Source organism: Sinorhizobium sp. FG01 (assembly GCF_002531875.1).
GTDB classification, from domain to species: Bacteria; Pseudomonadota; Alphaproteobacteria; order Rhizobiales; family Rhizobiaceae; genus Sinorhizobium; species Sinorhizobium fredii_C.
In genome coordinates, this window is record NZ_NWTB01000003.1 from 395,107 (window position 1) to 451,405 (window position 56,299).

The 56,299-nt window shown below is 62.9% G+C and carries 54 protein-coding genes, 1 pseudogene and 1 riboswitch (2 of these 56 running past the window's edge); of the genes and pseudogenes, 24 read left to right on the forward strand and 31 right to left on the reverse strand.

The annotated features are described in order from the left end of the window. The 11 genes from CO656_RS04605 to CO656_RS04655 all read right to left on the reverse strand — a co-directional run. Positions 1 to 978: the 5' portion of a zinc-binding dehydrogenase gene (locus CO656_RS04605; RefSeq protein WP_037423703.1), read on the reverse strand. 51 nt of this gene lie to the left of the window's left edge; 978 of the gene's 1,029 nt are visible here — the first part of the coding sequence; its start codon is at positions 976 to 978; its stop codon lies off the left edge, out of view. 43 nt (positions 979 to 1,021) lie between these two features. Beyond that, positions 1,022 to 2,305, reverse strand: coding sequence for a beta-ketoacyl-ACP synthase (locus tag CO656_RS04610; RefSeq protein ID WP_037423700.1), 1,284 nt, complete (start codon positions 2,303 to 2,305; stop codon positions 1,022 to 1,024). An 11-nt stretch (positions 2,306 to 2,316) separates the two neighbouring features. Further along, positions 2,317 to 3,516, reverse strand: a complete 1,200-nt coding sequence (locus CO656_RS04615; protein ID WP_097524944.1) for a beta-ketoacyl-ACP synthase — start codon at positions 3,514 to 3,516, stop codon at positions 2,317 to 2,319. Position 3,517: 1 nt separating this feature from the next. Further along, complete coding sequence (locus CO656_RS04620) at positions 3,518 to 3,994, reverse strand: 3-hydroxyacyl-ACP dehydratase FabZ family protein (RefSeq protein ID WP_097524945.1); 477 nt, start codon at positions 3,992 to 3,994, stop codon at positions 3,518 to 3,520. Positions 3,995 to 4,109: 115 nt separating this feature from the next. After that, entirely contained in the window at positions 4,110 to 4,388 is a 279-nt protein-coding gene (locus tag CO656_RS04625) for an acyl carrier protein (RefSeq protein WP_012708338.1), read from the reverse strand. A 177-nt stretch (positions 4,389 to 4,565) separates the two neighbouring features. Beyond that, positions 4,566 to 5,318 carry a glycerophosphodiester phosphodiesterase family protein gene (locus tag CO656_RS04630; protein ID WP_097525068.1) on the reverse strand — a complete coding sequence of 251 codons (753 nt, stop codon included), beginning with the start codon at positions 5,316 to 5,318 and terminating at the stop codon, positions 4,566 to 4,568. Between the two features lie 23 nt (positions 5,319 to 5,341). Next, positions 5,342 to 6,322 (reverse strand): adenosylcobinamide-phosphate synthase CbiB, encoded by a 981-nt coding sequence (gene cbiB / locus CO656_RS04635; protein WP_097524946.1) that lies wholly within the window; start codon positions 6,320 to 6,322, stop codon positions 5,342 to 5,344. Next, positions 6,323 to 7,324, reverse strand: coding sequence for a threonine-phosphate decarboxylase CobD (gene cobD, locus CO656_RS04640; protein WP_097524947.1), 1,002 nt, complete (start codon positions 7,322 to 7,324; stop codon positions 6,323 to 6,325). Between the two features lie 2 nt (positions 7,325 to 7,326). Then, a complete protein-coding gene (locus CO656_RS04645) occupies positions 7,327 to 8,622 on the reverse strand; it encodes a cobyrinate a,c-diamide synthase (protein ID WP_097524948.1) in 1,296 nt (431 codons plus the stop codon). Continuing rightward, positions 8,619 to 9,461 carry a uroporphyrinogen-III C-methyltransferase gene (cobA, locus tag CO656_RS04650; protein WP_097524949.1) on the reverse strand — a complete coding sequence of 281 codons (843 nt, stop codon included), beginning with the start codon at positions 9,459 to 9,461 and terminating at the stop codon, positions 8,619 to 8,621. Before cobA ends, CO656_RS04645 begins: the two co-directional genes overlap by 4 nt. Positions 9,462 to 9,576: 115 nt before the next feature. Continuing rightward, entirely contained in the window at positions 9,577 to 10,035 is a 459-nt protein-coding gene (locus tag CO656_RS04655) for a cobalamin biosynthesis protein (RefSeq protein ID WP_097524950.1), read from the reverse strand. A 462-nt stretch (positions 10,036 to 10,497) separates the two neighbouring features. On the opposite strand from CO656_RS04655, the gene CO656_RS04660 reads away from it, so the two are divergent. Beyond that, on the forward strand, positions 10,498 to 11,283 hold the full coding sequence (locus CO656_RS04660) for a TSUP family transporter (RefSeq protein ID WP_097524951.1): 786 nt from the start codon (positions 10,498 to 10,500) through the stop codon (positions 11,281 to 11,283). Positions 11,284 to 11,337: 54 nt separating this feature from the next. On the opposite strand, the gene cobO is transcribed toward CO656_RS04660, so the two are convergent. The 4 genes from cobO to cobU form a co-directional block, all read right to left on the reverse strand. Beyond that, complete coding sequence (gene cobO / locus CO656_RS04665; protein ID WP_037423672.1) at positions 11,338 to 11,982, reverse strand: cob(I)yrinic acid a,c-diamide adenosyltransferase; 645 nt, start codon at positions 11,980 to 11,982, stop codon at positions 11,338 to 11,340. Positions 11,983 to 11,992: 10 nt separating this feature from the next. Next, positions 11,993 to 16,018, reverse strand: a complete 4,026-nt coding sequence (gene cobN, locus CO656_RS04670) for a cobaltochelatase subunit CobN (RefSeq protein WP_097524952.1) — start codon at positions 16,016 to 16,018, stop codon at positions 11,993 to 11,995. A gap of 225 nt (positions 16,019 to 16,243) precedes the next feature. Continuing rightward, positions 16,244 to 17,308: a cobalamin biosynthesis protein CobW gene (cobW, locus tag CO656_RS04675; protein WP_097524953.1), complete on the reverse strand. Its 1,065-nt coding sequence runs from the start codon at positions 17,306 to 17,308 to the stop codon at positions 16,244 to 16,246. A 3-nt stretch (positions 17,309 to 17,311) separates the two neighbouring features. Further along, positions 17,312 to 17,839 carry a bifunctional adenosylcobinamide kinase/adenosylcobinamide-phosphate guanylyltransferase gene (cobU, locus tag CO656_RS04680; protein ID WP_097524954.1) on the reverse strand — a complete coding sequence of 176 codons (528 nt, stop codon included), beginning with the start codon at positions 17,837 to 17,839 and terminating at the stop codon, positions 17,312 to 17,314. A gap of 132 nt (positions 17,840 to 17,971) precedes the next feature. Beyond that, positions 17,972 to 18,367, reverse strand: a riboswitch (cobalamin riboswitch). 235 nt (positions 18,368 to 18,602) lie between these two features. On the opposite strand from cobU, the gene CO656_RS04685 reads away from it, so the two are divergent. Next, complete coding sequence (locus CO656_RS04685) at positions 18,603 to 19,580, forward strand: FecR domain-containing protein (RefSeq protein ID WP_097524955.1); 978 nt, start codon at positions 18,603 to 18,605, stop codon at positions 19,578 to 19,580. A 53-nt stretch (positions 19,581 to 19,633) separates the two neighbouring features. On the opposite strand, the gene CO656_RS04690 is transcribed toward CO656_RS04685, so the two are convergent. Both CO656_RS04690 and CO656_RS04695 read right to left on the reverse strand, forming a co-directional pair. After that, positions 19,634 to 21,802: an adenylate/guanylate cyclase domain-containing protein gene (locus tag CO656_RS04690; protein WP_097524956.1), complete on the reverse strand. Its 2,169-nt coding sequence runs from the start codon at positions 21,800 to 21,802 to the stop codon at positions 19,634 to 19,636. A gap of 146 nt (positions 21,803 to 21,948) precedes the next feature. Further along, entirely contained in the window at positions 21,949 to 23,403 is a 1,455-nt protein-coding gene (locus tag CO656_RS04695; protein WP_037423634.1) for a cobyric acid synthase, read from the reverse strand. 246 nt (positions 23,404 to 23,649) lie between these two features. Here CO656_RS04695 and CO656_RS04700 point away from each other — a divergent pair, with 246 nt between their 5' ends. From CO656_RS04700 to CO656_RS04710, 4 genes and pseudogenes are all read left to right on the forward strand, one after another. Further along, complete coding sequence (locus tag CO656_RS04700; RefSeq protein WP_086022791.1) at positions 23,650 to 23,793, forward strand: hypothetical protein; 144 nt, start codon at positions 23,650 to 23,652, stop codon at positions 23,791 to 23,793. Between the two features lie 413 nt (positions 23,794 to 24,206). Continuing rightward, positions 24,207 to 25,205, forward strand: coding sequence for a glycine betaine ABC transporter substrate-binding protein (locus CO656_RS04705; protein ID WP_097524957.1), 999 nt, complete (start codon positions 24,207 to 24,209; stop codon positions 25,203 to 25,205). Between the two features lie 203 nt (positions 25,206 to 25,408). Further along, positions 25,409 to 25,507 (forward strand): annotated as a pseudogene (locus CO656_RS30715) (proline/glycine betaine ABC transporter permease); the annotation flags it as partial. Continuing rightward, complete coding sequence (locus CO656_RS04710) at positions 25,500 to 26,546, forward strand: glycine betaine/L-proline ABC transporter ATP-binding protein (RefSeq protein ID WP_037423628.1); 1,047 nt, start codon at positions 25,500 to 25,502, stop codon at positions 26,544 to 26,546. The pseudogene CO656_RS30715 and the gene CO656_RS04710, both read left to right, overlap by 8 nt. 52 nt (positions 26,547 to 26,598) lie before the next feature. Here CO656_RS04710 and CO656_RS04715 read toward each other — a convergent pair whose 3' ends face one another. Then, positions 26,599 to 27,009, reverse strand: a complete 411-nt coding sequence (locus CO656_RS04715; RefSeq protein WP_037423625.1) for a 4-oxalocrotonate tautomerase family protein — start codon at positions 27,007 to 27,009, stop codon at positions 26,599 to 26,601. A 106-nt stretch (positions 27,010 to 27,115) separates the two neighbouring features. Between CO656_RS04715 and CO656_RS04720 the strand changes: the two genes are divergently transcribed. Beyond that, the gene (locus CO656_RS04720; RefSeq protein ID WP_179864699.1) at positions 27,116 to 27,979 is read left to right on the forward strand and encodes a LysR substrate-binding domain-containing protein; all 864 of its coding nucleotides are present in this window, start codon (positions 27,116 to 27,118) and stop codon (positions 27,977 to 27,979) included. Positions 27,980 to 28,090: 111 nt separating this feature from the next. Next, positions 28,091 to 29,107, forward strand: a complete 1,017-nt coding sequence (gene bmt / locus CO656_RS04725) for a betaine--homocysteine S-methyltransferase (protein ID WP_097524959.1) — start codon at positions 28,091 to 28,093, stop codon at positions 29,105 to 29,107. A gap of 84 nt (positions 29,108 to 29,191) precedes the next feature. Here the strand turns inward: bmt and CO656_RS04730 are convergent, their stop codons facing one another. After that, a complete protein-coding gene (locus CO656_RS04730; protein WP_272938885.1) occupies positions 29,192 to 31,165 on the reverse strand; it encodes an acyltransferase family protein in 1,974 nt (657 codons plus the stop codon). Between the two features lie 256 nt (positions 31,166 to 31,421). Between CO656_RS04730 and CO656_RS04735 the strand changes: the two genes are divergently transcribed. Further along, positions 31,422 to 31,766, forward strand: coding sequence for a hypothetical protein (locus CO656_RS04735; RefSeq protein ID WP_097524961.1), 345 nt, complete (start codon positions 31,422 to 31,424; stop codon positions 31,764 to 31,766). A gap of 219 nt (positions 31,767 to 31,985) precedes the next feature. On the opposite strand, the gene CO656_RS04740 is transcribed toward CO656_RS04735, so the two are convergent. From CO656_RS04740 to CO656_RS04760, 5 genes are all read right to left on the reverse strand, one after another. After that, positions 31,986 to 33,983, reverse strand: coding sequence for a VWA domain-containing protein (locus CO656_RS04740; protein ID WP_234819687.1), 1,998 nt, complete (start codon positions 33,981 to 33,983; stop codon positions 31,986 to 31,988). Next, positions 33,983 to 34,510 carry an RNA polymerase sigma factor gene (locus CO656_RS04745; protein WP_097524962.1) on the reverse strand — a complete coding sequence of 176 codons (528 nt, stop codon included), beginning with the start codon at positions 34,508 to 34,510 and terminating at the stop codon, positions 33,983 to 33,985. The genes CO656_RS04740 and CO656_RS04745 overlap by 1 nt, the downstream gene beginning before the upstream one ends. Before the next feature lie 118 nt (positions 34,511 to 34,628). Beyond that, the gene (locus CO656_RS04750) at positions 34,629 to 35,396 is read right to left on the reverse strand and encodes a phosphodiester glycosidase family protein (protein WP_097525070.1); all 768 of its coding nucleotides are present in this window, start codon (positions 35,394 to 35,396) and stop codon (positions 34,629 to 34,631) included. 158 nt (positions 35,397 to 35,554) lie between these two features. Continuing rightward, complete coding sequence (locus CO656_RS04755) at positions 35,555 to 36,259, reverse strand: 4Fe-4S dicluster domain-containing protein (protein WP_097524963.1); 705 nt, start codon at positions 36,257 to 36,259, stop codon at positions 35,555 to 35,557. Between the two features lie 107 nt (positions 36,260 to 36,366). Continuing rightward, complete coding sequence (locus CO656_RS04760; RefSeq protein ID WP_037423604.1) at positions 36,367 to 37,941, reverse strand: trimethylamine methyltransferase family protein; 1,575 nt, start codon at positions 37,939 to 37,941, stop codon at positions 36,367 to 36,369. A gap of 519 nt (positions 37,942 to 38,460) precedes the next feature. Between CO656_RS04760 and CO656_RS04765 the strand changes: the two genes are divergently transcribed. Then, positions 38,461 to 39,159 carry a B12-binding domain-containing protein gene (locus tag CO656_RS04765; protein WP_037386375.1) on the forward strand — a complete coding sequence of 233 codons (699 nt, stop codon included), beginning with the start codon at positions 38,461 to 38,463 and terminating at the stop codon, positions 39,157 to 39,159. A 106-nt stretch (positions 39,160 to 39,265) separates the two neighbouring features. Here CO656_RS04765 and CO656_RS04770 read toward each other — a convergent pair whose 3' ends face one another. Next, entirely contained in the window at positions 39,266 to 39,424 is a 159-nt protein-coding gene (locus CO656_RS04770) for an entericidin (protein ID WP_083854228.1), read from the reverse strand. A gap of 39 nt (positions 39,425 to 39,463) precedes the next feature. Here CO656_RS04770 and CO656_RS04775 point away from each other — a divergent pair, with 39 nt between their 5' ends. The 3 genes from CO656_RS04775 (at position 39,464) to CO656_RS04785 (ending at position 41,279) form a co-directional block, all read left to right on the forward strand. After that, positions 39,464 to 40,084, forward strand: coding sequence for a DUF1638 domain-containing protein (locus CO656_RS04775; RefSeq protein WP_037423599.1), 621 nt, complete (start codon positions 39,464 to 39,466; stop codon positions 40,082 to 40,084). Between the two features lie 137 nt (positions 40,085 to 40,221). Further along, positions 40,222 to 41,040 (forward strand): formyl transferase, encoded by an 819-nt coding sequence (locus tag CO656_RS04780; protein ID WP_097524964.1) that lies wholly within the window; start codon positions 40,222 to 40,224, stop codon positions 41,038 to 41,040. A 14-nt stretch (positions 41,041 to 41,054) separates the two neighbouring features. After that, positions 41,055 to 41,279: a hypothetical protein gene (locus tag CO656_RS04785; protein ID WP_234819688.1), complete on the forward strand. Its 225-nt coding sequence runs from the start codon at positions 41,055 to 41,057 to the stop codon at positions 41,277 to 41,279. Here the strand turns inward: CO656_RS04785 and CO656_RS30720 are convergent. Further along, positions 41,273 to 41,422 (reverse strand): entericidin, encoded by a 150-nt coding sequence (locus CO656_RS30720; protein ID WP_037423596.1) that lies wholly within the window; start codon positions 41,420 to 41,422, stop codon positions 41,273 to 41,275. The two genes, CO656_RS04785 and CO656_RS30720, sit on opposite strands and share 7 nt — an antisense overlap. 138 nt (positions 41,423 to 41,560) lie before the next feature. Here CO656_RS30720 and CO656_RS30140 point away from each other — a divergent pair, with 138 nt between their 5' ends. The 7 genes from CO656_RS30140 to CO656_RS04825 all read left to right on the forward strand — a co-directional run bounded on the left by CO656_RS30140 (position 41,561) and on the right by CO656_RS04825 (position 48,185). Then, positions 41,561 to 41,737: a hypothetical protein gene (locus tag CO656_RS30140; RefSeq protein ID WP_086022790.1), complete on the forward strand. Its 177-nt coding sequence runs from the start codon at positions 41,561 to 41,563 to the stop codon at positions 41,735 to 41,737. 438 nt (positions 41,738 to 42,175) lie between these two features. Beyond that, a complete protein-coding gene (locus CO656_RS04800; protein ID WP_097524965.1) occupies positions 42,176 to 42,478 on the forward strand; it encodes a virulence factor in 303 nt (100 codons plus the stop codon). Beyond that, positions 42,471 to 43,052, forward strand: coding sequence for a methylenetetrahydrofolate reductase C-terminal domain-containing protein (locus CO656_RS04805; protein WP_037423591.1), 582 nt, complete (start codon positions 42,471 to 42,473; stop codon positions 43,050 to 43,052). Before CO656_RS04800 ends, CO656_RS04805 begins: the two co-directional genes overlap by 8 nt. Further along, positions 43,049 to 44,140, forward strand: coding sequence for a methylenetetrahydrofolate reductase (locus CO656_RS04810; protein ID WP_037423588.1), 1,092 nt, complete (start codon positions 43,049 to 43,051; stop codon positions 44,138 to 44,140). The genes CO656_RS04805 and CO656_RS04810 overlap by 4 nt, the downstream gene beginning before the upstream one ends. 121 nt (positions 44,141 to 44,261) lie before the next feature. Continuing rightward, positions 44,262 to 45,224, forward strand: coding sequence for a methyltetrahydrofolate cobalamin methyltransferase (locus tag CO656_RS04815; RefSeq protein ID WP_037423585.1), 963 nt, complete (start codon positions 44,262 to 44,264; stop codon positions 45,222 to 45,224). Between the two features lie 388 nt (positions 45,225 to 45,612). After that, positions 45,613 to 45,951 (forward strand): hypothetical protein, encoded by a 339-nt coding sequence (locus CO656_RS04820; RefSeq protein WP_037423582.1) that lies wholly within the window; start codon positions 45,613 to 45,615, stop codon positions 45,949 to 45,951. Between the two features lie 161 nt (positions 45,952 to 46,112). Further along, positions 46,113 to 48,185: an ASKHA domain-containing protein gene (locus tag CO656_RS04825; protein ID WP_050988336.1), complete on the forward strand. Its 2,073-nt coding sequence runs from the start codon at positions 46,113 to 46,115 to the stop codon at positions 48,183 to 48,185. A 12-nt stretch (positions 48,186 to 48,197) separates the two neighbouring features. On the opposite strand, the gene CO656_RS04830 is transcribed toward CO656_RS04825, so the two are convergent. The 3 genes from CO656_RS04830 to CO656_RS04840 all read right to left on the reverse strand — a co-directional run bounded on the left by CO656_RS04830 (position 48,198) and on the right by CO656_RS04840 (position 50,012). Beyond that, complete coding sequence (locus CO656_RS04830) at positions 48,198 to 48,665, reverse strand: SRPBCC family protein (RefSeq protein WP_097524966.1); 468 nt, start codon at positions 48,663 to 48,665, stop codon at positions 48,198 to 48,200. Positions 48,666 to 48,704: 39 nt separating this feature from the next. Further along, a complete protein-coding gene (locus tag CO656_RS04835) occupies positions 48,705 to 49,025 on the reverse strand; it encodes a metalloregulator ArsR/SmtB family transcription factor (RefSeq protein ID WP_037423576.1) in 321 nt (106 codons plus the stop codon). 72 nt (positions 49,026 to 49,097) lie between these two features. Further along, entirely contained in the window at positions 49,098 to 50,012 is a 915-nt protein-coding gene (locus tag CO656_RS04840; protein ID WP_037423573.1) for a LysR substrate-binding domain-containing protein, read from the reverse strand. 131 nt (positions 50,013 to 50,143) lie between these two features. Between CO656_RS04840 and CO656_RS04845 the strand changes: the two genes are divergently transcribed. The 3 genes from CO656_RS04845 (at position 50,144) to CO656_RS04855 (ending at position 52,291) form a co-directional block, all read left to right on the forward strand. After that, complete coding sequence (locus tag CO656_RS04845; protein ID WP_097525071.1) at positions 50,144 to 50,488, forward strand: hypothetical protein; 345 nt, start codon at positions 50,144 to 50,146, stop codon at positions 50,486 to 50,488. 114 nt (positions 50,489 to 50,602) lie between these two features. Beyond that, entirely contained in the window at positions 50,603 to 50,800 is a 198-nt protein-coding gene (locus CO656_RS04850; RefSeq protein ID WP_037423570.1) for a hypothetical protein, read from the forward strand. 486 nt (positions 50,801 to 51,286) lie between these two features. Beyond that, on the forward strand, positions 51,287 to 52,291 hold the full coding sequence (locus CO656_RS04855) for a GlxA family transcriptional regulator (protein WP_012708387.1): 1,005 nt from the start codon (positions 51,287 to 51,289) through the stop codon (positions 52,289 to 52,291). A gap of 52 nt (positions 52,292 to 52,343) precedes the next feature. On the opposite strand, the gene CO656_RS04860 is transcribed toward CO656_RS04855, so the two are convergent. Then, entirely contained in the window at positions 52,344 to 53,675 is a 1,332-nt protein-coding gene (locus CO656_RS04860) for a diguanylate cyclase (RefSeq protein ID WP_097524967.1), read from the reverse strand. 272 nt (positions 53,676 to 53,947) lie between these two features. Next, positions 53,948 to 54,781, reverse strand: a complete 834-nt coding sequence (locus CO656_RS04865; RefSeq protein ID WP_097524968.1) for a response regulator — start codon at positions 54,779 to 54,781, stop codon at positions 53,948 to 53,950. 230 nt (positions 54,782 to 55,011) lie between these two features. On the opposite strand from CO656_RS04865, the gene CO656_RS04870 reads away from it, so the two are divergent. Then, a protein-coding gene (locus CO656_RS04870) for an adenylate/guanylate cyclase domain-containing protein (protein WP_097524969.1) crosses the window boundary here: on the forward strand, positions 55,012 to 56,299 show its 5' portion. 122 nt of this gene lie beyond the right edge of the window; 1,288 of the gene's 1,410 nt are visible here — the first part of the coding sequence; the start codon lies at positions 55,012 to 55,014; the stop codon falls past the right edge of the window.

Genomic DNA, 56,299 nt, shown 5'->3' on the forward strand with positions numbered 1-56,299 from the left:
CTCGAGCGCACGATCGATGTCGGCGAGGCCGACTTCGGTATCGATCACCGGATGAACGAGGCCGCGCGCCATCTTCTGCATGGCGTTCGCCATGTTTTCCATGCGGCAGCCAAAGGAGCCGAGCAGCTTCAACTGCTGCTGGAAGAGCATCATCAGATTCATGTCGGTCGAGACGCCCGAGGTCGAGCCGCAGGTGACGAGCCGGCCGCCGCGCTTCATCGACAGCATCGAGCCCGCCCAGGTGTCCTTGCCGACATGCTCGAAGACGACATCGACGCCCTTCTTCTTGGTGAGCTTGCGTACCACGCCCTCGAAACGGTCGGTGCGGTAGTTGATGACGTGATCGGCGCCGAGCGCCCTCGCCTTCTCGATCTTGTCGTCGGAACCGACCGTGGTAATGACCGTGCAGCCGATCTTCTTGGCGAGCTGGATCGCCGCCGAGCCGATGCCGGAGCCGCCGGCATGGACAAGGATCGTTTCGCCCGGCTCGAGCTTGGCATTATCGAACAGCATGTGCTCGACCGTACCAAACGTGACCGGTGCGAGCGCCGCACCGACCGCGTCGACACCGGGCGGCGCCGGGACCAGCAGGCGAGCCGGCAGATTGATCTTCTCCTGGGCGAAGCCGTCGAGGTGGAAACCGTGCACGCCGCCGACATGTTCGCAGAGGTTGTCGCGCCCTTCCTTGCAGGGGCGGCAGAGGCCGCAGGTGCGCGCACCGTAGATCGAAACGAGCTGGCCCGGCAGGACATTTGCCACACCCGGTCCGATGCTCTCGACAGCGCCGGACGCTTCCGCGCCGATGACCAGCGGCATCTTGCGCTTGGCAAAGGCCATGCCGCGCCAGCCCCAGACGTCGATATGGTTGAGCGCGACGGCCTTGACCCGCAGCGTCACCTCGCCCGGACCGGGCGTCTCCGGTTCCGGCAGGTCGGTAATTTCGAGCTTGCGGTCATCGAGCAGTTGCAGGGCGCGCATGGTCTTTCCTTTGCGGAAGGCAGGTATTCGATCGTCGAGCGGCTTAGGCCGGCTCGGCGGTCATGACAAGGCTGGCATTCTGGCCGCCGAAACCGAAGGAATTCGACAGGACCGCGGTGACCTGCTGGCTGCGCTTCGCGTTCGGCACGACGTCGAGAACGATCGCCGGGTCCGGGTTCTGGTAGTTGATGGTCGGCGGCAGCGTGCCGGTGAGCATCGTCTGGATCGAGAAAACCGCCTCGACCGCACCGGCGGCGGTCAGCGTGTGGCCGATCATCGACTTGTTGGACGAAACCGGTATCGACGGCAGGCGCTCACCGAAGACGGCCGACATCGACAGATATTCCATCTTGTCGTTCTCCGGCGTCGAGGTGCCGTGGGCATTGATGTAGCCGATGCCGGTTTCATCGATGCCGGCATCCGCAAGCGCCGCGCGGATCGTCGCAATCGCCGGCCCACCATCGGGCGAGGAGCGCGTGCGGTGGAAGAGATCCGCCTTTTCGCCGCAGCCCTTGAGAATGCCGTAGATGCGGGCGCCGCGGGCGAGTGCCGCTTCGAGCGATTCCAGCACCAGGGTGGCCGCGCCTTCGGCAATGACGAAGCCGTCGCGATCCTTGGTGAAGGGTTTCGACGCCTTTTCCGGCGGATCGTTCTGGGTCGAGAGCGCCGAAAGCAGCGAGAAGCGGATCAGCGCCTCGGCGCTGACCGAACCGTCGGTCGCGACCGTCAGCGCCCGGTCGGTACGGCCCTGGCGGATCGCCTCGACGCCAAGCTGGATCGCCGTGGCGCCCGAGGCACAAGCCGTCGACAGCGTGACCGGCAGGCCGCGCGTGCCGAAACGATCGGCAAGCCGCTCGGAAATCGACCCGAAGAGCACGGCCTCGTGGAAGACCGGATCGGCCTTCTGGCGCATCGCGGCGAGGAAGCGGTTATAGGCGTCGCCCGGCCGTTCCGAGGCCGGCGCCCGGTCCGCGAGCTCGAAGCGCGCGTTCCACTCCGGTTCGATCGGCGGCGCTGCGAGGAAGAGCGGGCCGTTGAAATCGCCGGAAAGACCGGCCTGCGCGAGCGCTTCCAAGGTCGTCTCGCGCGCCATCGCATAGGAACGTTCGACGGCGTTGTCGGCCGGAATTTCGATGAAATCGACTGTGCCGCTGATGCGGGTCGAAAGGCCCTCCGTCGGGAAGCGGGTAATCTTGTGAATGCCGGAAACGCCGCCGCTGAGCGCCGCCCAGTTGTCCTCCAGCCCCTGGCCGAGCGAGGTGATGACGCCCATGCCGGTAATGGCGACGATCGGGCGGCCGAGGTGATCGGTGTAAGCCTTGCTCATGCTTGAGCTCCTTATTCCGCGGAAAGCACGGCGACGCCTTCGCCGCGGGAATGGCCGATGGTGGTGACGATCGCCGCCTTGGCGGACGCCGTCATCGGCGCCTCGGCAGGATCGAAGGGCGGCACCTTCGCCGCATGCCCGAGCGAGAGCGCGGCAAAAGCCATGCCGACCGGGAACTGCGCCTCGATGCCGTGACCGACGAGACCGCCATAGGCGCGGACCGGCCGTCCAGCGAACTCCGTGTCGAGGAATGCCTTCTCGCGGCGCGCCAGGTCGTGGAAGCCGCTGGTGCCGGAAAACACCACGGTCGACTGCGGCTCAAGTTCTGCGGCAGGTCGTGCCAGATCCCTAAGCCGAGCTTCGAGCCGGCGGTCCTCTCGGCTGCCGCGATCACCTTCGATCGCATCGATCGTGGCATAGATGCGGGCGCCGCGGGCTTCGGCGTATTCGCGCGATTCCAGAACGAGGAATGCGCCGACGGACCCCAGGATCATGCCGCCGCCGTTCTCGGGATCGCGCGACCAGATCGGCTGCCACTCGCCAAGCGCATGTCCCTGGATGGCTTCGATCAACAGGATGATGTCGAGGCGTTCGGCCGAGAAGGCGCCGCCGACGAGCGTATGCGTCGACTGCCCGGCCTTGATGCGGGCAAAGGCGGTTTCGATTGCCGAAATGCCCGCCGCCTCCTCGCCCATGAAGGTGCGAGACGAGCCCGTCACCTTGTGGACGATCGAGATGTTGCCGGCCAGAAGATTGGAGAGCTGGGCAAGAAAGAGCGTCGGGCGGAGCTCCGTCGTCAGCTTCTCGTTCAGGAGTTGTTCGCGATCATTGCGCTTCAGGCCCTCATCGACGATCAGCGAGTCGACATTGATATCGCGTTCGCCGCCGCCGGCAGCGACGATCATGTCCATGCTGCCGCAGGCTTCGAGATTGTCCTTGAGCCCCGCGTCGTCCAGCGCGAGCCCGGCTGCGAAGACGCCGAGGCGCTGCCAGTTCTCCATCTGCCGCTGATCGCCGCGCTTGGCGATCTGCGCCGACCAGTCGATCTCCGGCAGGGGATGGACCGGATAAGGCGCAAAGCGCTCGGTCTCGACCCGGGCCTTCGGCGGTTCGACGGAACTCAGCAGGGCAACATGCGGCTCGGCGCCGACGCCCTGGCTCGTCACAATGCCGACGCCGGTGATCACCACGTCGTTTGCGGATTTGGTCATCTTATTTCTCCGAAGCGGCCGCAGCGGCCATCAGTCCCACTTCCTCGGCACGCCTGCGGACGATCTCGCCAAGCGGCACCTGATCGAACGGCATCGTCCTCAACTTTAGCTGGGCATCGCAGATCTTCTTGCCGCCCGATGCGATTTTGGCCTTGGTCACCGCGAAACCCGAGCCCTCGTGCTCCAGGAATGCTTCGATCTCGAGCTCGGCGGAAGGCTCGACGAATGTGCGCATCTTGGCGCCGTCGACCGACATCAGGAAGGGCATCGCCACGAATTTGGTGACAGCAAGCACGAGAAAGCCGGAGGCCTGCGCCATGGTTTCGATCAGCAGCACGCCGGGAACCAGCGGATAGCCGGGAAAATGCCCCTCGAAGACCGGGCTCTTCTCCGGCACGATGGACCGCGCCGTCAGCCGGCCCGCCGCGAGATCGACGGTTTCGATCCGATCGATCATCTGGAAATATTCAAGGAGCATCAGGGCTCATCCCGTTCGTTTCGGGCTCAAGTAAAAATGCCGATGCCGCCTGTCAAGCGAAGGACGCAGCAGGCGGCATCGGTAAACGGATCGAACCGTGTCGGCGGCGAGGCGATCAGGCCTTGGCGGCGCGAAGCTCGTCGATCTTGGCGCAGAGGTTCTTCAGCACGAAGTATTCCTCGGTCGACACCTTGCCTTCGTTGACTTCCTGGGTCCACTGCTCAAGCGGAATCTTGATGCCGAATTCCTTGTCGATCGCAAAGACGATGTCGAGGAAGTCCAGGCTGTCGATGCCGAGATCATCGATCGTGTGGCTTTCCGGCTTGATCGTCTCGCGGTCGATCTCGCTCGTTTCCGCAATGATGTCGGCAACCTTGTCGAATGTAGCTGTCACGCGCTTACCTCTTGAAAATCGAGTCTTGGCGATCCCTATAGAAAAATGCACCGCAAAAGCCAATGCCTCGCGGAGTTTTGCGACCCAGATTTGAAAAACGGTGTTGCTAATCGGCGACCGAGTGCCGGTCGGCTGAGGTGTCGTGCCCGTTGACAGCTGATCCGCTTCCTCACGGCCTTATCCGAAATGACCTGCCGCCAGGCGCGGATCGTCCAAGAGGATGGCGTCAGGCCCAATCGCGCGCAGGCGCTCAAGTCCTTCTCCGTCGACCAGCCCGACCGGAAACGGCGGGTATTCCGGCATCGGAATCGAACGCGGCTGACCCACCATCACCGTGAGGAGCAGGCCGGCGTGGCGAACGATCGCCGCACGTTCGGGGCTCGCTGCGCCCTGCCATAGCCTGAACCAGTCTGCACCGGCATGCCGAGCCCGAGTGGCGGAGTCCGGCTCCTCCAAGAAAGCGAGAATGGCGATGTCCGCTCTGGCGGAGCGGACTGCAGCGATGAGGTCGAGGCTGCGCAGGCCAAGCATCGTTCGCTCGGTCGCACTCGCACCGGTGACCTCGTCGACGATGCGCTGGACGTGCTGCGGGTCGGAAAGCTTGACATCCAGGAGCACCCCTAGCGAGCCCGAGGCGGTCAGCGCCTCTCGAAGCGTCATCGTGGCCGGCAGCAGGCGCCTGAGCGTTTCCAAATCGACATCCGAAACAGTGCGTCCATCACCGCAGAGCCGTCGAAGATCGTCATCGTGCATGCAAATGAGAGCGCCGTCCTTCGTCAGGCGAATGTCCGTCTCGATGGCATCTGCGCCAGCGCCTGCGGCGGCATGCAGCGCCTCCGCGGTGTTTTCGGCAGCAAGCGCCGCGCCGCCGCGATGCGCGATGATGAGAGGTTTGCGGCCGGAGCGACGAAACCAGAACTCAGAGGGCATCATCGTCGCCTGCTGCTGGAGTTTCAGAAAAGCAGGAACGGCAGAACCAGGACGGCGGCGCTCAAGGTGAGCGCGCTGCAGGCACCGTAAAAGACGATCACCGCGTCGTCGATGTCGGCTGCCGTCGCGACTGCGCGGCCGGGGCGGTTGATCATAGGCTCCTCGACGCGCGCCCCGCCATAGACCCGTGGCCCGGCAAGCTGGATATCGAGCGCGCCGGCCATCGCCGCCTCGGGCCAGCCGGAGTTAGGCGAGCGGTGAAAAGCGTGATCGCTCTTGGCCACCTCGATTGCGGCCTTCGCCGCTTCGGCGCCGCGCTTCAAGCGAGCCCCTGCGGCGATGAGAAGAGCCGAAAGCCGTGCGGCCGGAAGATTGACCAGGTCGTCGAGCCGCGCCGAGGCCCAGCCGAAATGAAGGTATTTCTGACTCTTATGGCCGATCATCGAATCGGCCGTATTCAGCATCTTGTAAGCGAAAAGGCCGGGGAGCCCAGCAATCGCATACCAAAGGGCGGGAGCGACGACCCCATCGGAAAAATTCTCCGCAAGGCTCTCGATAGCCGCACGGCAGACGCCAGGCTCATCAAGCGTTTTCGGGTCCCGGCCGACGATCATCGACACGGCCTTCCGGCCCCCTTCCAGGCCGTCACGGCGCAATCCGTCGGCGACGCGGCGGACGTGATCGGCGAGGCTCTTCTGGGCCAGGAAAACCGCAACGGTCAGCGCCTCCAGGACGAAACCGAGCGCACCGAGAACATCGAACAGCCGATTGAGCACCACACCGAGCAGCATGCTTGCTGCGACAAGGATGACGATGGCCGCAACGCCCCGCATTTTTAGCCAGCCACCGTGCCCACCGCGATTGAGCGCCGCGTCGAAAACGCCGATGGCCTTGCCGAAGAGTACCACCGGATGCGTCAACCGCTCCCAAAGCCAATCTGGATCGCCAACGATGCGGTCGATGATCAGCGCGACGACGAGGATGAGGAAAATTTCAGCCGACATCTAAACTCCTGCTCGCTGCAAGGCTTCGGCAAGACGGCGGTCGCCATTCGCATCCGCGGCAAGGCCGATCCGCAGCCAGCGCCGGTCGTAGTCGAACTTGCGCGTCAGAATGTGCTCCCCGCAGAGCGCCGTATGAAGATCGTTTGCCCGTTCGTGGTCGACGAGCGCGAAGAGACCGGTACCACCGATGACGTCCATGCCGGCGCCACGAAGCACCGCATGGAGAGCCGCATTGCGTTCGAGAATACCTTCCCTGACCGCCTCCGTGTCGCCTTCCATCAGCCTCGCCGCAACGGCAAGTGCCGGGCCTGACACCGCCCAGGGGCCAAGCCATTCGCGGAAAGATTCCGTGACCGCGGCGTTTGCAACGACGAAGCCGAGCCTCAGGCCCGCAAGGCCGAAGAACTTGCCGAAGGAACGGAAGACGACGAGGTTGTGCTGTGCGTCGACATGCGGCGCAACACTTGTTTCCGGATCGAGGTCACCGAAGGCCTCGTCGACGACGAGCAGTCCGCCGCTCGCCTCCATCTCCCTTGCCATTGCAAGCACTTGGTCGGGCGGAAAAACCCGGCCCGTGGGGTTATTGGGATTTACCAGGACCGCGAGCCCGTGCGCCGCAGAGAGATCATCGGCACTCGCGACAGGGTCGACGGCAAAGCCGGCGCCGGTCAAGACGCGCTCATATTCGCCATAGGTCGGCCCGAATATAGCGGCGCGCCTTTTCAAGTCGGCAAGCCGCGGCAGCAACTGAATGACAGCCTGGGTTCCGGGAACCGGCAGAGGCATGAGGTCGCCGGTCCGATAGTAGCTGGATGCGGCTGCGCGGGCTGCCTCCTCCAGGTGGCGATCCGGCAGCCGATGCCAGACCCGCGCGTCGATCTTCGGCAGCGCGACCGGGCACGGATTGATGCCGGTTGAAAGGTCGAGCCAATCGTCTGGCGCGCCGCCGAAGCGGGCTGCGGCCTCGGTGATCCCGCCGCCATGGACGATCGGCGCGGTCATCGTCACTCCGAAAGATCGATGAGATGCACGAAGGAACCGGCAACATTGCCGCGGCGAAGGCCGGCATGGCCGAGGTCTACACCTGCCGCATCAGAAACGGCGAAGAGCGGCGCGGCCGCCCCTTCGGAAACGATGGTCGAATAGTGAAATTCGTGCGCCGTCATCGGTCCCTCGAAAAATTCATTGTCGAAAGGCGCCACGCGCCGGTAGCCGAGATGCCGCTTGCGTTCCGCGAAACTGGTGACCAGCGGCAACAGCCCGAGCATCTCGTAACGCTTGCCGTCCGCTGCGACAAGACCTTCGCCGAGCGTCATGTAGCCGCCGCATTCACCGAAGATGCGCGCACCGTGATCGGCCGCGGCATGGATCCCGGCTCGGAAACGAGTAGCCCTGGCAAGCCGGTCGGCGTGCAATTCCGGATAGCCGCCCGGCAGATAGATTGCGTCGGCGCCGGCATCGGGCGCTTCATCGGCCAGCGGCGAAAAGAACGAGATTTGCGCTCCCTGGCTCAACCAGCCGGCCAGCACATGCTCGTAACTGAAGGCAAAGGCGACGTCGCGGGCAACGGCAATCCGGTGGCCGATCGGCTTCAGCATCCGGGCGCATTGCGCCGGCTTCCCCCGCAAGGCAGACGCTGTTGCGAGAAGGGCTTCGACGTTACAGGCCGCAGTGACGCGCGCCGCGGCGTGCTCGATGAAATCTTCGAGCGACCCGTGCTCGCCGGCCTGGACAAGGCCCAGATGCCGTTCCGGCAGCTTCAACGCGGCATGCTGGCGCAGCACGCCGAAAATTGCCACGCCTGCGCGGTCGAGCGCATCGCGGAGCATCGCCTCATGGCGGTCGCTGCCCACGCGGTTCAGGATGACGCCGGCGACGCGCATATCGTCGCGATGATCCATATAGCCGCGCACCAGCGCCGCGACCGAGTGGGAGAGCCGGGCGCAATCGACGACCAGGACCACCGCCAGCCCCAGCGTCGCGGCGAGGTCCGCCGGCGATCCGGTCCCGTCCGCAGCGCCGTCATAGAGCCCCATCATCGCCTCGACGATCAGCGTCGAGCCATCCTTCGCCGCAGCCGCAGCGTTGGCGAGTAGCAGTTCCGGCCGCATCGCCCAGGGATCATAGTTGAGGCAGGCCTTGCCGCTTGCGGCCGTATGGAAGGCGGGATCGATATAATCTGGGCCTGCCTTGCCCGGCGCAATGGAGACGCCGCGCCGCGCCAGCGCCCGCAGAAGACCGAGCGTCACCGTCGTCTTGCCGGAGCCGGAGCTCGGGGCGGCAATCATCAGACCGCTCATGCCGGGTCCCGGCGGATTTGGCTCGCGAACGGATCGGCGACAAGTGTGCGGCCATCGAGTGCGCCGAGCCAATCAAGCGACGGACGCAGCCGAACGACCTCGCCGACGACGACGATTGCCGGCGGCTCCAGCCCGGATGCCGCCACATCGGCTTCGGCGCGGGAAAGCGTGGTCTCGAGCACCGCCTGCTCGGCCGTCGCCGCATTGCAGACGAAGGCAACCGGCTCGTCGGGCGTACGCCCGGCAGCGATGAGGTTCGCCGAAATCTGTCCGATATGCTTCATCGCCATGTACATGACGATGACCGGCGAGCCCTTGGCGATGCCTTCCCAGTTGATCCGGTCTGGCACAACGCCGGAGGAATCGTGGCCAGTGAGGAAGGTGACCGCGTGATTGACTTCGCGGTGGGTCACCGGGATGCCGGCATAGGCCAGTCCGCCGATCCCCGCAGTGATGCCGGGCACGATACGGAATGGAATACCGTGTTCGACAAGGGTCAATGCCTCCTCGCCACCGCGACCGAAGACGAAGGGATCGCCGCCCTTGAGGCGTAGTACCCGGAGCCCGGCGCGTGCGAGCTCGACCAGGCGCAGCGAGATATCACGCTGCTTCGGCGACGGCTTGCCGCCGCGTTTGCCGGCAAATTCAAGCTTGGCGTCCGGGCTGGCGAGCTTCAGGCAATCGGCATTGACCAGCGCATCGTGAACGATCACATCCGCCTGGCGAAGCGCATTGGCGGCATGGAGCGTCAAAAGACCGGGATCGCCGGGTCCGGCACCGACCAGCCAGACGGAACCGGGTTCGAGCTTCGGCAGGCCGGCAAAAAACATATCCGTCACCCCTTATTACTCCGGTCCTGGCGAAACATCTGAGCTTATTCTCTCTCGTAGGAAATGATGGCAGAACATTGAATCTGCATATGAAATGACAACACGTGTGTGCCCGCGCAAGGCATCAGCCGCCTCCCGTGGCGCCGGCTTCGGTTTCGCAGGTGAAGGCATGGTGCCGCGGTCCTGCGATCGCTGCCGTGGCCCGGGCCGAGCGGATCTTTGGAACGAGCAGCACTGCGTCACGCCCGACCCCCGCCAATGCAGCGCCCTCGGCAACGCCGTGGCAGCCGGTATGGGCAAAGACGATCTCGGACGGATTCTTAAGTCGCGCGGCTTCTGCCTCGAGCGTCGCAGCGTCGAAGAAGCGGACGGGCACGGAAAAATGCCGGCCTGCCGCGTGAATGGCCGGCTCTTCGGCGCGCGCGTCCAGCGAAGCCACGAATGCAATATCGCTCTTCGACGCGCCGGCGTCGGCGAGTGCCCGCTCGGCAAGCGCGATCACTTCCCCGGGCGCTGTATTTCGCTCGCAGCCGAGGCCGAGAACGAGTCGTGCGGCTGAAACTGGCCCCGTGACCAAAGACATCTGCAGTGCTGCTCCCCTGCAGCGCCACACGGCCCGGGGGCACAGAGCAGCTGCAAATCAGTGTAATTGCGCGATAGTCCCATGCCTTTGGGGTTGGGAGCCGCGCAGCGGTCGGCGTTCCACACGAAGCGCCGGCCTGGGCAGACAGCCGCACCGGTCAGGACAGCACCGGATCTGGCCCCCTGAATGGGTCGGCCGCACCGGACGCTCTTTCGATCCGCTCGCACGGACGCCGTCGCATGATCTTCATTTCTACCGAAGGGCATCCGGGCGGTCAAACCAGATTGCGCCATCACGGCGTCGTAAACACATAACCGAGCGCCGCCGCTCCGGCGGGCGAAGACAGGGAGCTTGCAGCAGCAGAATGGCATTTTCTGCGGAAATTGCCGACGACAAGCCTTTGCTTTTCACGCCCGGCTCTGACACAAGGCGGAAGCAATTCCGTTTCGTCTCGAGCTTTCCGTGACCGACCTCGCCATCCACCTGCTGCTCTTTCTGTTCGTAGCCGCCTTCATTGCCGGCTTCATCGATTCGATCGCCGGCGGCGGCGGGATGATCACCATTCCTGCCATGCTGATCGCCGGCATTCCGCCGCTCGAATCACTCGGCACGAACAAGCTGCAATCGCTCTTCGGTTCGGGCTCCGCCAGCATCGCCTATGCGCGACACGGCCATGTGAATTTGAAGGAGCAGCTGCCGATGGCGCTGATGTCGGCCGCGGGGTCGGTGCTCGGCGCCTTGGTCGCGACAGTCGTTCCAGCCGATGCGCTGAGGGGCGTGCTGCCCTTTCTGCTGATCGCGATTGCCGTCTATTTCGGCTGCAAACCGAATATCGGCGACGTCGAAAAGCACCGCCGCCTGTCGGCTTTTCTCTTCACCCTCACCTTCGTACCGCTGATCGGCTTCTATGACGGCATTTTCGGACCGGGCACGGGCTCGTTCTTCATGGTCGGCTTTGTTTCGCTTGCCGGCTACGGCATCCTCAAGGCGACGGCCCACACGAAGTTCCTGAACTTCGGTTCCAATCTCGGCGCCTTCATCGTTTTCGTTCTCTACGGCGTCGTGCTCTGGAAGGTTGGGCTGCTGATGGGAGCGGGCCAGTTTCTCGGCGCGCAGGTCGGCTCCCGCTATGCGATGGCAAAGGGCGCGAAGATCATCAAGCCGCTGCTCGTCATCGTCTCGATCGCGCTGGCAGTCCGGCTGCTAGCGGATCCAACGCATCCGCTCAGGATTTGGCTGGGCATCTGATCGCGCCGGCCTGCCTGTTCACGGCCGGCGCGTGAACAGGCCGGATTTGCACCGCTAGAACTCGACTCCCTTCTGCGCCTTGATGCCGGAGCGGAACGGATGCTTGACGAGTTCCATCTCCGTCACCAGATCGGCGATCTCGATGAGATCCTCCTTGGCGTTGCGGCCGGTCAGAACCACATGCGTCATGTGCGGCTTCTCCTCCTTGAGGAAGCGAACGACCTCGGCGACGTCGATATAGTCGTAGCGCAGCGCGATGTTGATCTCGTCGAGCAGCACCATGGAATTGCGCTCGTCACGGATCAGTTCCTTGGCCTTCTCCCAGGCCTTCTCGGCCATTGCCACGTCGCGGGCGCGGTCCTGCGTCTCCCAGGTGAAGCCCTCGCCCAGCGTGTAGAACTGGCAGAGGTCGCCGAAGTGCTTGTCGATCAAATCGCGCTCGCCGGTCTGCATGGCGCCCTTGATGAACTGCACGACGGCACAGGGCATGCCATGGGCGATATGGCGGAAGATCATGCCGAAGCCGGCGGTCGACTTGCCCTTGCCCTTGCCCGTATGGACGATGACCAGCCCCTTCTCGTCGGTCTTCGTCGCCATGATCTTGTCGCGCGCCGTCTTCTTCTTCGCCATCTTCATGGCGTGACGGGCTTCGTCCTTTTCGGCAACCGGTTCGCCGGTGTTTGCGGTTTCGTCGCTCATGGCATCCTCCCTATTCGTTGCCGGCGCGCGGGCGCTCGGGCTGAGCGCCCGACAGACTGTTCAGTTCAAATCGCGCCGAGTTGGAGCGCGGGTTCCAGAGACCTCGGTCGACCGCCTCCAGGAACCGCTCGGCGAGTTCGGCAAGTGCCACCGGGTTCTTGTCGCGCAGGAAATCGAGGACTTTCTCGTCGGCGATGAAGGCCTGGTAGGCCGCCTCGAAATGATGGTCGCGCACGGCCCCGGTCGTCGCGGCGAAGGCGAACATGTAATCGACAGTCGCGGCGATCTCGAAGGCGCCCTTGTAACCATGACGCATTACCCCGGCGATCCACTTCGGGTTGACGACGCGGGCGCGAACCACGCGGCCGATCTCCTCCTCCAGCGAGCGGATCACCGGCTTTTCCGGACGCGAATGGTCGTTATGGTAGATCGCGGGACGCTCTCCGCTGAGATATTCCGCCGCAGCGCTCATGCCGCCCTCGAACTGGTAGTAATCGTCGCTGTCGAGCAGGTCGTGCTCGCGATTGTCCTGGTTCTGGACGACCGCCTCAACGGTCCGCAGGCGCTCCTCGAAAAGCCCGCGTTCCGCCCTGCCGTCTTCGCCGGCACCATAGGCATAGCCGCCCCAGGTGAGATACGCTGCGGCGAGATCGCCGCGCTTTTCCCAGCCTTTCTCGTCGATCAGCGCCTGTAGACCAGCGCCATAGGCGCCCGGCTTGGCACCGAACACACGATAGGAGGCGCGTCTTGCCGCCTCCATCGGCTCGACGCCCTTTTCCTCGAGGCGTCGCGCTTCGGCACGCATGCGTGCCGCGATCATGTTGTCGGCATCGTCCTCCTCCAGCGCGCCGATCGCGCGGGTCGCCTTGTCGAACAGCGCGATCTGCTCCGGGAAGGCATCGCGGAAGAAGCCCGAAATCCTGAGTGTGACGTCGACGCGCGGTCGGCCGAGCACGGCGAGCGGCACGATTTCATAGCCGGTCACCCGACGCGACGCCATGTCCCAGATCGGCTTTGCACCGATCAGCGCCAGCGCTTGGGCAATGTCGTCGCCGCCGGTGCGCATATTAGAGGTGCCCCAAGCCGTAAGCCCGAAGGAGGACGGCCATTCGCCATGGTCCTGCAGATAGCGGCGGATGAGCAACTCGGCCGATTTCTTGCCGAGTTCGTAGGCCGCCGGTGTCGGCACGGCGCGGCTGTCGACGGAATAGAAATTGCGGCCGGTCGGCAGCACGTCCGGCCGCCCGCGTGTCGGCGCGCCGGATGGGCCAGGCGCGACGAAGCGGCCGTCGAGACCGGTGAGCAGGCCGGTGATCTCGGCAGCACCCGACCGTTCTATTGAAGGCTTCAGCCGTGCCTCGATCTCGTCGAGCACGGCTTGCGTGTTGGTCCAACCGTCGGGGCAAGCGATCTCGCCCGACACCAGCTTCGTGGCGAGAAGCTCGATGCGCTCAACCGTATCGCCGGCGGTGCGCCAGGAAGCATCCGAGAGGTTGGCGAGGAGATCGGGCTTTGAGCCGAGCCAGGGCGCGGATAGAACGCAGTCGAGGGGGTCGAAACGTTGTGCGGGAATACTCCCTTCTGTCCTGCCGGACATCTCCCCCACAAGAGGGGAGATCGGCGAGTGGCGCCCGTCCGTTTCTTCACTCCTGCCAGCGACAATGGCGACTGTAGCGGTATTCAGATTTCCCTCCGCTGCGACAGCGTTTGCGGGAGAAGCGCTCGCATCCCTGCTCTCCCCCCTTGTGGGGGAGATGTCCGGCAGGACAGACGGGGGTACTCGCCCGGCATCACCCAACCCCAGGTCCGCCGAGATCGCGCGCTGCAAACTCTGATCGCCACCCTCGCCCAAGCCACGCGGCACCCGGGCAAGCGCCACCGTCAGGTCGGTCAGCAGCCGCCCTTCCGGCGCCACGCCGAAGATGTGCAGCCCGTCGCGGATTTGCATCTCCTTGAGCTCGCAGAGATAGGCGTCGAGCTTTTCGAGCGCCGTGTCGTCGCTGTCGCCCTTGTCGATGCCGGCGTCGTGGTCGAGGCCGATGTCGCGCACGAGATCGAGGATCTGACGACTGAGCAGACGCAGCCGTCGCGGATCGCCGCCCGCCGCTTCGTAATATTCGTCGACCAGCGCTTCGAGATCCTTGAGCGGTCCGTAGGACTCGGCGCGTGTCAGAGGCGGCGTCAGGTGATCGATGATCACCGCGCTGGTGCGGCGTTTCGCTTGCGTCCCCTCGCCCGGGTCGTTGACGATAAAGGGATAGAGATGCGGCGTCGGGCCGAAGATCGCCTCTGGGTAGCAGGTCTCGGAAAGCGCCAGCGCCTTGCCCGGCAGCCATTCGAGATTGCCGTGCTTGCCCATATGGATGATCGCGTCAGCGCCGAAGGTTTGGCGCAGATAGGCATAGAAGGCGATATAGCCGTGCGGCGGCACGAGATCCGGCGCGTGATAGGTTTCCTTCGGATCGATGTTGTAACCGCGCGCCGGCTGGATACCGACGATGACCTCGCCGAACCGGGCAAGCGGCAGGGTGAAGGCGCCGTCGAGGAAGAAAGGATCGGCCTCCGGCGTCCCCCAGCGCACGCCCACTTCCGCCTGAATCTTTTCCGGAAGAGAGGAGAAGAAGTCCTTGTAGTGATTCAAGGAAATGGTTTCGCGAATTTCCCGGCCGCGGCTTGCGGCATTCGTCGGTCCGGCCATCAGGAAGCGGATCAGCGCCTCGCCGCCTTCGGGCAGATCGCCAGTCGAATAACCTTCCGCCGCCATCGCCTTCAGCACCTCGACAGTGCCGGCGGGTGTATCGAGGCCGACGCCGTTGCCGAGACGTCCGTCCCGGTTCGGGTAGTTCGCCATGACGATTGCGACGCGCCGCGCCTGCGGCTTCGCGCGCCGCAACCTTGCCCAATTACCGGCGAGCCGGGCGGCGAAGCGCACGCGGCCGGCAAGCGGCTCATGGCCGACGATGTTTGCCTCGACAAGCGGGTCGTAGACCGATGCCGCCTTGAAGGAGACGGCGCGCGAAAGGATCCGTCCGTCCACCTCCGGCAGCGCGACATTCATACCGAGGTCGCGCGCCATCAGCCCTTGCGGCGAGGCTTCCCAGGCTTCGCGGGAGGAGCCTGAAAAAATCACCTGCAGCACCGGCGCGCCGGTGGATTCCAGCACCGTCGGCTGCCGGTCGGCGCCGGGCGCCGAGACGGCAAAGCCGGTGGCATTCATCACCACGTCCGGCGCCGCCTCGGCAAAGATCGCTTCGAGAGTACCGACCGACACCTGATCCTTGAGGCTCGACACAAAGACCGGAAGCGGGCGCATGCCCTCCTCGGTCAGCGCCTCGATCAGGGCCTCGACCGGCTTGGTCTCGCCGCTCTGCACGAGGGCACGGTAGAAGCAGATGGCAACTGTGGGACGAGCTTCCTTCTTCCCTTCGGAAGTCTGCGCTCCCCCGACATCGCCGGCGATACGCACCCACTCGTCAACCCCGATCACGCCCCTGCCCGGCCACCAGATGCCGGCTTTCAGCAGCGGCCGCGCCGGTTGCGGCTTTTCGGCGCCATCGATCAGCGCCTCGGCATAGTCGAGGAACAGGCCGGCATTGTCCGCGCCGCCTTCGTTGAAATAGGCCCAGAGACGCTCACGGTCTTCCGCTGCAACGGTCGAGAAAGGGTCGAGACCCGGGTCCGGCTTGTCGTCCCCCGGCAGCACCGCAATCTTGAACTTGCCCGCCACCGCCGCGGCATAGAGCGCCTCCAGCACGTAGCGAAAATAGCTGGCGCCGCCGAGCGGCCGGACGACGATCAGCTTCGCATGTCGCGCGGTACGTTCGACGTAGGTGTCGACCGACATCGGATGCATGAGGTTCATGAGGCTGGCGATGCGCAGGCTATTCCCGCTCGCGCGCCGGCGATGCGCGGCGGCAATCGACGCAAGCTCGGTATCGGCCGCCGACAGGAACAGGATATCGGCCGGGCTTTGCCCGAGATCGATCGCTTCGTCGCCGTCGGCGATCGTGCCTTTCTGGGCTAGGAGGAGATGCATTGTTGCTTCCCGCTGGGCTCGTGAAGAGACCCCTCCCCAGCCCCTCCCCACAATGGGGAGGGGTTAGGTCGTGCCACACGCACTCTTTCCCCGAGTATCAGCCGTTCGTGCCATAACGCCGCCCCCCTTTGGGAACGAAAGCGCCGCCGCAAATGCCAGCCGAGCCCCTCCCCCTTGTGGGGAGGGGTTGGGGAGGGGCTCTTCTCACACGCGCTCAAAACAACCTCACGCCAGCGCCGAAATCGCCGCGCGCACGGCCGCCTCGTCCATGTCGTGCAGGCCGATGACGACGAGGCGCGTGTCGCGCGTCTCGCCGGGTGCCCAGGCACGGTCGTAATATTGATCGACCCGGCTGCCGACCGCCTGGATCAACAGACGCATTGGCTTGCCGGGTACGTCGGCAAAGCCCTTGAGGCGTAAAACGTCGTGCTCGGCGATGACGGCCTTGAGCCGGTCGATGAAGGCCGCCGGTTCGGCAATCGGGCCAAGTTCGACGACGAAGCTGTCGAATTCGTCGTGATCATGTTCCTCGCCGGCCTCATGCTCCATCTCGTGATGCGATTTGCGGTCGGCGATCTCGTCTTCCGTGCCGACGCCAAGCCCGAGCAGGATCGCGGCTGCCACCTCGCCGTTCTTGGCCTCGATCATCGCCGGCTTGCGGCTGATGCGCGAGGCGACTTCGTCACGCACGGACTTGAGGCCCGCAGCATCGATGAGATCGGTCTTGTTCAGAACGATGAGGTCGGCGGCGGTGAGTTGGTCCTCGAAGAGCTCTTCCAGCGGGCTCTCATGGTCAAGGTTGTCGTCATTGACGCGCAGCGCATCGACCTTGTCGTGATCGTCGGCAAAACGGCCGGCGGCAACGGCGGCGCTGTCGACGACGGTCACGACGCCATCGACCGTCACTTCGCTGCGGATGTCGGGCCAGTTGAAAGCGGCGACCAGCGGTTGCGGCAGCGCAAGGCCGGAGGTCTCGATGACAATATGATCCGGGCGGTTCTCTCGCTCGAGCAGCTTGGTCATGGTCGGAATGAAGTCGTCGGCGACGGTGCAGCAGATGCAGCCATTGGTGAGCTCGATGATGTCCTCTTCCGAGCAGGCTTCAGCGCCGCAGCCCTTCAGCACGTCGCCGTCGACGCCGAGATCGCCGAACTCGTTGATGATCAATGCGATCCGCTTGCCCTCGGCGTTCTGCAGCAGGTTGCGGATCATCGTCGTCTTGCCGGCGCCGAGGAAGCCGGTGATGACCGTGGCGGGGATCTTGCCCGACTGGGCCTTTGCAAGTGTCATGAATCAACCCTTCATTTTCAGCGGCAACCCAGCCGCGACGAAATAGACTTCGGCGGACTTCTCCGCGACGATTTGATGGAGGCGGCCGGCATGGTCGCGGAAGTCTCGCGCCATGCGGTTCTCCGGCACGATGCCGAGACCGACCTCATTGGAGACGATGATGACGCGCGCCTGCATGGCAGGCAGCAAGCCGGCAAGTGCCGCAAACTCGGCCGGCATGTCGCGCTCTTCCATCATCAGGTTCGTCACCCACAGCGTGAGGCAGTCGACAAGAATTACGCGCTCCGGTGCATCCAGTCGACGAAGCAGGCCGGAGAGATCGAGCGGTTCCTCGTGCGTTGCCCAGCCCTTGCCCTGCCGCGCGGCCTGGTGGCGGGCGATACGATCGCGCATTTCCTCGTCATAGGCGCGGCCGGTCGCAACATAGTGCATCCCGAGCCCCGAGGCTTCGGCGAGCTTCTCCGCGAAACTGGATTTCCCGGAGCGCGCGCCGCCGAGCACGAAGACCGGACCGGCATTGGAGAATGTCATCCGACCAGATCCCATGCGAGGAAACTGGTGGGGACAAAGCAACGATAGCAAGCGGACGCGTGACGGGCACGCGCGAAAGACGATAAATAAGCCACGACAACCTCCGTGCTGGCATTGGGGAGGACTCCCCCGGGCGATGCCCTGATGGACGGCAGGTCTCCTGGCTCTCGGCGTCACGGGCAAGCGCTGCGCACGCGGTGCCCAGCGCTATTGGGCCCGAACGGGTCCGCCTCGCCTTCCCGGCGTCTGCTGGCTCGTGAAGGCGGACGATTCGTAGAAAGAGAGGCGTCCAGCCCGGCTGCTCACGATGCCACGCCAGTGGCTTTTCCGGCGTGCCTCCAATTCCGCGACAACTGCCCCATGCAGTTTCACCGGAAGAGGTGCGGCATGCCCGATGGCGAACCCTGACCGTTCTACAGTCGCGGGGTCGGCTGCGATAAGGGCGCCCGGTGTGGGTCCGCCCGTCACATTCCCATTTACTCTCCCGCGCCGCTTCGGTGCGGGGGAACCATCCAATGCGTTAATTATGAAGCGGATGCGTCAAAGTCAATCGACGGTCTGCGACGCGAGGTCGGCAAGTTGCGGCAGCGCGAGGTGCGTCGCCAACTCGGCGCCTTTCTCCTAATCCGAACGGGTAGGCAGACGCCCGTCCCAAGCGCGTGATAAAACGGGCATTCGAACCCGAGGCGGCTCCGATGCTTCGCCACGATGTTCGATTATGTCCACGGCACTGAATTTGTCAGTTCAGCCTGGAGGGGGTGCGATGGCATATCTGCGTCGTGCCGCATTTGTCGCGCTGAGTGTCGCGCTTTACGGCTCCATGCCAAGCAAGGCCGCCGAACCGATTGGTCAGGCGATCCGGATCAAGACTGAGGTCAGCGGAGCGAGCGGACCACTGGTCGTCACGGACCCGGTGCACCGCGACGAGCGGATTCGGACATCCAGATCCGGCCTTGGCCAGTTCGTCTTCCGAGATGGAAGCAAGCTTGCCGTCGGTGCCGGCTCGTCGGTCGTCATCGACAAATTCGTCTTCGACGACTCGAGATCGGTGCAGAAGCTGACCGTCGCGGCGGCGAAGGGAACGTTTCGCTGGATCAGCGGCAACTCGGGGCACTCGGCCTACCAGATCCTGACACCGGCCGGAACCATCGGCGTTCGAGGCACGGTCTTCGACTTTTACGTCGGCGGAGACGGCACGACGGCAGTGGTGCTCCTGAGCGGCGCTGCCGAATTTTGCGGCCGAGGCGGCTGTCAACAGCTGACGCGGCGCTGCGACTGCGTGGTCGCCCGTCCCAATGGCGATATGACCGATACGCGACGGGTCGACCGAAGCATCCTCAGGACACTCGGCAACCAGCAGGCCTTGCCGTTCCTCTCCGGCAGGCAGCAGCTGTCGCCCGGATGGAGCGGCACCGGCTGCGGCCTTTCAGCTGAGATCCAGATCCGTCCAGATCGGGTCCGGCCGCTCGTCGCACCGCCACCCGAACCGGCTCCGCCTGTCGAGACGCCGCCCCAACCCAAGCCACCCAAACCCGACAAGCCTCACAAACCCGACAAGCCTCACAAACCCGACAAGCCTCACAAACCGGACAAGCCCCAAAAACCAGAAAAGCCGGGCAAGCCGGACAAACACGACAAGAGCTGGCACGATAAACCGAACAAGTTCGACAGGTCGGACAGGCCGCGCAACCGTGATTACTCGCACGAGCGGAGCAAGGACCGTTCGTTCGGACGACGGTGACTGTAATTGAAGTGCCGGAAAAGCGGCGCCTTTTGCATCAGTCGGCGAAGCACCTATTCGCCAGCCGCATCCTTCGCCGTCGGCTCACCAATGAAATGTTCGCCGCGCCGCGAAATCCGCCGATAGAACTCCGACAAGCCGGGCGTCAGCGCGGACGCCTTGAGCTTTGCCACGCCCAGCATGCGCCGGCTCTCGGGGGACCGTGCGCGCAAAGCGTCGACCAGCCGCCGATGAACTTCGAAGAGCTCGGCGAATTCATCCGACTCGGCCAGTCGCTCGTCGCCAACGACTCCAAAGAGCCTCGTTCGCGTGCTCTTACCCTTGAGCCCCAATGCTCCGGCCTCCAGCAGGGCGCAGCCGCCAGCCAAATTTGCCGTCGCCTCCGACACGAGGATATCGTAGCCGATCTCCTTGCAGGCGGATTCGATGCGCGCCGCCACATTGACGGTGTCCCCGACCGCCGAATAGTTGAAATGCGTCTCGGCGCCCATGTTGCCGACGCAGGCAAGGCCGGTGTGGATTCCAATGCCGATGGCAACGCTTTGCCCCGCCCCGAAACCGAAGGCATCCTTGTCATTGAGACGAGCAAGCGTTTCTCGCATCGCCAAAGCCGCGCGAACGGCCCTGCGAGGATGATCTCTGACATCGACTGGGGCGTTCCAGAAGGCCATGATCGAGTCGCCGATGAACTTGTCGAGTGTGCCCTCGTTTTCGATGACGTGTCGGCTCAGCGCATCGAGAAGCGTATTCAGGAACCCGACAACCTCGGTCGGCGCCAAACGCTCGCTGATCTCGGTGAAGTTGCGCACGTCGACGAACATGATCGTCAGCTCACGATCGTCTCCCCCGAGCCTCAGTGCGTTCTGCGTGTGCTCGACGCGATAAAGCAGCGACGGCGACAAATATTGGCCGAAGGCGCGCCGGACGACGCGACGCTCCCGGTCGGTCACCAGGAAGCGATAGGCCGTCGCGGCGAAATGCGTGACCAATCCGGAAAAGATCGGAGCAAGCGGGTCGAAGAGCAGTCCCGCGTAGAGAAACGCAGTCCAGGAGGCCGCGAGAGCCAAGCCGGTGATCAGCAACCCGCAGGCGAGCGCCACGCCGGGGCTGACGAAGGTGGTCACCATGACGAGGAGGGTGCCTGCAATGGCGATCGACAGGATCTCGAGCCCTTCGGCCCAGTCCGGGCGCGAGAGGAAGCGACCGGACAGGATCTGCTCGACGGCCTGGGCATGAAGCGAGACTCCCGGGACATTATGGCCGAGAGCCGTGGTGCGGATATCGAGCAAACCGGCAGCCGAGGTGCCGACGAAGACGATGCTGCCTTCGACGGCCGCCCTGACATCGTCGGGAGCACCCGATGCGGCAAGCACGCGCCCGGCCGATACATATCTTTCCGCCCGGTCCTCACTGACATAAAGCCAGAGCTCGCCGGCCGCCGTGACCGGCACGGCGAAATCGCCGATCTTGATCCGGGTTATCGTATCGGGCACCTCCGTCGCGCCGGCCAGCAGATAGGTGGAAGCCCCCTGTGCGACACGCAGCGCCTCGAGCGCCAAATTCGGATAGAGCTGCGCGCCGTCGCTGAGAAGGAGCGGCACCGCCCGTACGACCGCCGACGGGCTGTCGGGATTGAGGCTGATATGCCCGATGCCGGCTGCATTGGCCTCGAGCGCCGGCCGAAGCGGGGTTGCGGCAGTCAGGCGCGGCGGCGCTCCGAAAGGGCTCTCGCCGGTGAAGGCGAAGCCGGACTTTACCGGCGGCCGGTAACTCCCCGCATTCGAAAGGCCGAAACCCAGCACCACCGGCTTGCCGGCAATCGCCCCGGCAAAGATCTCGTCATTGTCCGGCAGCCGCTCCAGCAAAGCCGGATCGATCCCGCTGACGTCGCGCAGAACGGTGCGCGGCGACAGTCGATCGGGCTCGGCGAACAGGATGTCGAAGGCGATGACGGCGGCGCCCATTTCCGAAAGCCTGTCGACCAGCGCAGCCAATCGATCCCTTGGCCAAGGCCACTGGCCGAACTCGCTCAGCGACGCCTCGTCGATATCGACGACCCGCACGGGCAGGTTTTCGAAGGGCCGCGGCGCCAGGCGCTGGTATTCGTCGAAGGTGATTTCGCGGGCGAATCTCAGCAGTTGTGGATCGCTTGCCCGCAGCACCGTCAGAGCCGCGACAATTGCCAGTCCGATAAGGACGCCGACCAGCTGGGCGCGTGTCATGACCGCCGACCTTTGTGCCGGGCGGCGGCAAGACTTGTATTTTTCTGGAAAACCGGTCTGCCGCCTCGCCCGCCATGCTGCATCCTTCGCAGCGGCCATGCAATATCGACCAAAGAGATGAGTGTCACCCGCCGGCGGCACGGCAGCTAGCCGAGCAGGCCGTTAAGCCAGGCGCGGTCGAGCACGTCTTCTAGCTCCGAGGCAATCTCGTCGAGCGCGCCGTCGACCGACTGGCGATAGTTGGCGCCTCCGCCTGCAATTCCAAGGCTCTTCAGCAGTGCGGCGCGATAAGCGTCGCTACCGAAGAGCCCATGCAGATAGGTTCCCATGACGCGGCGATCCGGCGACATGGCGCCATCGGGGCGATCGTCGATCGTCACCGGGGCCCGTTCGCAATCTGCCCCGACGGTCTTGCCGAGATGGATCTCATAGCCGTCAAGCGCCACGTCATGCTCCAGCGACCAGGCACGGCTGTTGCGCACGGTCTTTTCCGGCGCCATTTCGGTTTCGACAGAAAGCAGGCCGAGCCCGGCGATATCGCGGTCGCTTCCCTCGATGCCGAGCGGATCGGTGACGCGGAGGCCGAGCATCTGATAACCGCCGCAAATGCCGATCACCCGGCCGCCGCGGCGGACGTGACGCTCGAGATCGCGGTCCCAGCCCTGCGCCCGAAAATCCTTGAGATCCGAAATCGTCGATTTCGAACCGGGGATGACGACAAGCCCCGCGTCGTCGGGGAGCGGCATGCCCGGCCGAACGAAGACGAGTTCGACCTCCGGTTCTGCCGCAAGCGGATCTAGATCATCGAAATTGGCGATGCGTGACAGGACGGGCACGGCGACTTTCAAAGCCTTGCCACCGCCGCGCGCCAGCCTCTCGAGAACGACGGAATCCTCGGCCGGCAGCCGCCCGGCGCTTTTCAGCCAGGGCACGACACCGAAACAAGGCCAGCCGGTGAAGCGGCCGATCGCCGCGATGCCATCGTCGAAAAGCGTGACGTCGCCGCGAAACTTGTTGATGAGATAACCGGTGACCATCCGCCGGTCCTCCTCCGGCAGGATTGCATGGGTGCCGACCAGCGATGCGATGACGCCGCCGCGATCGATGTCGCCGACGAGAACCACCGGGACATCGGCGCGCGTGGCGAAACCCATATTGGCGATGTCGCCGGCCCGGAGGTTGATCTCGGCCGGCGAACCGGCGCCCTCGACAACGACGAGATCGGCGCCGGCCGAGATGTGCTCGAAACTCTCCATCACGGCGCCGAGCAGCTTAGGCTTCAGGGCCTGATATTCCCTGCCCTTGGCCTGCCCCGCGACCTTGCCCTGCAGAATGATCTGACTTCCGACATCGGATTGCGGCTTCAGGAGCACCGGATTCATGTGCACCGACGAGGGCACGCGGGCGGCGAGCGACTGCAGCCACTGCGCCCGGCCGATTTCGCCGCCGTCATCGGAGACGGCCGCATTGTTCGACATGTTTTGCGGCTTGAAAGGCCTCACCTTAAGACCGCGATTGGCGGCGAGCCGGCAGAGGCCTGCCACCAATACCGATTTTCCGACATCCGAGCCGGTCCCCTGGAGCATGATCGCGTGTGTCATCCGGTCTCCGTAGCATCGAAACACTCTGCCGCAAAGTCCTGTCTAGACGCTATTTCACGGCATTTGCGCTAGCCGCGATCACGGCCCGTGTCACCCGCTCATCAAGCGTGCGACGAACATTGGAGCCCTAGTCAAAATGCGACATGCGATGCCGAGTCCAGGATCGAAAAATACCTGTCCCACGCCTATATCGCCGCCATCGCAACTACCGGGAAATGAACCGGACTCTCGAAGGCAGGAAAAACCATGCTGTTCATCTTCAGCAAGCCGAATTTTGTTCAAATCGCCTGGAACGCACAGGCGCCGCGCAGCCAATCCCGCGTACGCAACATCCCGGCCGACGCGCCATTCGGCCCGCTCGGCTTCATCCGCACGTCGAACGTCGGGTAATCGGCCTTTCGTGCTCTGACTTTGGCGACGTTCTGCGTCTTTCAAATGGACCGCATACTATCGCGGCGATCGCTCGAAGGCGCGCCTTGCCCGCAAAGTGTCGAGCTGGTCAGGGAGGCAGGTCCGGTACGCAACACCTGAACCGGACCTGCGGCAGTCGCCCGCCGCAGCAAACAATTAGCCTGACATTCTTACCGGATGGTTAGTGAGAGCTTAACCAAACATGAATTCGCACTTTTTTCGAGTTCATCGCGCGATCCTCCGTTGAAAGAGCAACCGGCGCGGCCGCGCCTTACTGAATAGCAGTGCCTCGAACCGCACTCCATTCCAGATCATTTGAAGAGGTTGATTTCTCTTCGAAAACACCTAGGCTGATTGGTCGTGGGCCGCGTAAGGGCGGGAGGCCTGGGAACATGACGAAACTCCTCGCAATCACGTTCGCCGCCGCTGGCATCTGGGTCCTGGCCGGGCCGACGCGGGCCGCCGAGTGCGGCGAGATCAGCATTGCCGAAATGAATTGGGCTTCGGCAGGCATCGCCGCCCATGTCGACAGACTTGTTCTCGAGAACGGCTATGGCTGCACCGTCTCCCTGGTCGCCGGCGACACCATGCGGACCTTTGCATCGATGAACGAGAAGGCCGAGCCTGACATGGCACCGGAGCTCTGGATCCATTCCGTGCGCACCCAGCTCGAAGCGGCAGTCAAGGAAGGCCGCCTTATTCAGGCTGCCCCGATTCTCAGTGAAGGTGGCGTCGAAGGCTGGTGGATTCCAAGATTCCTCGCCAATGCCCATCCGGAGATCAAAACCGTCCAAGATGCCCTGAAGCATCCGGATCTGTTCCCCGCGTCCGACGATCCCGCCAAGGGAGCGATCCACAGTTGCCCCTCCGGCTGGAACTGTCGGATCTCGACAACCAATCTCTACAAGGCACTCGGTGCGGAGAAGGCGGGCTTCAAGCTTGTCGACCCCGCTTCGGCAGCCGAGCTTGACGGTTCCATTGCCGAAGCCTTCGAGAAGAAGACGGGTTGGCTCGGCTATTATTGGGCGCCGACGGCAATCCTCGGCAAATATGAAATGATCCGGCTCTCCTTCGGCGTCGACCACGACAGGGCGGAATGGGACTCCTGCTCGGCCGTGCCGAACTGTCCAAGTCCAAAGGTCAACTCCTATCCGGTTTCGGACGTGTTTACCGTGGTGACCAAATCCTTTGCCGAAAAGGCAGGCATCGCCATGGATTACGTGAATGCCCGCGGATGGGACAATGCGACGGTCAATAAAATTCTCGCCTGGATGGATCAGAACCGCGCGACAAACGAGGACGCCGCACGGTATTTTCTCGAACACTTTCCGGACATTTGGGCGAAATGGGTGAGCCCGGACGTCGCAGAAAAGGTGAAGGCGGCGCTTTGAGGCTGTCCTTGCTGTGGACCGAGACGGGACCTCTTGCACTCGGTCGCGCTGCGGATCGAATGTTTCGCGACGAAGCGGCCGCGCCCCGCGTCGCAAACAGCACAGCAGTGGACCTGTTCCGCTGTCACATTGCTCAAGGGGAACCTGGAAGCGGTTGCGCCCGTGCACGCGCCCAAAGAAGCGCAACGGCGGAACGCAGCTCCAGCGGTGTTGCACTAATCGGCAGCGCCATCATTTTCGATCGTGCAAGCCAAGCCTTCGGTAGGTGGCTGCAGAAGCATTCGGAGGTAGTTTATGGCTAGTCGCGCAATCGAGGTGAAGAACCTCTACAAGATCTTCGGTCCGCGCGGGCACGAATATATCGATCCTGTCAAGAACGGCATGAGCAAGGCCGAGCTCAACGAGAAATACGGTCATGTTCTCGGTTTGCAGGACATCAACATCTCGATGCCCGGCGGCTGCATAACGGTGGTTATGGGCCTTTCCGGTTCCGGCAAATCGACGCTCATCCGCCACATCAACCGGCTGATCGACCCGACCGCCGGTGAAGTGCTCTATGACGGCGTCGACGTCTGCAAGATGAACCAGAACGACCTTCGCCAGTTCCGTCGCCACAAGACAGCAATGGTGTTCCAGAAGTTCGCGCTGCTTCCACACCGCACGGTGCTCGAAAACACCGTTTACGGCCTGGAAATTCAGGGTATCGATCAGCGCGAGAGCGAGAAGCGGGCGCTTGGCTGGATCGACCGCGTAGGCCTCAAGGGCTTCGAGAAGCACTATCCGAACCAGCTTTCGGGCGGCATGCAGCAGCGCGTCGGACTGGCCCGGGCACTGACCAACGACGCCGAGATTCTGCTGATGGACGAGGCCTATTCGGCGCTCGACCCGCTGATCCGCGTGGACATGCAGACGGTGCTTCTCGAATTGCAAAAGGAATTGAAGAAGACCGTGGTGTTCATTACGCACGATCTCGACGAGGCCCTGCGCCTCGGCGACAAGATCGCCATCCTGCGCGACGGCCGTGTGGTGCAGCAGGGAACCGGCCAGGAAATCGTGCTTGCGCCGGCGGACGATTACATCACCGCCTTCGTCAAGGAGGTAAACCGCGGCCGGGTCGTTCATGTCGAGACGATCATGCGGCCGCTGTCCGGCAATCCGGAGGGCCTCGCGATCGCGGCAGATACGGTCCTCGAGGCGGCCGCCCGCACAATGACGAGTGCGCATATCAACACCGCCCACGTCGTCGACGCCAATGGCCGCCCGATCGGGGCCATCGACCTGCATACGATCATCGGTGCCATGGTGACGCCGACAAGTCACGGCGACCGAAAGGCGGCATGAGCGCCTTCACCGGCTTAGAGGGACGACCGAGGCGGTTGCCCCTCTCCCACTTCTAAGCGGCTGGCTGCAAATTGCCGCTGATGAAGCGAAACTCCTGCGTCTTGCCGCCAAAGCCGTAAGCTGCGGCCGCTACCTCGTGAACAAGCACGTAGCTTTCGGGATGAATCGTTCCGAGCAGGCCCTCGAACCCGGCATAGACTGCCTCGATATAGCTTGCGAGCTCCTGTTTCGTATTGGTGCCGTCGACAACCTTGATATCGAGCCAGAAACTCGAGGTCTGCTGTGATGCGATCGACCTCCCCCCCGCAAACCAATGGTGCGGATCGATATAGCTGATCGTAACGGCCGTCACGGTCGGATCCTTGCGCAGGTGCAGGCGCGTCAATTCGCTGACGGATGCCGCGATCTGCGCGGAGAGGCTTGAGTTCGGCGAAGCCGCAACGGCGATGCTGATGATCGGCATGAGAGTTCCTTTCTCGGGATGAATGCGGTGACGAAGTAAGCCTGTCATCATCATTGCATCCATAAAATCGAATTGTGCGGCATCTACAATTCTGTATTATTGAACCATGAGGATGATCGACCCGGAACTCTTGCGCACTTTTCTTGCCTTCGCGGAGGGCGGTTCGCTCGCCCGGGCCGCGGACGTCGTCAGCCGTTCGCCGTCGGCCGTGACGGCGCAGATGCAGCGGCTGGAAGCGCTGGTCGGCGAGGCGCTTCTCGCACCGGCCGGGCGCGGACGCTCCTTGACACCTGTGGGTGAGGAATTCGTCGGTCATGCCCGTCGCATCCTCGACGCCCATCGTGACGCATGGTTGAGCCTCAAGGGCGCCCGCGCCGACGGCCGCGTGGCGATCGGGAGCACCCAGGATTTTGCAGACACGGCGCTTCCGGATCTGCTCGGCCGCTTCGCCCGCTCGCATTCGCGGGTTCGCCTCGACCTTCGGATCGGCCGCACGAAGGAACTGGCGGCCGCATACGAGCAAGGCCAGATCGACATCGTCCTGGCGATGCGGCAAGGGCCTTCGGCAGACGAACTGCTTGTCTTGCGCGATCCGATGATCTGGTTGTGTGCCGAGAGGGGCCTGACTTTGCCCGACGCCGATCTCCCCATAGCTGTACTCGACCCGCCCTGCGGCTTCCGCGCTGCCGCGATTGCCGCGCTCGAGGCGATCAACCGCCCCTTCCGCTTGGCCGCAACGAGCCCGAGTCTTTCGGGTCTGCGGGCCGCGGTCCTCAGCGGCATCGCAGTGACGGCGCGCACCGATCGTTTCCTGGGCACCGGGATAACGGCCGCCCCGAAGCACCTCGATCTGCCGCCGCTGCCCGACTCGGAATTCAGCCTGCGCCTGCGCCCCAACGCAGAACCCGCCTCGACCGACCTCGCCCGTCTTCTGGCGGATGAACTGCCGCGGCTTTCGGCGGGCGCGTAGTCGCTAATGGTCAGCCGCGAGGTTCGATACACATTTAGCTTGCTTCCTCATGCGCAAACACATAAAGATATGTTTATATCTTGCTACAAGCCATTCAGCCGGGAAACGCCGATGTCGATCGCAGCCAGTGCCCTTTCCGACCTCCTCGCCCAGAAGGGCGTTCTGCTTGCCGACGGCGCGACCGGGACGTCGCTCTTCGCCATGGGTCTCGAGGCCGGCGAAGCGCCGGAACTCTGGAACGAGACCAGGCCGGAAAACATCACCAAGCTGCATCAGGATTTCGTCGAGGCCGGCGCCGACATCATCCTGACCAATTCCTTCGGCGGCACGCGCCACCGGCTGAAGCTCCACCAGGCGGAAGACCGGGTGCATGCGCTCAACAAGCGCGCCGCCGAGATCGCCCGTGCCGTCGCCGACAAGGCGCCGCGCAAGGTCATCACCGCCGGCTCCGTCGGCCCGACCGGCGAGTTGCTGGTGCCGCTCGGCGCCCTCTCCTATGAGGACGCGGTCGCAGCTTTTGTCGAGCAGATCGAGGGCCTCAAGGCCGGCGGCGCGGAAGTCGCCTGGATCGAGACGATGTCCTCGCCGGACGAGATCCGGGCAGCCGCCGAGGCCGCCACCAAGGTCGGCCTGCCCTTCGTCTACACCGGTTCCTTCGATACTGCCGGCAAGACGATGATGGGCTTGCACCCTAAGGACCTTCACACGGTCGCGGCAGACATCGGCGAAGGCCCGGTCGCGGTCGGCGCCAATTGCGGCGTCGGCGCATCCGACATTCTGTCCTCGCTCCTCGACATGACCGCCGCCAATCCCCAGGGCACCGTCGTCGTCAAGGGCAATTGCGGCATTCCCGAGTTCCGCGGATCGGAGATCCACTATTCCGGCACACCGCCGCTGATGGCCGAATATGCGCGCCTGGCCGTCGATGCCGGCGCCAAGATCATCGGCGGCTGCTGCGGCACGTCCTGCAATCACCTCGCCGCGATGCGTCTTGCCCTCGACAATCACACCAGGGGCGAGCGCCCGACGCTTGAGGTCATCGTCGAAAAGATCGGCCCCTTGCGCAACAAGACGGCCAATGAGGGCGCCGCCTCCCCGGTGCGCGAACGGAGAAGTCGCCGCGCATAGCCTGCCCCGGTCTTCAGAGCGTAACTCTTCTCGTGGAGGCGATAGCGGCCCCCGGTTGCGGGAAGTTTTCGCCTGACCGATCGATCACAGGGCTGCCGATGGGGGCGAAGGTTGCGCCGGTGAGACCTGTGCGGATACCGGATCGCTCTTCGCTGCATCGACAAAGGAGCGGTAGAAGTTGAGCGCGCGGCCCATCTGTCGCGATCCTTGCGCGGAGAAATGCCCATGGTCCTCGAAAAGCTCTACGCCCTGATCCTCGACCTTGCAGGCATCCGCATCGCAAAGATAATCCATGAAGCTGACAACGGGATACTCGTCGGCGATATCGGCGACGACCTGTAGTATGTCCTTGTCGTGGACGCGAACATTCTTGAGAGGCAACTCGCAGCGCTCAATCGGTTGATCCAAGAGTCTTGCCCGCGCAACGCAAAGGCCGGTGTCGCGGCCGTCATGCGGCGTCGGCGCGACGAACACGGCCTCAAAACCATTTGCCTTTAGCCAGGCAAGCGTCGAGCGCAGGCTGGTGGTGAGGGTCTTCACCTCGGTGGGGACTTCCCGCCTTCCTTCGACGAGCACCATCTCTTCCGTCAGGTACTGGCTAAGCTGCGATGACAGGACGACATAGCGGATCGACTTGTTCGCTACCAGGAAACGCCGCACATCATCATTATGCTGGGCGCATTCCTTCGGCCAGCTCGGGCCAAGCCGCGGCGCCATCGGGGACAGGTCGAGAAACGGCCCGCAATTGTTTTTGGTAAGTTGTAGCAACCGGACGTCAGGCTTCGAGGCAATGATGCCATCAACCAGATGTCGTGCAAAGGAATCGCCCCAAACGGCCATTTCGGGTGTGTGGCTTGTAGCGCATTTGAGATCGACCACCGCATCGCACCGCTTGCCGAGGCCGACACTCGAGCCGGTCAGCCGCGCCAAGTCCCGCTTTTGCGCAACCATCCCGTCCGTCCCATCAAGGCCCAGGCCCAAAAGGATTGCCACGGCACCAGAGGCGATCGTGAAACTAAAAACGGCGCGCCGTCCGAAACGGGCTCGTTTGCGGAACGGCTGCTCGACATAGCGCCAGCTGAAATAGGCCAATACGAAGCAAATCGCGATCAGCAGCAAGTAACCGAAACGTGGAATCTCGTCGATCCAACGCAAGCGCGCGAAGGCGAAGACCGGCTGATGCCAGAGATAGAGGCTATAGCTTAGAAGTCCGATCGCCACCAAGGGCCGCCACGAAAGCAGTTTGCCCACGACCGTGTCTCCGTGTGCAAAGGCGAGCACGAGAGTAGTTCCCAGCACCACCGGCAGCGTCGTCCAGCCGGGGTAGTAAGCCGTTCCTTGGAGGAGGATGTAACTGGCGGCGATGGCGCAAAGACCGAGCGCTGCCAGGATCTCACGCATTCGTTGGGGAAAATCGAATTGCCTCTCATTGGCAATCGCCAGCATTGCACCGATGCCGAGCTCCCAAAAGCGGCTCGGCAGCAGGTAGAAATTTGCGGCCGGATCGATGCGGGCAAGAATCTGCGTGGCTCCAAAGCTGAGGATAACGCCAGTCGCCAGAAGCTTCATCACCTTAGCCACCGAGTAGCGGCGAAGCGCGAGTAGAAGCAGGGGCAACGCAATGTAAAACTGCTCCTCGACGGCCAGTGACCAGGTGTGCAGAAGGGGCATCAAGTCCGTGTTCGGCGCGAAATACCCGGTCTGACCCCAAAACAGGAAATTCGACCCGAGAAGGCTCACCGCATAAAGGCTCTTGCCGAAATTGTTGAGCTCCTGCGGCAGCATCCAAAGAGCGGCGAAGGCGGTCGAAACGGTGCAGATGAAGAGCAAAGCTGGCGCAAGACGCCTCGCGCGGCGTTCGTAGAATCCGACAATGCTGAAGCTACCGTCGCGGATTTCGCGGTGGAGGATCGCCGTGATCAGATAACCACTGATGACGAAGAAAACGTCTACGCCAGCAAACCCGCCCCCGATGAAGCCAAAACCAGCATGGAAGAGAAGCACGGGCATGACCGCGAGCGCGCGCAGTCCATCAATTTCGGGTCTGTATTGTAGCAACTGTGGAGCACCTCGTTCAGAGCTTGCCGGTTAACATGGCCCTGCCGAAGCCGCCACTGCGCGGTCGGGTATATCCACATTGGTGTGATTTCTATGGCACGACCGACTTGATAAGCGGACTAGGCTGACGCAGCGCGCTGTCCGCGCGCTCCACTGGTAGAGGTTCGGGAGTTCGGCAAAGACGACCGCAAGCTATCAATTGCAGATGGAGGGAGAGTCGCCTATCCGAGGATGTGCGACCAACGGAGATAAATCCATGAGCACGCCAGCCGCCTTCCCCGACCGGGACACGACCGCCTCCAAGCTTTCGAGCTTCGGCGAAGCGGAGCAGGCTTTCGTCAAGCTGCTGATGGAAAATCAGGAACAGGATGAAAATCTGATGGAGGGGCTGCACCGCCACCTCGACCTTGCCGCCGAAGCGCGGTTCCTGAATACGCTGAAACTCGAAAGAGTCGGAGAATGGCTCGGCAACGAGGCGCCGCCGCGTCTTCAGATGCGCCTTATGGAGGTGGCCCGCTCCAGCCAGCATGCGGCCTATCAGGCGTTTCGGAACGGGCTGATCAAATCCGGTGGATTGCAGCGCGCCTTTCCAAAGGCTTGAGAAAAACAGCGTGGGCAGGCAGCAATCCGCAAAACTCCGGCGCGTCACGGTGGTGGACGGTGCCGCCCAGCCATTCCTGATGATCCTCGGCGCGCAGGAGTTGCCCGCCCTACAGCGCCGCGCGTCTTATCAGACGCGCAAAGGTCGCTGTCGCACTTTGAATTTGCTGCATGCCTTTGTCCTTAAATCGAGGTCGATAAGGAGACATGCAGTAGGCAGCTACTGCTTTGCGCCCGAAAGCCCTTTCGCCAGCCGCACCAGATTGACGAACTCGCCGCGGTAGCCGAACGGATCGGTGCCCTTGGCGGCGGCGGCGAGATCGGCGATCGCCGGATAGGAATAGTCGGCAAGGGCTGAATTTCCGGCAAGCTTCTGGCCGAACGCCGCGACGGCGATGGAGAAGCGGACGTCAGCCGACGCCTCGGCGAGGTTCGGCACCGCATTTTCCTCGGTGACCGGCGTGGTGATCAACTCACTCCTGTCGCCGTCCGGCTTCTTGTAGCGGATCTTCAGGAAGGCGAGTTCGCCGGCGTGAGCCGCAGCTGTTGCCGGCTTTTCGGCGGTCGCATAGCGGAGCTCGTCGTTGAGCACGGCCGGGCTGCCCTTGGGCGTCACCTCGTAGATCGCCGTCACGCTGTGGCCGGAGCCGATGTCGCCTGCATCGACCCTGTCGTTGTTGAAATCCTCGCGCTTCAGCGCCCGCGTCTCGTAGCCGATCAGCCGGTACTCGACGATCGCCGCCGGATTGAACTCCACCTGCAGCTTCACATCCTTGGCGATCGGGAAGAGCGACGACCCCGCCTCTTCGACGAGCGTTTTCTGCGCCTCCGCCAGCGTGTCGATGTAAGCAGCAACGCCGTTGCCGTTCTGGGCGAGCGTCTGCATCAGCGCGTCGTTGTAGTTGCCCCGACCGAAGCCGAGAACGGAGAGAAAGACGCCGCTTTTGCGCTTCGCTTCGACCACGCGTCTCAATTCCTCGTCGCTCGACGGCCCGACATTGAAGTCGCCGTCGGTCGCGAGCAGAATGCGATTGACGCCGTTCTGGACGAAGGCTTTCTCCGCCAGCCGATAGGCAGCGTCGATGCCCTCGGCACCGGCCGTCGAGCCGCCCGGTTGCAGCGTGTCGATCGCCGCCAGTATCTTCGCCTTGTCCTTGACCGCCGTGGGTTCAAGCACCGTGCCGGCATTGCCGGCATAGGTGACGATCGACACTGTATCGTCCGGTCTCAGCCGTTCGACCAGCAACCGGAAAGCATTCTTGAGAAGCGGCAGCTTGTCCGGTTCGTCCATGGAGCCGGAGACGTCGATCAGGAAGACGAGGTTGGCTCTCGGCGCCTCCTGCTGAACCACCTCATAGCCCTTGATCGCCACATGCATCAGCCGCGTTGCTGCGTTCCATGGCGTCGGCGTCACTGTGACGGTGGCCTTGAACGGCTCCGCAGCCGTCGTCGGGCGCGGCCAATCATAGGGGAAATAATTGATCATCTCCTCGACGCGTACGGCATCATGGTTCGGCATCTCGCCCTCCATCAGAGATCGGCGGACGAAGGCGTAAGAGGCCGTATCGACATCGACGGAGAAGGTCGAGACCGGCTCGGTCGCAACGCTTTTTACTGGATTGGCATCGGCGTTGCCGAAGCGCTCGCGGCTTTCTGTCGGCGGCGGAAGGATATCGCTTGGCACGGCCGGCGCCGGCATGAGTGCGGCGCGGCCACGCGCGGCAAAGCCCACCGTCCCGCCTTCGGCAGCGGGCGCTGCGGCCGTATCGGCCGCAGCGCTTGCCGTCGCCTCGTTTTCGGCGGCCTCGCGAGGCACCTCGCTGAGGTCCGAGCCGGACCCGGGGAAAAGCTCTCCCCGCTCGATGGTCGCGGGCGCAGTCGATTTCGGCTGCGGGCGCGGTACTGGCTTGGCGGCCACCTGCACCTCCGCGTCGCGTGAAAAATCGCTGCGAACCAGTTCCAGCGTCAGGAAAGCGGCGGCCGGGACGACGATCAGCATCGCCAGGGCCGATCCGGCAAGAAATTTCCGGTTCATGATAGGGCTCCATATCCGGTTGAGGATGGAGCTTTGACGCGCGGGCTTCGTTGATCCTTGGGCAGGCGACATATTTTCCGCCGCGTCATAGGACTGCATCGCGGCGGCGAGGGCCCGCGCCCGTGCCTCGTCCGTCGGCTTCGGCGGCGTCCGTCCGGACAGCATATCGAGTTCGTCGGTCATCACACAGCCTCCTTGCCGAGCAGCGTCCGCAAGCGTTTCCGCGCCTCATGGACGTGCCAGGAGATGGTCGCTTCCGAGCAGCCAAGCACGTCGGCGGCTGCCGCATGGCTCAGACCCTCGGCATAAACGAGCAGGACGGCATCGCATTGCTTTTCCGGCAGCGCCCGCACCGCCGCCCACAGCGCCTCGCGCCGCTCCTCGTCATCGCCATCGGACATTGCGGAGAGCGCCGAATCGGATGCATAGGCCTGCATCTTCCGCTCGTCGCGCGCCCGCCGGCGCCGGTGATCACGGGCCGCATTCAGCGTCAATGCATAGAGCCAGGTGCGGAACCGGCTGGTGCCGCGGAAGCCGCGAATCGCCGAGCCAAGCCTTATGCAGACCTCCTGGGCAATATCCTCCGCATCGGCCTCATTGCCCGACCACCGCCAGGCGACCGCATGAACGAAGTCATAGTGGCGCTCGATCAATCGGCCAAAGGCCTCGCGATCGCCGCTCACCGCCCGTTCAACGAGTTCCGCGTCCAAATCCCTGCCCGCCCAATCCCTGCACGCACAATCCCTGCCCGCTCTGTCCTATTTCAAGCTTAGACGGTCGCCGACCGCCATTCCTTGGGTGGAGCCGACAAATTCTTTTGCGGTGCGCTCAATGCGGAAACCTCGCGACGACGGCGATGATTGGCCCGAGCGGAAACAGCCGGTCGTGGCGGTTTATCTCCGGCGCATAAAGGCTCGAAATCGTGCCGTCGAGGAACAGCGCGTTGGGGCAGTCAAGCGCGTCCCGGAAGAGCGTCACGAAATCGTGGAAGCGCACCGGCCGCTTCGAGACCGCGAAAACCACCTGGCCTTCCGTCGTCACACCGACGCCGTTGCGGGTTTTGAAACTGTCGCTGTCCGGCAGGAAGCGCGGGTGAAGCTTGCCGTCGATCACCAGCATCGGCCCGGATTGCGTGGCAAAGCGCGGTGTGATGCCGGCGTCGCGGTAAGCCTCTGCCGCCATAACGCCTGCCTTGCCGTCCGTCACGTAGAAGACGCCGTTCGGCAGCAGGTGGAAATTGCCCCAACCCGGATTGGTGTTGAGCGGGGCCTGCTCTCCGCCTTCTTCAATGTGCAGGCCGACCGGAGAAAGGTCCTCGTGATACATGCCGCCATTCATGGCGAAGACGAGATATTCGTCGCGATGGCGCAATTCGAGCGACAGCGCCTTGAAGGATCTGAACGGAACGCCCGCATGGTCCTTGTTGTAGAGGCGAATGTCGCTTGCGGCGGGATCGAAGCTGCAGGCGATGTAGTCTTCGCCACGGTGGCTCACGTTGCGGCAGGAAGTGCCTGCAGCGTCGGCCGGCGCGGATTTGGCAAAGCCGCCCGTGAGAAGTGCGGCGCCGATGAGAAGGCCTTTTGGAAACAGTGGCATGGTTCGCGACTCGAAGCGGATCGTGACGTAACATCGCATGGATTGCGGCGGTTTGATGCGCGATTGCTGAGTGCTCCGGATTGGCAAGTCAATCACGGCGCAGGAGGGCATTTTCACGGTCCATCATGACCGACTGGGGCCGACTGAGAGCAACCAGTCTAAAGCCTCAGTGCCGCCATATGGAAACGGAGTTGCGCATCCGGGTAGCGAAAGTCTCGCCCTACCGGACAGACATCGCGCGAAAGGCAGCCAAGCGCGAGGCAGCCGCCAGGCTCCTCCTTTGACCTCAAATGCGTGCGGCAGCGAGCGACATCGAATGCGCGGGCGGCCAAGGCATCAGCCGGACAGGCCGAAATGCACGGCTTTCCCACACAAGCATCGCAAGGATGGCCAGTTGAAACTTTGTCCGTCTGCGGAAGTACCCGATCAAAGCCGAGCGCACCGCGATAGCCGTGCCAGAGACCATATTTGGGGTGGATGAGGATGCCGAGCGGCGATGGTTTCAAGCCCTCGGCGCGCATTGCCCATCGCTGGAATGGCTGCCAGGGCGGATCGGACGGGTAATAGGCGGTGGCGTCGAGCCGCTCCGCGACAGGTTGGATTATCTGCTTCGACCAATTGTCGAGTGGATCCATGCCGCCTTGATCCGGCTGGTCTGCTCGCCAACGGCTGAACGGCTCCCACAGTGAGCCACCGATATTGCCGACGAGCAGGACGCTCGCGGCAGGCGCGCCGCCCTTTAGCTGGGGAGCCGCCTCGCCGGCCACAAAATTCACAGTGCCACGCAAAAAAAGACCGTGCGGCTCGAGAGCCGCACGGAGCATTTGAACAAGATTGTCGTCACAAGCGGAGGCCGCCGTCATTTCGGTTTCGGCCCCTGGGTTTCGTAATGCGGGCGCCAGACCTCCTTCTGGATCATGTCGGCCACCTGCGCCGCGCCGCCTTGCTCCCTGGCTCGCTCGGGAGCCTTTCAGGTGAAGGCGTCCGGCATCGAATCCTTGCGCTTGGCGATATAGTCCTTGAGCGCATCGTCGATCGCCGGATCGAGATAGGGTGCCTCGTAGTGTTCGAGCCACGAGCGGGCGAGCGCGTTGGCGCGCTGCTCGATCCGCTTCTCGCCTTCGATTTCCCACTGTTCGAAGGAATTGTTGTCGGCGAGCGGCGAGCGGTAGAAGGCCGTCTGGAAATTGGCCTGGGTATGGGAGCAGCCGAGATAGTGGCTGCCGGGGCCAACTTCGCGGATCGCGTCGAGCGCCTGCGCATTCTCCGAAAGATCGACGCCTTCAGCCATCTTCTGCATCATGCCGAGCTGATCCTGGTCGATCATGAACTTCTCGTAGGACGAGACCAGACCGCCTTCGAGCCAGCCGGCCGCGTGCAGCACGAAGTTGGTGCCGGCGAGCAGTGTCATGTTGATCGTGTTCGCCGATTCGTGTGCCGCCTGGGCATCCGGAACCTTGGAGCCGCAGAGCGAACCGCCGGTACGGAACGGCAGGCCGAGGCGGCGGGCAAGCTGGGCGGCGCCATAGGAGACAAGCGACGGCTCCGGCGTGCCGAAGGTTGGGGCACCCGACTGCATCGAGATCGAGGCGGCGAAGGTGCCGAAAAGCACCGGCGCGCCCTTGCGGATCAGCTGGGTGAACGAGGCGCCGGCAAGAACCTCGGCCAGAATCTGCGTCAGCGTCCCGGCGACGGTCACCGGGCTCATCGCGCCGGAAAGAATGAAGGGCGACAGCACGCAGGCCTGATTATGGCGCGCGTAGACCTTGAGCGCGCCCACCATCGTCTCGTCGAAGACCATCGGCGAATTGGCGTTGATCAGGTTCAGCGTCACCGTGTTGTTCTCGACGAAATCGTCGCCGAAGACGATCTTCGCCATGGCGATCGTGTCTTCGGCCCGTTCCGGCGCCGTCACCGAGCCCATGAAGGGTTTGTCGGAATAGCGGATATGGCTGTAGACCATGTCCAGATGGCGCTTGTTGACCGGGATGTCGACCGGCTCGCAGACCGTGCCGCCCGAGGAATGGACGGACGGCGCCATGTAGGCAAGCTTCACGAAATTGCGGAAATCCTCGATCGTCGCATAGCGGCGGTTGCCGTCGAGATCGCGGACGAAGGGCGGGCCGTAGACCGGTGCGAAAACCGTCGCCTTGCCGCCGATATGGGCGTTGCGCTCCGGATTGCGCGCATGCCAGGTGAAGTTCGACGGCGCGGTCTTCAAAAGCTCGCGGCAGAGGCCCTTCGGGAAATGGACGCGCTCGCCGCGCACATCAGCTCCCGCCGCCTTCCAGAGCTCCAACGCTTCCGGATCGTCACGGAATTCGATGCCGATCTCTTCCAGAACGATGTCGGCATTGCGCTCGATGAGCTGCAACCCCTCCTCGTCGAGAACTTCGTACTCGCGAATCTTGCGCTGGATATAGGGCAGAGACGGTCCCGGACCGCCGCCGGTGCGGGAGGCCCGGCGGGCTGCCGCCCCACGTCCCTCGCCACGCGCGCGGCGTCCGCCGCCTTCGATCGCGCCTTGTTCTGTAACGTCGCTCATTCGCTCATTCCTCTCCCGCCACGTCTTCGCACGAAGGACGCTGCAACATTTCGGTAGGTGGGCGCATAGTCCTTTCCGCCGGTCGAATCCAGTAGCGGCACCATGCGCCCGGCATGGATTTGGCCTAATGCTACCAAGCCGCCGGATCGGTACGGGTCTCAATGCGCCAACAGGTGGCGCAACTTAGACACTCGACCGGCCCCGTCCACACGGTCCGTTGGTGCCGCGTGAAACCGTGGCTGTGGGCCGGCCATTACCTAAACGCTTGCTCAGCTGCCTAAACTAACACCTTGAACTGTTGCATAATTTTACCGGGCGGCGGATTCCGCATCGGTGAATTATGCGATACGACTGGCATGACAAACGATGGGAAGCAACGCGTCGTCGTTTTTCACCATATGCGACGTCGCTTTCGAAAAGAGATTTTTAGGCGCCGCCCGTTAAGGATGGGACAACGCGTCCGGAGTGTTATCGTGCCACTCCCGCGAAACGACTATGCCAGGAACCGAGGACCCTACTATGGCAGATGATGAAATCATTCTCGAGGACCTTTCCGACGAGGAACTCGTGCAGCAGATGCATGACGACCTTTATGACGGTCTCAAGGAGGAAATCGAGGATGGCACCCGCATCCTCCTCAAGCGCGGCTGGACGCCCTACGACATCCTGACCCAGGCGCTCGTCGAAGGCATGCGCATCGTCGGCATCGACTTCCGCGACGGCATTCTCTTCGTGCCGGAAGTTCTGCTTTCCGCAAACGCGATGAAGGCCGGCATGACCATCCTGCGGCCGCTGCTCGCCGAAACCGGCGCACCGAAGCTCGGCAAGATGGTAATCGGCACCGTCAAAGGCGACATTCACGACATCGGCAAGAACCTCGTCGGCATGATGATGGAAGGCGCCGGCTTCGACGTCGTCGACCTCGGCATCAACAATCCGGTCGAGAACTATCTGGAAGCGCTCGAGCGCGAGCAGCCCGACATCCTCGGCATGTCGGCGCTGTTGACGACGACGATGCCCTACATGAAGGTTGTCATCGACACCATGAAGGAGAAGGGCCTGCGCGACGATTACGTCGTTCTCGTCGGCGGCGCGCCGCTCAACGAGGAATTCGGCAAGGCCGTCGGCGCCGACGCCTATTGCCGCGACGCGGCGGTCGCCGTCGAAACCGCAAAGGATTATATGCGGCGCAAGCACAACCAGCTTGCCGCCGGCTGAGTCCAACTGATGCAGAAAAACGCCGGCTGTGCGGATGAAACCGACAGCCGGCGTCTTTGTTTATTATAAAGCGAGGCCGCTACGCCTCCCTACAGCCGCGTGGCGGTCAATTGGCCGCTCGGGCGACCCGGCGCCCGGCTCCCTCTGTGGCGTTCACGGTATTCGCAGTATCCTGCCCCATGCCGCGGATCGTATTGGCGCAGGAACTCAGGGTTGAGAGCGCTACCAGAAGAGCGCCGATCATCGCGATGGACCTTATTGTCATGACCGTGATTCCTTTGTGTTGATACAAGGCGGAATAAAGATGGAAAACGCACCGTCGGCAAGAGAACGTGCACAGCCAAAGAAAGTTCACGTCATTGGTTGCGGCGCCATCGCACGTGAAATTCTTGCGATCTGCGAGGCCAACAAGCTCGACCATATCGAGCTCAACTGTCTTCCCGCCATCTGGCACAACACGCCGGAAAAGATCGTGCCGGGCCTTCGCGACGCGATCGCCCGCGCCCGTTCCGACGGCTTCGAGCGCATCTTCATCGCCTATGCCGATTGCGGTACCGGCGGTCTCATCGATCGGCTCTGCGAGGAGGAAGGCGTCGAGCGGATTCCCGGCCCGCACTGCTATTCCTTCTTCGCCGGCAATGCGGATTTCGCCGCCCGTTGGGACGACGACCTCACGGCCTTCTTTCTCACCGACTTCCTCGCCCGCCAGTTCGAAGCATTCGTCGTCGAGCCGCTCGGCCTCGACCGGCATCCGGAACTGCGCGACATGTATTTCGGCCACTACCGCAAGCTCGTCTATCTATCGCAGGTGGAAGACGAGGCGCTCAAGGAGAAGGCCCGCCGCGCCGCCGACTATCTCGGCCTCGCCTATGAGTACCGCTTTACCGGCTACGGCGATCTCAGCCGGTCGTTGATTGAGGCGTAATGCTCGGGCAATCGACCCCGTGATATATTATTGGCTACCCGCTTAAGACCACGGTAACGCCTGTGTCGGCATATCTGTTTCTGCGCGCCACTGTGTCTGGACGCCGCAGATGATACTCAGACAACCCTTGCCGACCTATGTACCGATCGCAAAGCGCCCTCACGGAAAGTGAAACGTCAACGGCCGCCTCGACCGGCCGGCGCATCGTCGTCGTTACCGCAGGGGGCGACAATCCGAACATCCTGATCAATGCGCTTGCCGCCCGCTTTTCCGACATCGTCGTCCTGCAGGAGCAGCCGGAATCCAAGGCGCTCTTCGTCAGACGGCGGGCTCGGAAGCTCGGATGGGCGACGGCTTTGGGCCAGCTCGCCACGATGATCGCCTCGCGTTTCGGCAAACGGCTCACGCGCCGGCGGGCGGCCGAAATCCTGCGCAGCTACGGCGTGTCTGCCGACAAGCCCCCCTCCATCCCGGTGCACCAGATCGCTTCGATCAACGATGCCGAAGGCCGCGCACGGCTGACGGCGCTTCAGCCCGCCGTCGTCTTTCTCGTCAGTTGCCGGATGCTGAAGCCCGCAACGCTGGCAACAATCCCCTGCCCCGTCCTGAACTTCCATGCGGGCATCAATCCGCAGTATCGCGGACTGATGGGCGGCTACTGGGCGCTCGTCGGCAATGATTTGGAGAATTTCGGCGCGACCGTTCATCTCGTCGATGAGGGCGTCGATACCGGCGGCATTCTTTACCAGTCGCGGCAGATACCAAGCCGCGCCGATACGATCCATACCTATCCGCTGCTCCAGACAGCCGCCTCGACCGACATTGCGATCAGGGCGGTCGAGGACGCGCTCGCCGGATACCTCCGACCCTTCGATATCGCCGCTCCGTCGCGGCAATGGTATCATCCGCCGGTCTGGGCTTGGCTTTGGAATGGCCTGCGACGCGGGATCTGGTAAACGAGAGGAATCCGATGCAACAGGACCGCTACGAACTCATCCTCGACCCAACCGACCATTGGACCGTGTGGGACAACCTGACCGGTGTCCCGGCGGTATTTGCGGACCAGCTACTAGCCGGGTTCACCGAGGCTGAAGCGGAAGCAGCTCTCAGGGTGCTCATCGCAGTCGGGCGCAAGCCCCGACCGCAGCCGAGGATGCGGCGTAGTCGCCGGATGGCGAAGGCGCTGTCCTACTGAGCAGCCCCCAGGACGCGCTTGGTAGCACTATCCACAGCGTGGCCGGTCTGGGTGCTATCCTGCCTGAATCCGCGCGCCGTGTTCGCGCAGGAAGAAAGCGCGAGAAGCGCGAGGCACAACATTGCGATCACTGTTCTTGACATCAGGACTCTCCGGGGCATCTGCACATTCGATGGAAATGACGCGCTTTTGTACGAAATCAAGCGCACGCATGCACTTGCCTCCAACAGTCGACGGGAAGAACATGGCTGCGCAGTTCCAATCCGTGATTGGAGAAGAAAATGCCGCACGGACCATCGATACTCATCGCCTTGATCGCACTTTTGGCGATCGCCGGGTGCGTCAGCAACCAGACGAGCCAGCAGAACGCCGCCCCTCCTCCACCAAGTTCAACCGGCGCCTCCGGCGGTGGCGGCATGGGCGGCGGCAGCCAGGGCAGCGGAAGCTCCGGCTATTGAGGCCGTAGCCGAGGAGCCCGGTTTGGCGCGATCGCACGGTTGCGGCCAAGGTGTTTGCCAGGACCCTGCTTCCGCGTTCCGAATGCCAAGGGCCGCGTCAAGATACCCGCGGTGCATTCCGCTCTTCATGCGAACCGGGGGAGCGTCGTTTTTTGACATATCCGACGTCGTGCCAAGGTAAGCCACGGCGCATAGACATGCGCATTGTCGGCATAACAGCACCGCTCGTCAGAACAGACGCGCAAAGAACGCTGCAACACTTTGACTCGGCGTAGAAGCCTGTCCGAAGACCGATTTCGGCCTTCGGCATCATGCGCTCTGCATGTTCCTTGGATCGCGATCGACGTAAGGATAAAAACATGCAGCAATTCAAAGGGCTACAGCGACCTCTGCGCGTCTGACAAGAGGCGCGGGGCTGTGGAGGAGAACAGGAATCCCATGGCAGACCGCATCATCGTCTACTGGCGCGATATCCCCGCCCAGGTCATCATCAAACAGGGCCGCAAGAGTGCCAAGCGAGAGCTTTCGCTGCGCTTCACCGAGGCGATCGACATGTGCGCCATGCGGACCGGCGCTGCCGAGACCGACGACTACCTGGCCGAATGGCGCAAGGCCGATCCGATCCCGGTTTCAGACGATCTCGAGGCGGAGGCCGACAAGGCAGCAGCCGAACTGGAGGCCGCCTACGACAGGGAGCGGCTCGTTGCACTCGTCAAAGCCGGAGGGCGGGACAATGCCTGACCCCAAGGTCGTCACCGGCAACGCCGAATCCGCCAAGAAGGCGGCCACGGGCGCCTATACGCCGACAAATGTCTCGCCGAGCCGCCGCTCGCGCCACAAATACACGGTCCGGCTCTGGGCGGTCCGCCATTCGCGCTTTCTCGAATGGTTCTACAACCGCTTTGCCGACATGTTCCTGATGCTCCATCCGCTCTGGAACGCCATCGGCTACAACCGCGTCGAGCGGCCGGTGACCTTCGTCGAACGCCACGTCAAGGGTTTCCTCTTCGACTGTCGCATGTGCGGCCAGTGCGCGCTGTCCTCGACCGGCATGTCCTGCCCGATGAACTGTCCGAAGCAGCTCCGCAACGGCCCCTGCGGCGGCGTCCGTGCCAACGGCAACTGCGAGGTCGAACCGGATATGCCCTGTGTCTGGGTGCAAGCGTGGAAGGGTTCGCAGAACATGGTGAAGGGCAACGCGATCATGAATGTCCAGAAACCGGTCAACCAATCGCTGCGAGAAACCTCGTCGTGGTTGCGGGTGACGGCCGAGGCCGCGGCTCTCGAAGAGGCGAAGAAGGAAGGCCAGAGATGAGCCCGGATATCAACCCCTTCGACCCCGGTGCGCCGCTCGACCCCCTGCCCGGCCATTCTTCGCGCGGCCGGCTGGAGCGGGTGCTGCGCCGCGGCGAATTTGCCGTCACGGCCGAGCTTAATCCGCCAGACAGCGCCAATCCCCAGGACGTCTACGAACGGGCAGCGATCTTCGACGGCTGGGTGGACGGCATCAACGCCGTCGACGCCTCGGGCGCCAACTGCCACATGTCGTCGGTCGGTATTTGTGCGCTGCTGACGCGCATGGGCTATGCGCCGATCATGCAGATCGCCTGCCGCGACAAGAACCGCATCGCCATCCAGGGCGACGTGCTCGGCGCCTCGGCCATGGGCGTGCAGAACATCATGTGCCTGACAGGCGACGGTGTGCAGGCCGGCGACCAGCCGGGTGCCAAGCCCGTCTTCGACCTCGACTGCATGTCGCTGCTCGAGACCGTCAGGATCATGCGCGACAATTCGAAATTCCTCTCCGGCCGCAAGCTGACGACGCCGCCGCAGGTTTTCCTCGGCGCCGCGATCAACCCCTTTGCGCCGCCTTACGATTTCCGGCCCTACCGGCTGGCAAAGAAGATCGAAGCGGGCGCCCAATTCGTCCAGAGCCAGTACTGCTTCGACGTGCCGATGTTCCGCGAGTACATGAAGAAGGTGCGCGACCTCGGCCTGCACGAGAAATGCTTCATCCTCGTCGGCGTCGGCCCGATGGCCTCGGCCAAGACCGCACGCTGGATCCGCTCCAACGTGCCGGGCATCCATATTCCCGATTCGATCATCACGCGCCTTGAAGGCGCCCAGGACCAGAAGAAGGAAGGCAAGCAGCTCTGCATCGACATCATCAACGAGGTGAAGGAGATCGAGGGCGTTTCGGGCGTGCACGTGATGGCCTATCGCCAGGAGGAATATGTGGCGGAGATCGTCCACGAGTCCGGCGTCCTGAAGGGTCGCAAGCCATGGAAACACGAAGCGACGCCGACGGAAACGCTTGTGGCGGAGCGGCTCGAGCATCTTCGCGGGGGCATCGAGGAAAACCAGCAGCAGATGGCGGAGGCCGCCGCACACCATCCGCATTGAGAACAGGGCCGCGGCCAGCGGCTTTAACAGAGGAAAACCGGCGCTTCGGCTCGTCCCGCGCCTGACAAACACGAATGGGGTCTATTACATAGCCCCAGGCTCCAGGATCAGAGGATCTTATATGACCCGCACCATCGTCGCTTCCGCCACCCGCGAGATCGTCATCGGCTTCGACCAGCCCTTCTGCGTCATCGGCGAGCGCATCAATCCGACCGGCCGCAAGAAGCTCGCCGCCGAAATGATCGAGGGCAACTTCGAGACGGTCATCAAGGACGCGCTGGAGCAGGTTGCCGCGGGTGCGACCATGCTCGACGTCAATGCGGGCGTGACAGCTGTCAACCCGAACGAGACCGAACCGCCGCTGCTCGTCAAGACGCTGGAAATCGTCCAGGGCCTCGTCGATGTACCGCTGTCGATCGACAGCTCGGTAACGGCGGCGATCGAAGCCGGCCTGCGCGTTGCCAAGGGCCGCCCGCTCGTCAACTCGGTCACCGGCGAAGAGGAAAAGCTGGAAGCGATCCTTCCGCTCGTTAAGAAGTACGACGTTCCGGTTGTCGCGATCTCAAATGACGAGACCGGCATTTCCATGGATCCCGACGTCCGCTTTGCTGTCGCCAAGAAGATCGTCGAGCGCGCCATGGATCACGGCATCAAGCCGCACGACATCGTCGTCGATCCGCTCGTCATGCCGATCGGCGCCCTGGGCGATGCTGGCCGGCAGGTCTTCGCGCTGCTCCGCCGCCTGCGTGAAGAGCTCAAGGTCAACACCACCTGCGGCCTTTCCAACATCTCCTTCGGCCTGCCGCATCGCCACGGCATCAATGCCGGCTTCATTCCGATGGTAATCGGTGCCGGCATGACGTCGGCAATCATGAACCCCTGCCGCCCGCAGGAAATGGAAGCGGTGCGCGCCGCGAACGTCTTGAACGGTACCGACGCGAACTGCACCAACTGGATCATGACCTATCGCGACCACAAGCCGGCCGAAGGCGGACATGTGGCGGCCGCCGCGGCACCGGCTGCCGGCGGTGGACGTCGTGGCGGACGTGCGGCGCGGGCTGGCGCCGCAGCGGTGCGAGAGTAATATCCTGCTTCGACGCTGCACTGCCTATCAAGGGGAATTGCCTGGAGGAACCATCTTCGGTTCCTTGCGGTTTTCATCCCCTTGATCCTCTTCGCCAGATACATGCTGTTTGAGGATGCGGACGAGTTTCGAAGGTTCTACGGTGCACTCTGGAACTATGTTCTGCCGCTTGTGTTTCTAAACTTCGCGGTGCTTGCCGTTGTATTTGGCTTGGCTTTTACGAATAGAATCAATCTGCGATCTTAAGAACGGGTCATAAACCTGTGCTTTTGAGGTGGTTCGATGTTGTTGGCCACGGCAGTCGCCTATGCATTCGCAGTCGTGAAGCTAACTGTGGCACCATAGCGAAATCCGGAACTCGCATCCGGCCGAAGAGTGGAGATAACCAATGACACCGCGCCGCCTCCGCTTGGACACTGCCACGCTTTGGTTCGATGCTCCATTCGTCATCGCGCTTCGGCTGCAGCAGATGCAGCTTGCGGCAATGACCGGAAAGACGCACGACGTAGCCGAGCTCCAACGCATGGTTTCCGAAAAGGTCGCAGCGGCGGCCGAGAGCGGGATGGCCGTGAACCTGGCCCTCTGGAAGGCCGCTCTCGACAGCACGATGCGGCTGATGACCGGCAGCGGTTCCCACCATGGGACGGCTATTGCCGCGGCCGCCCTCAAGCCCTATGGCAAGCGGGTGCGCAGCAATGCCCGGCGGCTATCGCGCAGGAAACCGTAACCGTCCCGTTCGCCAGCGCACGGCAACCCTCCTGAAATGTGCTGACAGATCTTTTCATGTCGGGATCTGACAACTATCAGGCGTCATTCCGGTGCAGTCTGAAGCGGTCTACCCGCGCTTCGCTCCCCGGTTGAAGCGGACCTGACGAGAGACCGACCAGCATGCGCATCGAAAGCACTTCCGAAATCGAGACCAATATGACCGAAGCCGCGCAGAAGGATCCTCTGGTGCTTTTCATGCCTTCGGGCAAGCGCGGCCGCTTCCCGGTCGGCACCCCAGTGCTCGATGCTGCGCGCAAGCTTGGCGTTTATGTCGAAAGCGTCTGCGGCGGCCGCGCCACCTGCGGACGCTGTCAGGTGTCCGTGCAGGAAGGCAATTTCGCCAAGCACAAGATCGTTTCCTCGAACGAACACCTCTCCCCGATCGGCCCCAAGGAGCAGCGCTACGCCACGGTGCGCGAACTGCCCGATGGTCGTCGCCTCTCCTGCTCGGCGCAGATCCTCGGCGATCTCGTCATCGACGTGCCGCAGGACACCGTCATCAATGCCCAGGTGGTGCGCAAGGCCGCAACCGACCGGTTGATCGAGCGCAATGCCGCCGTCCAGCTCTGCTATGTCGAAGTGGACGAGCCGGACATGCACAAGCCGCTCGGCGATCTCGACCGGATGAAGGCGGTTCTGGAGAAAGACTGGGGCTGGAAGGATCTGCTGATCGCGCCGCACCTGATCCCGCAGGTTCAGGGCATCCTGCGCAAGGGCAACTGGGCGGTGACCGCCGCGATCCATCGGGACATGGATTCCTCCCGCCCCTTCATCGTCGGCCTTTGGCCGGGATTGAAGAACGAGGCCTATGGAATAGCCTGCGACATCGGCTCGACGACGATCGCCATGCACCTGGTGTCGCTGCTCTCCGGCCGAATCGTTGCCTCTTCGGGCGCATCGAACCCGCAGATCCGCTTCGGCGAGGATCTGATGAGCCGCGTCTCCTATGTGATGATGAACCCGGATGGCCGCGAGGCGATGACCAAGGCCGTGCGGGAAGCGGTGAACGGGCTGATCGGCAAGGTCTGCAGCGAAGGCGGCGTCGATCGGCACGACATCCTCGACATGGTGGTCGTCGGCAACCCGATCATGCATCACCTTTTCCTCGGCATTGACCCGACGGAACTCGGCCAAGCGCCCTTCGCACTCGCGGTTTCTGGCGCGCTGCAATATTGGGCGCATGAGATCGACATCGAGGTCAATCGCGGCGCGAGGCTCTATATGCTCCCCTGCATCGCCGGACATGTCGGGGCGGATGCGGCCGGCGCGACGCTTTCGGAGGGTCCGCATCGCCAGGACAAGATGATGCTGCTCGTCGATGTCGGTACCAATGCCGAAATCGTCCTCGGCAACCGCGCCCGCGTCGTCGCCGCCTCCTCGCCGACGGGCCCGGCGTTCGAGGGAGCTGAAATTTCCTCCGGCCAACGCGCCGCACCCGGCGCGATCGAGCGCGTCCGCATCGACCCGGAGACACTCGAGCCACGCTTCCGCGTCATCGGTGTTGACAAGTGGTCGGACGAGGAGGGCTTCGGCGAGGCCGCCGCAGCGGTGGGCGTTACCGGGATCTGCGGCTCGGCGATCATCGAGGTGGTCGCTGAAATGTATCTCACCGGCATCATCTCGCAGGACGGCGTCGTCGACGGTGCGATGGCTGCTAAAAGCTCGCGTATCGTTCCGAACGGCCGCACCTTCTCCTACCTGCTGCATGACGGCGAACCGCGCATCACCGTGACGCAGAACGACATCCGAGCGATCCAACTCGCCAAGGCTGCGCTCTATGCCGGCATCAAGCTCTTGATGGAAAAGCAGGGCGTCGAGCATGTCGACACGATCCGCTTTGCCGGCGCCTTCGGCTCCTTCATCGATCCGAAATACGCCATGGTGCTCGGCCTGATCCCGGATTGCGACCTCGCCGAGGTGAAGGCAGTCGGAAATGCCGCCGGCACCGGCGCCCTTATGGCCCTCCTCAACCGCGGTCACCGCCGCGAGATCGAGGAAACCGTGAGAAAGATCGAGAAGATAGAAACGGCTCTTGAATCGAAATTTCAGGAGCACTTCGTCAACGCCATGGCGATGCCGAACAAGGTCGACGCCTTTCCGAAGCTCTCCGAGGTCGTGGCGCTACCGGAGCGCAAGGCGCTGGCCGATGACGGCGAAGGCGGTGGGCGCAGAAGGCGCAGGAGCCGGGAGTAGCTGCAGAGCCGCTTATGCCACCTTCGCGGCAAACGACGCCAGCAACCCACCCCATCCTTTTGCAGAGTCGAGCACGCCGCGCAGATCCTCGGCCTTAACGCCATAATTGCCAAGATCGCGGTGCTCCAGCGTGACGATCGTCTCGCCTTCGCCCTTCGCCTCGAACCAGACTTCGACTTCCGTCTGGAATTTCGGCTCGAAGTCGAAATCGGCGTTGAGCTGCCAAGCGAGAAGAATGCGGTGCGGCGGATCGCAGGTGATGACGCGGCCCCATTCGCGCTCCTCGCCGGCATTCCCGACTTCGTACCATCTGCCGCCCGCTCTGGCCTCGACGATCACCGTCTTCTGTCCGGACTCCGTCAGGCTGTGCTCTTTGATCCACCAGCCACCCATGCCGTTCACGAAGAACTCGAAGGCCTTCTGCGGAGACGTGCGGACGGCAACCGATTTGCGGACCGGGACCGGTTCGATCCTGTGCATGAGGTTTCTCCCGGTTGTGTGCCTCTTTTAGATAGTCGTTCAGTCTTTATCCTGATCGGCCGCCGCTTCGACATTGGATTTGAAGGCGGCGAGTTGGTCAGTCCAGAAGCGGTCCAGCCACTGCCGCAAGGGTCCCAACCCAACGGGATCGATGGAGTAGATCCGCCGCGCCCCCGCGGGTTCCTCACGAATGAGCCGTGCTTCCTTCAAGACCTTCAGGTGCTGCGAGATCGCCGGTTGCGATACGGGCATGGTGCGCGACAGTTCGGAAACGGACTGCCCACGCGCTGCAAGGCGCTCGAAAATCGCCCTTCGTGTCGGATCGGCCAGCGCAGCAAAGACTCTAGCTTCATAAGTCATGGCTTATTATAAGCTGCTACTTATGTCCGTCAAGCCAGGACGAGGCCTCGTCGCAGGCCGCAAGAGCCTCGGCTAAACGGCCTCGGCCATCCTGCCCGTATGCAGTTGGAGTTCGGCGAAAGCCTCACGGACGTGTTCGGCAACCGCCAGTACCGGTGCCGGTGCATCCTCAACCACCTTCAGCCCGATATCGTAATGGCCGAGATCGGGCAGCCCGTCTCGCTCGCCGAGCTGCACCATCTCCCCTTGGACTAGATAGCGCGGCAGCGGCGCGATCGCGAGGCCGGCGCGCACCGCAGCACGTTGTCCCGTCGTATAGGCGCTCAGGAACGCCACGCGGAATTTGCGCCCGGCCCGCGACAGCTTCTCGACCGCATCGGCGCGCCATACGCATCCGTCCTCCCACATCGACACCGGCAGGGGATCGCGCAGATGCGCGTTGCCGCACTTGGCCCCGGCCCAAACCAGCTTTTCCTGCATCAGGATTTCGCCGTCCTTGGACGCCTCGTCGGAAAGGCTGTTATAAATGGCAATGTCGAGCCGGTGCTCGTCGACCCGCTTGCGCATGGCGTTGCTCATCCCGATCGACACGTCGACCGTGACATTCGGGTAGGTCTCGGCAAAACGCTTCAGCACATCCGGAAGGATGCGCTCGCCCACATCTTCCGGCGCGCCGACGCGGACGACGCCGTTCATGTCGGGCAGCAGGAAGCGAGACACGGTCTCGTTGTTGAGCGACAGGAGCCGGCGGGCGAAGCCGAGCAGCAACTCGCCCTTCGGCGTCAATGAGACAGACCGCGCGTCGCGCAGGAAAAGCGTGCAGCCCAGCGTCTCTTCGAGCTTCTTGATCTGCATCGAGACCGCGGAGGGTGTGCGGTACACGGCTTCGGCCGCAGTCGTGAAATTGCCGGTTTCGGCAATGGCGACGAAGGTCTTCAACACATCCATTTCGAGAAGCGGAAGCGCGTGGCGCAGGATCATGTTCATGGCGGCCTCCTCATTCAGAAAAACTGAAAGATAGCTTAACTCCATTTCGTTTGATTGAATATTACATCGGGGCGATAGTCAAGCTCGCAAGGAAGCGGGGAAGCACCCGCAAAACACAAAGGAGCAAGGTCATGACCGCCCTATCTTTGGCGATCGACAACGTCGCCGCAACCGCACGACGGATCAGTGGCACTCCTTCATTCGGGAAGGACCCGATCGGCGGATCTGCGCCGCAACACAATCACGTCGTCCGGCATGCAGGCGACGACGGCGATCTCGTTCTCGCAATGCTGTCGCGAGCCCAGGTCTTCATCGAGCGGATCGCGGAGAGAAGGCGCGCGACCAAGCTCGCCAGAAACCGAGTGGAAACCCGGCGCCAATTGGCGAAACTGCCGGCAAGGGTCAGAAATGACCTGTTACAAGCGGAACAGAAGGTGATCAGGAGCCCTGATACAAGCTGTTACGTGCAGCAGTAAGAGATCACCATGTTTGATGGAAAACATCAAACATATTCGTTTGATTGATCAATCAGGTTGCGCCATAACCAAGACATGGTCGCGACCTTTTGAGAAGCTCAGAAGGAACCAGCAATGTCTATGAACCAACATTCTTCATCGTCGAGCCAGAGCCTTGCGGCTTTGCCCGGTCTTTTCAGCCTGCGCGCCCGCGCCTGGGCCGCCTGGAAGCGGCACCGTAACGAGCGCATCTTGGAGAACCTCTCCTACGACACGCTGAAGGATATCGGCTTCCCTTCCGTCGACGACGCGGTGCACAAGACGGAACAATGAACAGCGACACGACCTGTCGAAAGCCCCGCGCCTGGCAGGGGCTGATGAAATGAAGAAGGGCATTCCCGACCGGAGTGCCCTTCTTGCGTTGCGCCACCTTCCGAGGCAATCCGATCATGCTGGATCGGAGGTGTGGTCCCGCACATGACCCTCGCTAAGGCAGCCCCGGCTCGGCTCTTGTCAGATACCGACATCGTCTCCCCCTCCCCGAGAAAGTCGTAATTTACAAAATGTGCAACCAACGTCATGAGCGGTACACATCGGACGCTTGGCGGCGTTTCTTGTCGAAATGCGTCACTTCAGCCAAGACGTCTGTCGCTTTCGTGCAATCAGCAACTCCTCCCGCCTGAGAAGAGCCCGCGGCTCGATGTCGCAATGCGAAATTTCTTCCCGGTCGCGGCTTTCCATGCCAATGTCGTAAACAGACAAGCCGGATGACATATTACAAGCGACGAATAGACACCCTCGTCCAGCATGGGAAGCCTCATGAACAAGCCTCTGACCAAAAAGCGCTCGCTCGTCTTCTTTCTGGTGCCGAACTTTTCAATGCTGCCCTTCTCCGCGGCGATAGAAACGCTTCGCATCGCCAACCGCATGCTCGGCTACGAGGCTTACACCTGGCGCCTCGCCTCAACCGACGGTCAGAAGGTCTTTTCCTCGGCCGGCATTGCCCTCGAGGTCAACACCTCGCTTGCGGACGAGCGCAAGTTCCTGGCAGGCGAAAACCGCCCTTCCATGGTGCTTGTCTGTTCGGGCGTCTATGTCGAGGAGTTCCAGAACAAATCGGTCAATGCCTGGCTGCGCGAGGTCTACAATCGCGGCATCGCCGTCGGCAGCCTCTGTACGGGCGCCCATGTGCTGGCCTCCGCGGGCCTGCTCACGGGCAAGCGCTGCGCCATCCACTGGGAAAACTTGCCCGGCTTTTCCGAGAGCTTCCCGCAGGCGGAGGTATATGCCGACCTGTACGAGATCGACAGCAACATCTACACCTGCGCGGGCGGCACCGCTTCGCTTGACATGATGCTGAACCTGATCGACCAGGATTTTGGCGAAAGCCTCGTCAACCGGGTCTGCGAGCAGGCCTTGACCGATCGCGTGCGCGGTCCGCATGACCGCCAGCGGCTTCCACTGCGCGCCCGCCTGGGGGTCCAGAACGCCAAGGTCCTCTCGATCATCGAACTGATGGAAGCGAACCTCTCAGAGCCGCTCTCGCTCCTCGAAATCGCCGAAAGCGCCGACCTGTCGCGCCGCCAAATCGAGCGGCTGTTCCGACAGGAGATGGGCCGCTCGCCGGCGCGCTATTACCTGGAGATTCGCCTTGACCGCGCCCGGCATCTGCTGATCCAGTCGTCGATGCCGGTGGTCGAGGTGGCCGTCGCCTGCGGTTTCGTGTCCGCCTCGCACTTCTCCAAGTGTTATCGCGAACTTTACAACCGCTCGCCGCAACAGGAGCGCGCCGAGCGCAAGCTGACGCTGCAGATGGCGCGCTGAGGCCGACTGAAGCAAGGCATCGCAGGCGGACCGCGAGCCGGCCCGTCAACCCTCACGACGCCAGCGCATCGAGCAGCGTCAGCTCGGAAATGACGCGGTTTCGCCCGGCGTGTTTCGCCATATAGAGAAACTGGTCGGCGGCGTGCAGGTAGTTCTCGAAGGCTTCCGGCGCCTCGATCGTCGCAAGACCGATCGAGACGGTGATCGCCAGCTCCTCATCGTCGGCGACGATCTTCGTCTTCGCCAGTTCCGCCCGCAGTTTTTCACAAAAGGCGAATGCGTCGCGCACGCCGAGGCCATCGAACAGGATGCCGAACTCCTCGCCGCCGAGCCGCGCCAGGAGATGCTCCTCTCCAACGAGAGTCTTTAATTGCCGGGCGACATGCTTCAATACGAGATCGCCGATCTCGTGGCCGTAGGTGTCGTTCAAGCGCTTGAAATGGTCGATGTCGAGGACGGCGATCGAGGTCCCTTCGCCGCGTCGTAAATATTGATCAACCAGGCGCGGGCCGGTCATGAAGAAATGGCGGCGGTTGAAGATTCCCGTCAGGTAGTCGCTGGCCGCTGCGAGTTTCAGGGCCTGAATGCGCTTCTGAAGCATGGCTGCGTGCCGAACGCGGCCGCTGAACTCAGCCTCGAGGAAAGGCTTGCGGATGAAATCCGCGCCGCCGGCCTCGAAGAAGCGCGCAGCGAGTCGTGCATCGCCCTGTTCCGAGAGACCGATGATCGGTACGGCATCCTCGCCCTGGCGCTTGCGCACTTCTTCAAGCAGGGCGAGACCGGCAAGGTCGGCAAGACCCGTATCGGTGACGACCACGTCGACTGCCCCGCCCTGGTCCAGGACCTGCAATGCTTCCCACGCTTCCGACGTCTCGATCACCGCAAATAGCCCCCGCCGCAGGACGCCGGCCATCTGCTCCCGTGAGGCCGCACAGGAATCCACCAGCAGCACATTGGTTCGCCCCTTGGTGAGGACCCGGTCGACCGCGGCGATCAGCCGCTCGATCGACTCTGGCTCGTTCTTGACAATGCAATCGGCAACGCCCCGGTTGAGGATCTGATCGCGGGTGCTGTCGTTGAAGGCGGCGGTGAAGACGATTGCCGGGACATTGTTCGCCAGAATGAAGTCCAAGGCCTCGCAATTCGGGGCGTCGGGCAGGTTGAGATCGAGGACCGCGAGCGAAAACACCCACTCCTCCGCCGCAGCAACCTCGGCCTTCACCGCGGCGAGCGAGGCGCAATGGGCGACATTTATTCCGTGCGTAAGCTCCAGCCCGTGTTTGAGAGCGGCCGCGAACATCCGTGAATCCTCGACGAGCAGCAGACGCTTGTCGCGGTGCTTCTGAATATGGTTCGCCCGTCCCGACGCGCGGCGCAATCTCACGACCCCTGCAACCCCATCCCCTGCGGCAGCTCGTCCCCGGTCGCAGCGACGCCAAGGTTTTGCCTCTGCGCGATCCGATCCGTGCGGCGGAGCCCCGTGACCCAATATGCAATTGCGCCGATTCACACCGTCACCGAAGCCCCCGGTGAGATGCGCCTATCTGGGAATCCCCAGTTCATCTGCCGCGATTGAACGGGCTGCCGGTTGCAATTTCGTTAACGCAGCAACCACCAGCATGGAATTTCAACTGCTTGCTTGAAAATTCGCGAGCGTCAGGCGGGAATTTTCACCCTTTCGCTCAAAGTCTTGATTTTCGTCAAAGTGTCGAGGTTCTGGTTGACGCGGCAATAGAACTCCTCGTTGACGAAGGGACGCACGACGAAATCATTGCCGCCAGCCTTGAGGAAGCGCGCGGAAAGCAAGCGGTTGGTCGACGATGAGACGCCGATGATGCGCAACTGATGCGGTCCGTGGGCCGAGCGGATCCGGCGCGTCAGCTCGAAGCCGTCGATATCCGGCATGTTGTAATCGGTGATGACCAGCGCAATATCCGGATTGTTCTTCAGGATCTCAAGCGCCGCCGCACCGCTTTCGGCCGAGCTGGTGCGAAAATTGTAGCGCTTCAGCTGCGTTGTCAGCAGCGCCCGAGCGGTCGGGCTGTCGTCGACGATCAGCACGTGATGCTTCTGGTTGGTGAGGAACCGGCAGACCGATTCCGCCAGCATGTCGACAGCAAAGACGCTGTCCTTGATCACATAGTCGACGATGTCCTTGGCGAGAATCGCCTCACGCGTCTTCTCCTGAAAGGAACCGGTGAAGACGACCGTCGGCACGCTCATGTCGATCAGATAGTTGAGCGCCTCGCCGTTCTCCGCACCCGGCAGGTTGATGTTCGAAATGGCAAGCGAGGCCGGAAAGGACGCATTCTCCACGGCAAACTGCAAATCCTCGTAGTCGCGGCAGACGATCACGTCGATATCGAACAACTCCTTCAGTCGTTTCGAAACCATCGATGAGAACAGGTTGGAGTCCTCGGCAAGCACAATGCGGTGCTCGCCAAGGGATTCGCCGGAATAATACATTCCGGAAACGCCGAAGAATGACATTGATCGCCTATGTGAAAGAGTGTCCCCGAAAGCATCGTAAGGGAAGAGACTTTATCGGGTGTTAATGGGAGGAATCGCGGGGTGAAGCGCCGCAGTAAAGCTTGCGAATGGATTACCCTCATCCTGGCCGGCGAAAGCAGGAGCGCCCCTCTTTCTCTAAGCGGCCGCTCGCCTTCGTTAGACAAGACAAATCGCCTGACCACGCGTCAGTTTCCGTATAGAATGCCGGCATGGGTGAAGCTCAGACGCTATTCGAAGTGCTGCGCCAGTCTGTGAAGCCGAAGGTCGCTAATGCCTTCGAGCGGCTGGTTCGCGATGCGCCCGACCGCAAGCTCTGCCGCATCAATGCGCTCGGCTTTGCTAGCGCCGAGGGGCTCGACGAGGAAGAAACGATCGCGGGCTTCCTGCACGCCTCCCGGCTCGGCATTTTCGAGCTTTCCTGGAATGTCCTCTGCCCCGGCTGCGGCGGCGTGCTCGATGCCAATACGTCGTTGAAGACGGTGCAGAGCACCGAATATACCTGTGCGCTCTGTGCTGCAGGCTACGAGCCGACCCTCGACGAGATGGTCGAGGTGACCTTCACGGTGAGCCCGCGGGTGCGCCACGTCGAGGCACACAATCCGCACGAGTTGCCGCCGATCGAATATTTCCGCCAGATGTATTGGGGCTCCGGCATCGATCTGCCCGAGGACGACTACGAGGAGAAATTCGACGAGTTCATTATCGAGACGCTGGAACTGCCGCCGGGCGAAAAGGCGGTCATCTCGCTGCAGCTGCCGGCGGAATTCGTCATCGTCTTCGAACCGGTGACGCATGCGGCGCAGTTCCTGGATGTCAGCGGCGAGCCGACCAGGGAACGACGCAATCTTTCCCTCGTCTTCGACCGCGCGCACCGGCATGCCGAAACGCTGAAGATGCAGCCCGGCCCGCTTCGCATTCAGGTGGAAAACCATGCGGAGGTCCGCACCCTCCCCTCGGTCTGCATGGCCAACGAGACGCTGCACGGCATGCTCGGCCGCCGGCGGCCGTTCCTCACCGCCAAGCGGCTGCTCTCCAACCAGACCTTCCGCGACATTTACCGCACGGACATGCTCGACGTCGACCAACGGCTGAAGATCACTAGCCTGACCTTCCTTTTTACCGACCTGCGCGGTTCGACCGAGCTCTACGAGCGCGTCGGCGACCTGGCCGCATTCGATCTGGTGCGGGCGCATTTCCGGGTCCTGAACGAGATCGTTGCGGCCGAGGCCGGCGCCGTCGTCAAGACGATCGGCGACGCCGTGATGGCGACCTTTCCGACACCGGACCGGGCGGTCGCCGCGGCCATGCGGATGCGCGACGCCATGCGCAAGCTCAATGACGAACGCGGCAGCGAGGACCTGCTCCTGAAAATCGGCATCCACGAAGGACCGTGCATCGCCGTCAATTTGAACGAGCGGCAGGACTATTTCGGCCAGACCGTCAACATCGCCTCGCGCGTCCAGCATCTGGCCACGTCGCGCGAGATCTTCGCGACCG

Coding starts and splice junctions, on each gene's coding strand:
- CO656_RS04610 (WP_037423700.1), bottom strand. CDS start 2,305: ATGAGCAAGGCTTACACCGATCACCTCGGCCGCCCGATCGTCGCCATT.
- CO656_RS04615 (WP_097524944.1), bottom strand. CDS start 3,516: ATGACCAAATCCGCAAACGACGTGGTGATCACCGGCGTCGGCATTGTG.
- CO656_RS04620 (WP_097524945.1), bottom strand. CDS start 3,994: ATGCTCCTTGAATATTTCCAGATGATCGATCGGATCGAAACCGTCGAT.
- CO656_RS04630 (WP_097525068.1), bottom strand. CDS start 5,318: ATGCCCTCTGAGTTCTGGTTTCGTCGCTCCGGCCGCAAACCTCTCATC.
- cbiB (WP_097524946.1), bottom strand. CDS start 6,322: ATGTCGGCTGAAATTTTCCTCATCCTCGTCGTCGCGCTGATCATCGAC.
- cobD (WP_097524947.1), bottom strand. CDS start 7,324: ATGACCGCGCCGATCGTCCATGGCGGCGGGATCACCGAGGCCGCAGCC.
- CO656_RS04645 (WP_097524948.1), bottom strand. CDS start 8,622: ATGAGCGGTCTGATGATTGCCGCCCCGAGCTCCGGCTCCGGCAAGACG.
- CO656_RS04655 (WP_097524950.1), bottom strand. CDS start 10,035: ATGTCTTTGGTCACGGGGCCAGTTTCAGCCGCACGACTCGTTCTCGGC.
- cobO (WP_037423672.1), bottom strand. CDS start 11,982: ATGAGCGACGAAACCGCAAACACCGGCGAACCGGTTGCCGAAAAGGAC.
- cobN (WP_097524952.1), bottom strand. CDS start 16,018: ATGCATCTCCTCCTAGCCCAGAAAGGCACGATCGCCGACGGCGACGAA.
- cobW (WP_097524953.1), bottom strand. CDS start 17,308: ATGACACTTGCAAAGGCCCAGTCGGGCAAGATCCCCGCCACGGTCATC.
- cobU (WP_097524954.1), bottom strand. CDS start 17,839: ATGACATTCTCCAATGCCGGTCCGGTCTTCGTGCTCGGCGGCGCGCGC.
- CO656_RS04685 (WP_097524955.1), top strand. CDS start 18,603: ATGGCATATCTGCGTCGTGCCGCATTTGTCGCGCTGAGTGTCGCGCTT.
- CO656_RS04690 (WP_097524956.1), bottom strand. CDS start 21,802: ATGACACGCGCCCAGCTGGTCGGCGTCCTTATCGGACTGGCAATTGTC.
- CO656_RS04695 (WP_037423634.1), bottom strand. CDS start 23,403: ATGACACACGCGATCATGCTCCAGGGGACCGGCTCGGATGTCGGAAAA.
- CO656_RS04700 (WP_086022791.1), top strand. CDS start 23,650: ATGCTGTTCATCTTCAGCAAGCCGAATTTTGTTCAAATCGCCTGGAAC.
- CO656_RS04705 (WP_097524957.1), top strand. CDS start 24,207: ATGACGAAACTCCTCGCAATCACGTTCGCCGCCGCTGGCATCTGGGTC.
- CO656_RS04710 (WP_037423628.1), top strand. CDS start 25,500: ATGGCTAGTCGCGCAATCGAGGTGAAGAACCTCTACAAGATCTTCGGT.
- CO656_RS04715 (WP_037423625.1), bottom strand. CDS start 27,009: ATGCCGATCATCAGCATCGCCGTTGCGGCTTCGCCGAACTCAAGCCTC.
- CO656_RS04720 (WP_179864699.1), top strand. CDS start 27,116: ATGAGGATGATCGACCCGGAACTCTTGCGCACTTTTCTTGCCTTCGCG.
- bmt (WP_097524959.1), top strand. CDS start 28,091: ATGTCGATCGCAGCCAGTGCCCTTTCCGACCTCCTCGCCCAGAAGGGC.
- CO656_RS04735 (WP_097524961.1), top strand. CDS start 31,422: ATGAGCACGCCAGCCGCCTTCCCCGACCGGGACACGACCGCCTCCAAG.
- CO656_RS04740 (WP_234819687.1), bottom strand. CDS start 33,983: ATGACCGACGAACTCGATATGCTGTCCGGACGGACGCCGCCGAAGCCG.
- CO656_RS04750 (WP_097525070.1), bottom strand. CDS start 35,396: ATGCCACTGTTTCCAAAAGGCCTTCTCATCGGCGCCGCACTTCTCACG.
- CO656_RS04755 (WP_097524963.1), bottom strand. CDS start 36,259: ATGACGGCGGCCTCCGCTTGTGACGACAATCTTGTTCAAATGCTCCGT.
- CO656_RS04760 (WP_037423604.1), bottom strand. CDS start 37,941: ATGAGCGACGTTACAGAACAAGGCGCGATCGAAGGCGGCGGACGCCGC.
- CO656_RS04765 (WP_037386375.1), top strand. CDS start 38,461: ATGGCAGATGATGAAATCATTCTCGAGGACCTTTCCGACGAGGAACTC.
- CO656_RS04770 (WP_083854228.1), bottom strand. CDS start 39,424: ATGACAATAAGGTCCATCGCGATGATCGGCGCTCTTCTGGTAGCGCTC.
- CO656_RS04775 (WP_037423599.1), top strand. CDS start 39,464: ATGGAAAACGCACCGTCGGCAAGAGAACGTGCACAGCCAAAGAAAGTT.
- CO656_RS04780 (WP_097524964.1), top strand. CDS start 40,222: ATGTACCGATCGCAAAGCGCCCTCACGGAAAGTGAAACGTCAACGGCC.
- CO656_RS04785 (WP_234819688.1), top strand. CDS start 41,055: ATGCAACAGGACCGCTACGAACTCATCCTCGACCCAACCGACCATTGG.
- CO656_RS30720 (WP_037423596.1), bottom strand. CDS start 41,422: ATGTCAAGAACAGTGATCGCAATGTTGTGCCTCGCGCTTCTCGCGCTT.
- CO656_RS30140 (WP_086022790.1), top strand. CDS start 41,561: ATGCCGCACGGACCATCGATACTCATCGCCTTGATCGCACTTTTGGCG.
- CO656_RS04800 (WP_097524965.1), top strand. CDS start 42,176: ATGGCAGACCGCATCATCGTCTACTGGCGCGATATCCCCGCCCAGGTC.
- CO656_RS04805 (WP_037423591.1), top strand. CDS start 42,471: ATGCCTGACCCCAAGGTCGTCACCGGCAACGCCGAATCCGCCAAGAAG.
- CO656_RS04810 (WP_037423588.1), top strand. CDS start 43,049: ATGAGCCCGGATATCAACCCCTTCGACCCCGGTGCGCCGCTCGACCCC.
- CO656_RS04815 (WP_037423585.1), top strand. CDS start 44,262: ATGACCCGCACCATCGTCGCTTCCGCCACCCGCGAGATCGTCATCGGC.
- CO656_RS04820 (WP_037423582.1), top strand. CDS start 45,613: ATGACACCGCGCCGCCTCCGCTTGGACACTGCCACGCTTTGGTTCGAT.
- CO656_RS04825 (WP_050988336.1), top strand. CDS start 46,113: ATGCGCATCGAAAGCACTTCCGAAATCGAGACCAATATGACCGAAGCC.
- CO656_RS04830 (WP_097524966.1), bottom strand. CDS start 48,665: ATGCACAGGATCGAACCGGTCCCGGTCCGCAAATCGGTTGCCGTCCGC.
- CO656_RS04835 (WP_037423576.1), bottom strand. CDS start 49,025: ATGACTTATGAAGCTAGAGTCTTTGCTGCGCTGGCCGATCCGACACGA.
- CO656_RS04840 (WP_037423573.1), bottom strand. CDS start 50,012: ATGAACATGATCCTGCGCCACGCGCTTCCGCTTCTCGAAATGGATGTG.
- CO656_RS04845 (WP_097525071.1), top strand. CDS start 50,144: ATGACCGCCCTATCTTTGGCGATCGACAACGTCGCCGCAACCGCACGA.
- CO656_RS04850 (WP_037423570.1), top strand. CDS start 50,603: ATGTCTATGAACCAACATTCTTCATCGTCGAGCCAGAGCCTTGCGGCT.
- CO656_RS04855 (WP_012708387.1), top strand. CDS start 51,287: ATGAACAAGCCTCTGACCAAAAAGCGCTCGCTCGTCTTCTTTCTGGTG.
- CO656_RS04865 (WP_097524968.1), bottom strand. CDS start 54,781: ATGTCATTCTTCGGCGTTTCCGGAATGTATTATTCCGGCGAATCCCTT.